Source organism: Nonlabens sp. (genome assembly GCF_965657255.1).
Lineage (GTDB): Bacteria > Bacteroidota > Bacteroidia > Flavobacteriales > Flavobacteriaceae > Nonlabens.
The window spans coordinates 288,357-346,027 of the sequence record NZ_CBFHNM010000002.1; the positions used below are offsets into that span (position 1 = coordinate 288,357).

Annotated in this window: 55 protein-coding genes and 2 pseudogenes (2 of these 57 cut by a window edge); 37 read left to right on the plus strand and 20 right to left on the minus strand. The window is 34.9% G+C overall.

Annotated features, from left to right (window positions below):
- On the minus strand, positions 1-443 hold the 5' portion of the coding sequence (gene gyrB, locus ACTF54_RS03840) for a DNA topoisomerase (ATP-hydrolyzing) subunit B (protein WP_347202160.1). It extends 1,495 nt beyond the left edge of the window; 443 of the gene's 1,938 nt are visible here — the first part of the coding sequence; its start codon is at positions 441-443; its stop codon lies beyond the left edge, outside the window.
- Between the two features lie 170 nt (positions 444-613).
- Here gyrB and ACTF54_RS03845 point away from each other — a divergent pair, with 170 nt between their 5' ends.
- Positions 614-1,162: a DUF2911 domain-containing protein gene (locus ACTF54_RS03845; protein ID WP_347197204.1), complete on the plus strand. Its 549-nt coding sequence runs from the start codon at positions 614-616 to the stop codon at positions 1,160-1,162.
- 144 nt (positions 1,163-1,306) lie between these two features.
- Here ACTF54_RS03845 and ACTF54_RS03850 read toward each other — a convergent pair whose 3' ends face one another.
- Positions 1,307-1,972: a 7-carboxy-7-deazaguanine synthase QueE gene (locus tag ACTF54_RS03850; protein ID WP_438968795.1), complete on the minus strand. Its 666-nt coding sequence runs from the start codon at positions 1,970-1,972 to the stop codon at positions 1,307-1,309.
- Positions 1,973-2,072: 100 nt separating this feature from the next.
- Between ACTF54_RS03850 and ACTF54_RS03855 the strand changes: the two genes are divergently transcribed.
- The 8 genes and pseudogenes from ACTF54_RS03855 (at position 2,073) to ACTF54_RS03890 (ending at position 8,044) form a co-directional block, all read left to right on the plus strand.
- Positions 2,073-3,590, plus strand: coding sequence for a helicase HerA-like domain-containing protein (locus tag ACTF54_RS03855; RefSeq protein ID WP_438968796.1), 1,518 nt, complete (start codon positions 2,073-2,075; stop codon positions 3,588-3,590).
- Between the two features lie 96 nt (positions 3,591-3,686).
- Positions 3,687-4,235 carry a hypothetical protein gene (locus tag ACTF54_RS03860; RefSeq protein ID WP_347197202.1) on the plus strand — a complete coding sequence of 183 codons (549 nt, stop codon included), beginning with the start codon at positions 3,687-3,689 and terminating at the stop codon, positions 4,233-4,235.
- 13 nt (positions 4,236-4,248) lie between these two features.
- A complete protein-coding gene (locus ACTF54_RS03865; RefSeq protein WP_347197201.1) occupies positions 4,249-5,091 on the plus strand; it encodes an alpha/beta fold hydrolase in 843 nt (280 codons plus the stop codon).
- Between the two features lie 55 nt (positions 5,092-5,146).
- Positions 5,147-5,386: pseudogene (locus ACTF54_RS03870) on the plus strand (DUF7218 family protein).
- 3 nt (positions 5,387-5,389) lie between these two features.
- Positions 5,390-6,412 carry an AI-2E family transporter gene (locus ACTF54_RS03875; protein WP_347197200.1) on the plus strand — a complete coding sequence of 341 codons (1,023 nt, stop codon included), beginning with the start codon at positions 5,390-5,392 and terminating at the stop codon, positions 6,410-6,412.
- A 60-nt stretch (positions 6,413-6,472) separates the two neighbouring features.
- Positions 6,473-7,015: a ClpP family protease gene (locus tag ACTF54_RS03880; protein ID WP_347197199.1), complete on the plus strand. Its 543-nt coding sequence runs from the start codon at positions 6,473-6,475 to the stop codon at positions 7,013-7,015.
- A gap of 199 nt (positions 7,016-7,214) precedes the next feature.
- The gene (locus tag ACTF54_RS03885) at positions 7,215-7,631 is read left to right on the plus strand and encodes a VOC family protein (protein ID WP_347197198.1); all 417 of its coding nucleotides are present in this window, start codon (positions 7,215-7,217) and stop codon (positions 7,629-7,631) included.
- Complete coding sequence (locus ACTF54_RS03890) at positions 7,628-8,044, plus strand: YkvA family protein (protein ID WP_438968797.1); 417 nt, start codon at positions 7,628-7,630, stop codon at positions 8,042-8,044. Before ACTF54_RS03885 ends, ACTF54_RS03890 begins: the two co-directional genes overlap by 4 nt.
- Here the strand turns inward: ACTF54_RS03890 and ACTF54_RS03895 are convergent.
- The 3 genes from ACTF54_RS03895 to ACTF54_RS03905 form a co-directional block, all read right to left on the minus strand.
- Complete coding sequence (locus ACTF54_RS03895; protein ID WP_438968798.1) at positions 8,029-9,669, minus strand: amidohydrolase; 1,641 nt, start codon at positions 9,667-9,669, stop codon at positions 8,029-8,031. The two genes, ACTF54_RS03890 and ACTF54_RS03895, sit on opposite strands and share 16 nt — an antisense overlap.
- Positions 9,670-9,957: 288 nt before the next feature.
- Positions 9,958-11,697 carry a hypothetical protein gene (locus tag ACTF54_RS03900; RefSeq protein WP_438968799.1) on the minus strand — a complete coding sequence of 580 codons (1,740 nt, stop codon included), beginning with the start codon at positions 11,695-11,697 and terminating at the stop codon, positions 9,958-9,960.
- Positions 11,698-11,703: 6 nt separating this feature from the next.
- Positions 11,704-14,727: a tetratricopeptide repeat protein gene (locus ACTF54_RS03905; RefSeq protein ID WP_347195893.1), complete on the minus strand. Its 3,024-nt coding sequence runs from the start codon at positions 14,725-14,727 to the stop codon at positions 11,704-11,706.
- A gap of 285 nt (positions 14,728-15,012) precedes the next feature.
- On the opposite strand from ACTF54_RS03905, the gene ACTF54_RS03910 reads away from it, so the two are divergent.
- From ACTF54_RS03910 to ACTF54_RS03920, 3 genes are read left to right on the plus strand one after another with little or no spacing between them, the layout of a single operon-like run.
- On the plus strand, positions 15,013-15,696 hold the full coding sequence (locus tag ACTF54_RS03910) for a cell division ATP-binding protein FtsE (protein WP_347195894.1): 684 nt from the start codon (positions 15,013-15,015) through the stop codon (positions 15,694-15,696).
- Positions 15,693-16,814 (plus strand): glycosyltransferase, encoded by a 1,122-nt coding sequence (locus ACTF54_RS03915; RefSeq protein ID WP_347195895.1) that lies wholly within the window; start codon positions 15,693-15,695, stop codon positions 16,812-16,814. Before ACTF54_RS03910 ends, ACTF54_RS03915 begins: the two co-directional genes overlap by 4 nt.
- 20 nt (positions 16,815-16,834) lie before the next feature.
- Entirely contained in the window at positions 16,835-17,755 is a 921-nt protein-coding gene (locus ACTF54_RS03920) for a glycosyltransferase family A protein (protein ID WP_438968820.1), read from the plus strand.
- Here the strand turns inward: ACTF54_RS03920 and ACTF54_RS03925 are convergent.
- A complete protein-coding gene (locus ACTF54_RS03925) occupies positions 17,738-18,133 on the minus strand; it encodes a sugar 3,4-ketoisomerase (RefSeq protein ID WP_347195896.1) in 396 nt (131 codons plus the stop codon). The two genes, ACTF54_RS03920 and ACTF54_RS03925, sit on opposite strands and share 18 nt — an antisense overlap.
- A 12-nt stretch (positions 18,134-18,145) precedes the next feature.
- The gene (locus tag ACTF54_RS03930; protein ID WP_347195897.1) at positions 18,146-18,997 is read right to left on the minus strand and encodes a glycosyltransferase family 2 protein; all 852 of its coding nucleotides are present in this window, start codon (positions 18,995-18,997) and stop codon (positions 18,146-18,148) included.
- Between the two features lie 45 nt (positions 18,998-19,042).
- On the opposite strand from ACTF54_RS03930, the gene ACTF54_RS03935 reads away from it, so the two are divergent.
- Positions 19,043-20,182 (plus strand): glycosyltransferase, encoded by a 1,140-nt coding sequence (locus ACTF54_RS03935; protein WP_347195898.1) that lies wholly within the window; start codon positions 19,043-19,045, stop codon positions 20,180-20,182.
- A 167-nt stretch (positions 20,183-20,349) separates the two neighbouring features.
- Positions 20,350-20,532, plus strand: a pseudogene (locus ACTF54_RS03940) (Fic family protein); the annotation flags it as partial.
- Positions 20,533-20,630: 98 nt separating this feature from the next.
- Here ACTF54_RS03940 and ACTF54_RS03945 read toward each other — a convergent pair.
- The 6 genes from ACTF54_RS03945 to ACTF54_RS03970 form a co-directional block, all read right to left on the minus strand.
- Entirely contained in the window at positions 20,631-20,915 is a 285-nt protein-coding gene (locus ACTF54_RS03945) for a hypothetical protein (RefSeq protein ID WP_347195899.1), read from the minus strand.
- Between the two features lie 78 nt (positions 20,916-20,993).
- Positions 20,994-22,340 (minus strand): dihydrolipoamide acetyltransferase family protein, encoded by a 1,347-nt coding sequence (locus ACTF54_RS03950; RefSeq protein WP_438968800.1) that lies wholly within the window; start codon positions 22,338-22,340, stop codon positions 20,994-20,996.
- Between the two features lie 135 nt (positions 22,341-22,475).
- On the minus strand, positions 22,476-23,570 hold the full coding sequence (locus ACTF54_RS03955; protein ID WP_438968801.1) for a glycosyltransferase family 2 protein: 1,095 nt from the start codon (positions 23,568-23,570) through the stop codon (positions 22,476-22,478).
- A complete protein-coding gene (locus tag ACTF54_RS03960; protein WP_438968802.1) occupies positions 23,567-24,196 on the minus strand; it encodes a tetratricopeptide repeat protein in 630 nt (209 codons plus the stop codon). Before ACTF54_RS03960 ends, ACTF54_RS03955 begins: the two co-directional genes overlap by 4 nt.
- 3 nt (positions 24,197-24,199) lie before the next feature.
- The gene (gene recR, locus ACTF54_RS03965; protein WP_347195903.1) at positions 24,200-24,817 is read right to left on the minus strand and encodes a recombination mediator RecR; all 618 of its coding nucleotides are present in this window, start codon (positions 24,815-24,817) and stop codon (positions 24,200-24,202) included.
- A gap of 289 nt (positions 24,818-25,106) precedes the next feature.
- Positions 25,107-25,646: a DUF1599 domain-containing protein gene (locus tag ACTF54_RS03970; protein WP_347195904.1), complete on the minus strand. Its 540-nt coding sequence runs from the start codon at positions 25,644-25,646 to the stop codon at positions 25,107-25,109.
- A 54-nt stretch (positions 25,647-25,700) separates the two neighbouring features.
- Here ACTF54_RS03970 and folP point away from each other — a divergent pair, with 54 nt between their 5' ends.
- Both folP and cdaA read left to right on the plus strand, forming a co-directional pair.
- On the plus strand, positions 25,701-26,531 hold the full coding sequence (folP, locus tag ACTF54_RS03975) for a dihydropteroate synthase (RefSeq protein ID WP_438968803.1): 831 nt from the start codon (positions 25,701-25,703) through the stop codon (positions 26,529-26,531).
- A 15-nt stretch (positions 26,532-26,546) separates the two neighbouring features.
- A complete protein-coding gene (cdaA, locus tag ACTF54_RS03980; protein ID WP_347195906.1) occupies positions 26,547-27,323 on the plus strand; it encodes a diadenylate cyclase CdaA in 777 nt (258 codons plus the stop codon).
- A gap of 173 nt (positions 27,324-27,496) precedes the next feature.
- Here the strand turns inward: cdaA and ACTF54_RS03985 are convergent, their stop codons facing one another.
- Genes ACTF54_RS03985 through truA form a run of 3 tightly spaced genes read right to left on the minus strand, consistent with a single transcriptional unit; the run spans position 27,497 to position 30,521 of the window.
- Complete coding sequence (locus ACTF54_RS03985) at positions 27,497-29,302, minus strand: ABC transporter ATP-binding protein (RefSeq protein ID WP_347202182.1); 1,806 nt, start codon at positions 29,300-29,302, stop codon at positions 27,497-27,499.
- Positions 29,303-29,304: 2 nt separating this feature from the next.
- Positions 29,305-29,769, minus strand: a complete 465-nt coding sequence (locus ACTF54_RS03990) for a hypothetical protein (RefSeq protein WP_347195908.1) — start codon at positions 29,767-29,769, stop codon at positions 29,305-29,307.
- Positions 29,766-30,521, minus strand: a complete 756-nt coding sequence (gene truA / locus ACTF54_RS03995; protein WP_347195909.1) for a tRNA pseudouridine(38-40) synthase TruA — start codon at positions 30,519-30,521, stop codon at positions 29,766-29,768. Before truA ends, ACTF54_RS03990 begins: the two co-directional genes overlap by 4 nt.
- 350 nt (positions 30,522-30,871) lie before the next feature.
- Here truA and ACTF54_RS04000 point away from each other — a divergent pair, with 350 nt between their 5' ends.
- Positions 30,872-31,363, plus strand: a complete 492-nt coding sequence (locus ACTF54_RS04000) for a metallophosphoesterase family protein (protein ID WP_347195910.1) — start codon at positions 30,872-30,874, stop codon at positions 31,361-31,363.
- Between the two features lie 182 nt (positions 31,364-31,545).
- Here ACTF54_RS04000 and ACTF54_RS04005 read toward each other — a convergent pair whose 3' ends face one another.
- Positions 31,546-31,956: a DUF4293 domain-containing protein gene (locus tag ACTF54_RS04005; protein WP_347195911.1), complete on the minus strand. Its 411-nt coding sequence runs from the start codon at positions 31,954-31,956 to the stop codon at positions 31,546-31,548.
- 195 nt (positions 31,957-32,151) lie between these two features.
- Between ACTF54_RS04005 and rho the strand changes: the two genes are divergently transcribed.
- From rho to ACTF54_RS04025, 4 genes are all read left to right on the plus strand, one after another.
- Positions 32,152-33,891: a transcription termination factor Rho gene (gene rho, locus ACTF54_RS04010; RefSeq protein WP_347195912.1), complete on the plus strand. Its 1,740-nt coding sequence runs from the start codon at positions 32,152-32,154 to the stop codon at positions 33,889-33,891.
- A 252-nt stretch (positions 33,892-34,143) separates the two neighbouring features.
- A complete protein-coding gene (locus tag ACTF54_RS04015; protein WP_347195913.1) occupies positions 34,144-34,734 on the plus strand; it encodes a hypothetical protein in 591 nt (196 codons plus the stop codon).
- A gap of 189 nt (positions 34,735-34,923) precedes the next feature.
- Positions 34,924-35,385, plus strand: coding sequence for a ferritin-like domain-containing protein (locus ACTF54_RS04020; RefSeq protein ID WP_347195914.1), 462 nt, complete (start codon positions 34,924-34,926; stop codon positions 35,383-35,385).
- Between the two features lie 131 nt (positions 35,386-35,516).
- Entirely contained in the window at positions 35,517-38,354 is a 2,838-nt protein-coding gene (locus tag ACTF54_RS04025; protein ID WP_347195915.1) for a M16 family metallopeptidase, read from the plus strand.
- Between the two features lie 65 nt (positions 38,355-38,419).
- Here the strand turns inward: ACTF54_RS04025 and ACTF54_RS04030 are convergent, their stop codons facing one another.
- Both ACTF54_RS04030 and ACTF54_RS04035 read right to left on the minus strand, forming a co-directional pair.
- Positions 38,420-38,938, minus strand: a complete 519-nt coding sequence (locus ACTF54_RS04030; RefSeq protein WP_347195941.1) for a fasciclin domain-containing protein — start codon at positions 38,936-38,938, stop codon at positions 38,420-38,422.
- Positions 38,939-39,275: 337 nt separating this feature from the next.
- The gene (locus tag ACTF54_RS04035) at positions 39,276-39,647 is read right to left on the minus strand and encodes an OmpA/MotB family protein (protein WP_347195916.1); all 372 of its coding nucleotides are present in this window, start codon (positions 39,645-39,647) and stop codon (positions 39,276-39,278) included.
- A 307-nt stretch (positions 39,648-39,954) separates the two neighbouring features.
- Here ACTF54_RS04035 and ACTF54_RS04040 point away from each other — a divergent pair, with 307 nt between their 5' ends.
- The 11 genes from ACTF54_RS04040 (at position 39,955) to ACTF54_RS04090 (ending at position 52,903) form a co-directional block, all read left to right on the plus strand.
- Complete coding sequence (locus tag ACTF54_RS04040) at positions 39,955-40,368, plus strand: IS1/IS1595 family N-terminal zinc-binding domain-containing protein (RefSeq protein WP_347195917.1); 414 nt, start codon at positions 39,955-39,957, stop codon at positions 40,366-40,368.
- A 120-nt stretch (positions 40,369-40,488) separates the two neighbouring features.
- On the plus strand, positions 40,489-41,736 hold the full coding sequence (locus ACTF54_RS04045; protein WP_438968804.1) for a hypothetical protein: 1,248 nt from the start codon (positions 40,489-40,491) through the stop codon (positions 41,734-41,736).
- 19 nt (positions 41,737-41,755) lie between these two features.
- Positions 41,756-42,019, plus strand: a complete 264-nt coding sequence (locus ACTF54_RS04050; RefSeq protein WP_347195919.1) for a DUF4212 domain-containing protein — start codon at positions 41,756-41,758, stop codon at positions 42,017-42,019.
- A gap of 115 nt (positions 42,020-42,134) precedes the next feature.
- Positions 42,135-43,925 (plus strand): sodium:solute symporter family protein, encoded by a 1,791-nt coding sequence (locus ACTF54_RS04055; RefSeq protein ID WP_347195920.1) that lies wholly within the window; start codon positions 42,135-42,137, stop codon positions 43,923-43,925.
- Positions 43,926-44,151: 226 nt separating this feature from the next.
- Positions 44,152-44,343, plus strand: coding sequence for a hypothetical protein (locus ACTF54_RS04060; RefSeq protein ID WP_347195921.1), 192 nt, complete (start codon positions 44,152-44,154; stop codon positions 44,341-44,343).
- Positions 44,336-47,023, plus strand: a complete 2,688-nt coding sequence (locus ACTF54_RS04065; protein WP_347195922.1) for an ATP-binding protein — start codon at positions 44,336-44,338, stop codon at positions 47,021-47,023. Before ACTF54_RS04060 ends, ACTF54_RS04065 begins: the two co-directional genes overlap by 8 nt.
- Entirely contained in the window at positions 47,020-47,385 is a 366-nt protein-coding gene (locus tag ACTF54_RS04070; RefSeq protein ID WP_347195923.1) for a response regulator transcription factor, read from the plus strand. The genes ACTF54_RS04065 and ACTF54_RS04070 overlap by 4 nt, the downstream gene beginning before the upstream one ends.
- A gap of 2 nt (positions 47,386-47,387) precedes the next feature.
- A complete protein-coding gene (locus ACTF54_RS04075; protein ID WP_438968805.1) occupies positions 47,388-49,283 on the plus strand; it encodes an acetate--CoA ligase in 1,896 nt (631 codons plus the stop codon).
- Positions 49,284-49,307: 24 nt separating this feature from the next.
- Positions 49,308-51,218, plus strand: a complete 1,911-nt coding sequence (gene acs / locus ACTF54_RS04080; RefSeq protein WP_347195925.1) for an acetate--CoA ligase — start codon at positions 49,308-49,310, stop codon at positions 51,216-51,218.
- A gap of 244 nt (positions 51,219-51,462) precedes the next feature.
- Positions 51,463-51,942 (plus strand): nuclear transport factor 2 family protein, encoded by a 480-nt coding sequence (locus ACTF54_RS04085; protein WP_347195926.1) that lies wholly within the window; start codon positions 51,463-51,465, stop codon positions 51,940-51,942.
- A gap of 127 nt (positions 51,943-52,069) precedes the next feature.
- Entirely contained in the window at positions 52,070-52,903 is an 834-nt protein-coding gene (locus ACTF54_RS04090) for a helix-turn-helix domain-containing protein (protein WP_347195927.1), read from the plus strand.
- A gap of 40 nt (positions 52,904-52,943) precedes the next feature.
- Here the strand turns inward: ACTF54_RS04090 and ACTF54_RS04095 are convergent, their stop codons facing one another.
- Entirely contained in the window at positions 52,944-53,876 is a 933-nt protein-coding gene (locus ACTF54_RS04095; RefSeq protein WP_347195928.1) for a mechanosensitive ion channel family protein, read from the minus strand.
- A 220-nt stretch (positions 53,877-54,096) separates the two neighbouring features.
- Here ACTF54_RS04095 and ACTF54_RS04100 point away from each other — a divergent pair, with 220 nt between their 5' ends.
- From ACTF54_RS04100 to ACTF54_RS04120, 5 genes are all read left to right on the plus strand, one after another.
- Positions 54,097-54,723: a hypothetical protein gene (locus ACTF54_RS04100; RefSeq protein ID WP_438968806.1), complete on the plus strand. Its 627-nt coding sequence runs from the start codon at positions 54,097-54,099 to the stop codon at positions 54,721-54,723.
- A 76-nt stretch (positions 54,724-54,799) separates the two neighbouring features.
- The gene (gene era / locus ACTF54_RS04105; RefSeq protein WP_347195930.1) at positions 54,800-55,690 is read left to right on the plus strand and encodes a GTPase Era; all 891 of its coding nucleotides are present in this window, start codon (positions 54,800-54,802) and stop codon (positions 55,688-55,690) included.
- 200 nt (positions 55,691-55,890) lie between these two features.
- On the plus strand, positions 55,891-56,460 hold the full coding sequence (locus ACTF54_RS04110) for an RNA polymerase sigma factor (RefSeq protein ID WP_347202181.1): 570 nt from the start codon (positions 55,891-55,893) through the stop codon (positions 56,458-56,460).
- Positions 56,450-57,226 carry a hypothetical protein gene (locus ACTF54_RS04115; RefSeq protein ID WP_347195932.1) on the plus strand — a complete coding sequence of 259 codons (777 nt, stop codon included), beginning with the start codon at positions 56,450-56,452 and terminating at the stop codon, positions 57,224-57,226. The genes ACTF54_RS04110 and ACTF54_RS04115 overlap by 11 nt, the downstream gene beginning before the upstream one ends.
- Before the next feature lie 77 nt (positions 57,227-57,303).
- Positions 57,304-57,671, plus strand: partial view of a hypothetical protein gene (locus tag ACTF54_RS04120; RefSeq protein WP_438968807.1) — the 5' portion only. 697 nt of this gene lie beyond the right edge of the window; 368 of the gene's 1,065 nt are visible here — the first part of the coding sequence; its start codon is at positions 57,304-57,306; the stop codon falls past the right edge of the window.

The following is a 57,671-nucleotide window of genomic DNA, read 5'->3' on the forward strand; positions in this document are numbered from 1 at the left end:
TATTCTTGCTCCCATATTTTACCATCACGGTAAACGGTTGCCTTTAAATGATCAGAAAGTGCATTTACACAACTAACACCAACACCGTGAAGTCCACCAGAAACCTTATAAGAATCCTTATCAAATTTTCCTCCAGCACCTATCTTAGTCATTACCACTTGTAATGCAGACACTCCTTCTTTTTTGTGAATATCAACAGGGATACCACGACCATCATCTGTTACGGTGATGCTATTATTTTTATTGATTTGCACAGTGATATTATCACAATGTCCCGCTAGGGCTTCATCAATAGAGTTATCCACTACTTCATAAACTAAATGGTGTAAACCTCTAACTCCTACATCACCAATATACATGGATGGACGCATACGCACGTGCTCCATTCCTTCCAGCGCTTGTATTTGATCTGCGCCGTAATTCCCTTTATTTTCTTCGCTCATAAATATGTATGATTTTTACTCTAAAATGCATTACACACAAAGATAAGTAAACACTAATGTTTATAGGTGTTTAGCCTTTAAATACACCTTTAAGTTATTAACAAATTATTAATAGCTAAACGGCACTAATATTGCACTTTTTAAGTTTAGAACTCAAACTTTTACATTTTATGAAAAATCTAATTTTAACAGCTCTAGTAATTGTGTCTTTTTTTAGTGCTACAGCGCAAGATCAAAGTTCATTATCATTTTCTAGTCTAGATCAGAGCCCGCTAGATGTAGTGATGTATCGCGATGCAAATCAAACAGCAATTGCTCGTGTCATCTACAGTCGTCCTTCTAAAAAAGATCGAGAGATTTTTGGTCAACTGGTTCCTTACAATGAAGTGTGGCGCACAGGTGCAAATGAAGCCACTGAAATTGCTTTTTACAAGGATGTAATCATCAATAATAAAATCATCAAAGCTGGCAGCTATTCTATTTACACTATTCCAGGTGAAGATCAATGGAGTTTTATTCTCAATACAGAGACCACGCAGTCTGGCACAGAACACGATCCTGAAAAAGATATTTTAAAATGTGATATGCAAACCATTCCATCACCTCAAGAAATAGAATCTTTTTCCATTAGTTTTATGGAGCAAAGTAATGGAGCGATTCTTTTTCTAGGTTGGGATGAAACTATCGCTAGTCTAGAATTTGAAATTGCAGGATCTTAAAACTATAAATAATAATTACTGTTGCCGCTTTTGCAGAAGCAAGAGTTCAAAAACTAAGGAGACACCTTTTTAACAATTGCCTAGCATAGCAGAATTACTTATTGAATATCATACACCAAAACTCATTGCGCATACGATGCACAACTAGGGTATATTTAAATACTTATGTGTTTGTAAAGACACTTGCCATTCTGGATTTGCCATAACAAATTCCGTAATTAATGGAATCATTTTTTCTCTAACCGACCATTCTGGTTGTAAAAACAACTTGCATTTTGAAGATACTTTTTCAGATTCCGCTTTCGCGAAAGCGAGATCATGACGATTATAAACGATCACTTTTAACTCATGCGCTGCTTCATAACATTCTTGAAGAGGCATTTTTGCTTTTTTAGGTGACAAACAAATCCAATCCCAACTGCCTGAAAGCGGATATGCACCACTAGTCTCTATATGAACATCTAATCCAGCATTTTTAAGACCTGAAGTTAACGGCTCCATATTCCAGGTTAATGGCTCGCCACCAGTAACCACTATGGTTTTACTATATTTTGCTGCATTAGTAACGATATGACCTACTCCTGTAGGTGGATGCTTTTCTGGCGCCCAACTTTCCTTTACGTCGCACCAGTGGCAACCTACATCACAACCACCTACTCTAATAAAATAAGCGGCGCGACCTGTATGATAGCCTTCACCTTGAATTGTGTAAAACTCTTCCATTAAAGGTAACATGGTACCTTTTTCTACCTGTTGCTGTATCGTTTTTTCTAGCATGGTGCAAAGATACGTTTTAGCAATTGTTTTCATTAAGTCAGATAGGTTTAAAACGATCATAAAGATGCAATGAATGAGCTGAATTTTAAATACGTTTTCAAAACTGTATTTTTGTTCTTTATAAAATCGCTATATGTCTCAACGAGAAGATTTTTTCAAATACATTACAGAAGGTTACCACCCTAAAGGTGAATCTATAATAATGGGCGCTGCCATCCTTGATGGTGAAACTTTAACAAACGCCCATGTAAAGATTCCTTTAAAGACAATGAACCGTCATGGATTGATTGCTGGAGCAACTGGTACCGGAAAGACTAAAACCCTACAAATCATTGCAGAACAGCTGTCACAGCAAGGTGTTCCTACCTTATTAATGGATATTAAGGGTGATCTTTCTGGAATCGCGGCAGAAAGTCCTGGACATGAAAAAATAGACGAGCGTCATAAAAAAATAGGCCTTGAATTTAAGAAGAGAAAATCGCCTGTAGAAATCATGACCATTTCTAAGCAAGATGGGATCAAAATGAGAGCTACGGTTAGTGAATTTGGACCAGTACTTCTGTCTCGAATTCTGGACGTAACAGAAACACAAGCTGGAATCATATCTGTGGTATTTAAATATTGTGACGACAATAAATTACCTCTTTTAGATCTTGACGATCTTAAAAAGGTACTGCATTATGCTACTGGAGCTGGGAAAGAAGAATTTCAAGCAGAATACGGACGTATTTCCACTTCTTCTACTGGTGCTATTCTAAGAAAATTGATCGAACTAGAGCAACAAGGCGCACAACGATTTTTTGGGGAGCGTAGTTTTGAAGTACAAGACCTAGTGCGGAAGGATAAAAATGGTCATGGCTATGTAAACGTCATAAGACTTACTGATATTCAAGATAGACCAAAATTATTTTCTACCTTCATGTTAAGTTTACTTGCAGAGATTTACTCTACTTTCCCTGAAAAAGGTGATAGCGACAAGCCAGAATTAATTTTATTTATAGATGAAGCACATTTGATATTTGACAATGCGAGTAAAGCATTACTAGACCAAATAGAGAGTATTGTAAAATTGATTCGTTCTAAAGGAATAGGTTTATACTTTGTAACTCAAAATCCCACCGATATCCCAGAAGGAGTATTAAGCCAGTTAGGTCTAAAAGTACAACACGCATTAAGAGCTTTTACTGCAAAAGATAGAAAGGCGATTAAATTGACTGCTCAAAACTATCCAGAAACAGATTACTATGACACTGCAGAAGTATTAACTTCACTAGGAATAGGAGAAGCTTTAATAAGTGCATTAGATGAAAAAGGGCGACCAAGTCCTCTAGCAGCAACGTTATTGAGAGCACCAGAAAGTAGAATGGATATTCTTACAGATAGAGAATTGAGTGATCTAATTGCAGATTCTGAGCTTACAGATAAGTATAATGAAGAAATCAATAGGGAAAGTGCAGAAGAAATGCTACAAGAAAAAATTGAGAAAGCAAACGAAGAAGAAATAAAAGAAAAAGCTGCAAAAGAAAAAGCTAGAACTACAAGATCTTCTAGATCTAAAACTAGCACAAGACAAAATCCTATTATCAAAGTTCTCACTAGCGCATCCTTTATTAGAGGCGTAATGGGGATTTTGGGAAAAGCACTTAAATAGGTCACAGTTAAATAACTGAAAACAAACTCAAAATAGTTATTACAAAACTCGAAAAGTTAGTAGAGCAATTGTAATTTTACATCTTTAAACAGGAACATGAAAAAAGTAATAGCATTAGTAGCGGTAATTATAGTTTTAGCAAGTTGTACCAAGGAACAGGATTCATTTGAATGGAGCAAAGAAAGAGTTGGACATCTTACTAAGGAAATGAAAGTGTATCAACTAGACAGCCTGTATGCAAACGATAGTATTGTAAAAAGCATTAAAGGAGATGAATTTAGTAATGGAGCAAATAAAATAGAAATCTTTGAAAAAGGTGGCGCTCATTTATTAACACTTACTCCTAGTGAGGCTCTTGATAGTACAGCAACTATAGAAAACATCATCATACATGATGAACGTTTTACTACAGAAAAAGGGATTACTAAAAACAGTACTTTCAAAGAGATTAGTGCTGCATATAAAATAAGTAGTGTGGATAACATGATCGATGACGCAGTAATTTGGGTCAACGATGAGAACTTTTACTTTACTATATCCAAAGATGGATTGCCTACAGATGTGAAATTTGACATCAGCGCTTCTATTGAAAAAACAATGATTCCAGCTGACACAAAACCACAATACATGTTTATTTCTTGGTAATTAAATTATTTTCATGAAAAAACTTTTAGAAAAAGCCATACCTAAACTGTATGGCTTTTATTTTAACTTCATTCACCTATTTTCCAAAGAAAAAGGAGCTCGTATAGCACTTGATGTTTTTAGTATTCCTAGAAGAAGTAAAGTCTTGGAGCATCAAAAAGAATTTCTTTCTACTGCTAGAACACAACAAATAGCTTTTGAAGATGGATTATTCATGCTTTATCATTGGAAAGGAAGTGGTCCCACAGTTCTATTAAATCATGGTTGGGAATCCAACAGCTTTAGATGGAAGTATTTAATAGAACCATTACAAAAACTAGATTATAATATTATCTGTATTGACGCTCCAGCTCACGGAAATAGTGATGGGACATTATTTACGGCAGTTAAGTATTCTAGAATTATTAAAGCAACTATAGATTTATACCAACCAGAAATAATTGTAGCACACAGTGTTGGTGCTATGGCGACCATATTTCAAGAATCGAGCAATCGTCATGATTGTATTAAAAAAATTGTGCTATTAGGAAGCCCTAACAAACTAGAAGTGATCATGCAAGGTTACCAAAGTCTTACTGGTTTCAATAATTCTGTTTATAATAGTTTGAATAAATTACTTAAAACTAAGTTTGGTTTTCATATTGAAGAATTCAACACGGCAGATTTTGCTAAAAAAATAGACACTCCAGCTCTCATAGTTCATAACCCTAATGACATAATTGTTCCTTATGAGGCTATGGAAGAAATAGCTGCAAAAATGCCTCAAGCAACAACTTACACGTCGCAAACTGGTGGACACAGTCTATATACTCAAGAAGTAATTGATGAAGTGATTACTTTCCTAGAAGAATCTTAATTACATTTTCATTAACTGAACCATAGAACTAACTTTCCTATATTTAAAATAAAAAATGGGAAGACCTAGTATTAAAAATGAAGATCAATACGACGCTTTATTAAATCAAGGTTATAGCAAAGAAAAAGCTGCTCGTATAGCAAATACTAAAAATGCTGGAGAAAAAGGTGGAAAAGCAAGTAATTACGAAGACAGAACTAAAGAGGAACTATAAAACCAAGCAAAAGAGCTAGAAATAAAAGGTCGCTCTAAAATGAATAAAAAGGAGTTAATTAAAGCGTTACGCAACAATTAAAATATGTCCAACCAAATTCCAACAACCAAAATACGCCAGATTTTTATACTGGTTATAATTTCTAGTATCCTTTTTTTAATAGGAACGAATCTCCTTCCATATTTAGGTGGCGTTCTAGGCGCTGTTACTTTATATGTTCTTTTAGAACCTATTCAAAATTGGCTAGAAAAGAAAAAATGGAAATCTTCAATAGCTGCATCCTTATTGATAATACTTTCTTTTGTTGTTATCTTATTACCTATTACAGGTATAGGTTTAATGATGAGTTCTAAAGTAAAAAATGCAGTTGAAAACAGTAAAGAAATAACAAAGACTATAAAATCCCAAATTGCCAAAGCAGAAGAATTGGTAGGGATGAATATTTCAGAGCGTATTAATACAGACGATGTGAGTAGTTGGGCTTCAGAAAACTTACAAAGCCTAGCAAGTTCTAGTCTGACCGTATTTATTGCAGTCGGGATTATGTTTTTTCTTTTGTATTTTATGTTAGTAGAACGTAAAAAATGGCTTAAGGCATCTCTTGATTATATGCCTTTGAAAGAGAAAAACATCAAAACAATAGGCGAAGAAAGTATCTCATTAGTAAAATCAAATGCTATAGGTATACCTCTGGTCGCATTACTTCAAGGATTTGTTGCCTTAATCGGCTACTTCATTTTTGGAGTAGAAAACCCTTTTTTCTGGTTTGTCATAACAGTTATAGGAAGCATGATTCCTTTTGTAGGAACAGCATTAGGTATTCTTCCTGTTTGTATTTTAATGTTTGCCCAAGGAGATACCACAGCTGCTATAGGTATTTTAATATACGGTGCGGTGGTAGTAGGTGCGACAGACAACCTTTTTAGATTAGTCGTTCAAAAACGATTGGCAGATGTTCATCCTCTAGTCACTCTTATAGGTGTGGTGGTAGGAGTTCCTATTTTTGGATTTATCGGACTTATTTTTGGACCGTTGCTCGTAAGTTTATTTTTGCTGCTCGTAAAAATTTACAAAAACGAATACGGAAAAGAAGGTCAAGCGATATAGTAATGTTAAATGACCTAATTATTTTTTAAGATTCCTTATTTTTAACCCAAATTAAAATTGATGAGTAAAGTATTTAAACTTCAAGATAAAATAGACGAAAACTACATTGAACAACGCAAATTGTTCATTTGGGGAATGGTAGATGATAAAACAGCTAGACACTGTGTAGACAGACTGTTATACCTAGATTCATTAAGTAATGAAGAAATCACTTTTGTGATCAATAGTCCAGGTGGCTATGTTACCGCTGGATTCTCTATTTATGATACGATGCAAGAAATCAAAAGTCCCGTGAGTACCGTTTGTAGCGGTCTTGCTGCGTCGATGGGTTCTTTACTACTCTCTGGTGGAGAAAAAGGACGTCGCATGATTCAAAAACATGGTCGCGTGATGATTCACCAGCCTAGCGGTGGTGGACGTGGTACAAGTGCAGACATTGAAATTACCGCACAAGAGATTTTGAAAACAAGAGAAATCCTAGCAAAATTATACGAAGAAAACTGTGGGCAGCCTTTTGATAAAGTAATGAAAGATTTTAACCGTGATTTCTGGTTAGGAGCTGATGAAGCTCTAGAATATGGTATCGTAGACGGCATTTTATAAATTAGATAACAGTATTATATGATAAGCCAGCTTATATTTAAGCTGGCTTTTTAGTATTCTCAACTTAAATAGAAACCATACCATAAAAGCTCATGGATCGATAGTCATAACTTTTTTTTCAAAATCGAGATGATATTGCAAAAAAACGTACTTTACTACCGTACAGATGGACATTTACCTAATAACAAAACTGATATAAATGAAACTAACACCATTTCACCTTGCTATTCCTGTTAAGGAAATTACTACCACACGTGATTTTTATAGCGATATACTAGGCTGTAAAGAAGGACGCAGCTCTGACCATTGGGTTGATTTTGATTTCTTCGGTCATCAACTCGTTATTCATGTGACTGAAGAGGCACAAAAAGCAGTTATAAATGCTGTAGACGGTAAAGCTGTTCCTGTTCCACATTTTGGAGTTGTATTAGAGTGGGATGTTTTTCATGCTTTCGCGAAAGCGGTAAAAGAAAAAGGCGTAGAATTTATTATCGAGCCGTATATAAGATTTGAAGGACTGCCAGGCGAGCAAGCCACCATGTTCTTTCAAGATCCTAGTGGCAATTCACTAGAATTCAAATCGTTTAAGGATTTTGATCAGATTTTTGTTTCTTGAGAATATTTAGAAAAAAGACAGATTTTCCGGATGAGAAGTACACATTAGACGCCGTGAAAGAAACTACTGTAGAAGATGTAGATGAGGCTATCGCCAGGGAAGAAAGTATAAGCCAAAAAATAGCTAATGCAGGGTTTCTCAAAAAATATGCTAAGCTAGGACAGATCATGTTTATGATGATTAAAGACTATCGTAAAGGCATCTACACGAAGATGCCTTGGTTTATAATAGCTGCAATCACAACTGGTTTATTATATGTTTTTATGCCTATAGATCTTATTCCTGATTTTATTCCTGGATTAGGGTTTCTAGATGATCTTACTGTACTGTCTTTTGTAACAGGATGGATTGAAACTGATCTTCATAAATACCTGGATTGGAAGTTGAAGGAGAAGGCTTATTTAGAAGAATAAACCTTTTCCCCATTAGAATAAGTAGCAACAACTTTCATCTCAGGAACTTTTTCAATAGATACTTCCATTAAATCTTCATCGAGCATAACAAAGTCAGCTGCTTTTCCTATTTCTAGACTTCCTTTTTCATTTTCTTCAAAATTTGAATAAGCTGCCCAAATAGTCATTCCTTTTAAGGTTTCTTCACGAGACAATGCCTGACTAGCAATAAAACCATCTTCTGGATAACCGCTGGTATCTTTTCTAGCTACCGCCGCATAAAAGGTTAAAAACGGATTTACTTGTTCTACTGGATAATCTGTTCCTAGAGCTAGCATTTTTGATTGATTCAAAAGTTTTTTATAGGCATAAGCTCCTTTGATGCGCTCTTCTCCTACTCGATCTTGCGCCCAATACATATCACTTGTCGCATGTGTAGGTTGTACAGATGGCAATATGTTTTCTTCATCAAACAAACCAAAATCTGCTGGATCAACTATCTGAGCGTGTTCTATTCTCCATCTTCTATCTTTTTGATCGTTCAATATTTCTTTATATCCTTTAAGAACCACATAATTAGCACTATCACCTATTGCATGTGTATTCATTTGATAATCCGTTGCAGCGATGCGTTTTGCTATCCCTTCAAAATCTTCTACACTACTTAACAAAGCACCATAATGATTGTGTTTATCTGTATACGGTTCTTTCATGACTGCGCCACGACTTCCCAAAGCGCCATCTGCATAGAACTTTACAGATCGCACATTCAATCGATCTGTTTTTATGATTCCTTTTTCTAGGTAATAATCTAGGTTTTCTGGCGTATTGCTGATCATCGCATAGATCTTCATCTTTAAAACTCCATCTTGCTGTAAACTATCGATCAACTCTATTGTAGATTTCATTAAACCAGCGTCATCCACTGTTGTTATCCCATAACTGAAGTTGATGTCTTGAGCATCCATTAAAGACTTTACAGACTCTTCTCTAGAATCTATTGGAAAAACCGCTTCTACTAATTCCATAGGGTTATCAACAAGAATTCCTGTTAATTTCCCATCCTGTTGTTCAATAGCTCCACCAAATGGATCAGTATCCGCATCGATTCCTGCCAGTTGTAATGCAGCATCGTTAGCAATCATTGCATGACCATCTATCCTAGTTAATGCAACTGGAATATCTGGGAAAAGTTCATTTAGTTGTTGATTGGTTGGAAATTCTTTTATTTCCCAATCGTTTTGATCCCATCCACGACCTATGATAAATGATTTGTTGTTCTTATTTTGAAAGTCTGTTACTCTTTGAATAACCTCATCATAGCTTTTTGTTCCTACTAGATCAACTCTTTGTAACTGTTGACCTAATCCATAAAAATGACAGTGTGCATCGATTAATCCTGGATAAATAAATTTGCCAGTAGCATCAATGGTTTCTGAAGCTTTAAAGTTTTGGTTTTTCAATTCTTCTTGAGTGCCTGTAAAAATGATTTTACCATCTTTTACTGCAAGTGCTGTTGCTGTGGAGAAGTCTTGATCTACTGTATAAATAGTTGCGTTTTCAATAATTAAATCTGCTGTGGAAGTTTCTTTTTCCTGACAAGAAACGATCAGTAAAATAACGAGAAGTAATAGGAGTTTTTTCATTTTTTAAAAATAGGTTAAAGGAGTAGTTCATGCAACTGTAGATAATGAACGTCGATCAAAAAAAACATTTGTATTCATTTACAGATCCAAACTTGAATCTGCACCTATAAATGGTATAGTTTAATGGTAAGTGCTTGATGGACAGGTTTAGACCATACTACACAAATAATTAGCATGTCAAATCTTAGAATACTTGAAAAAAAACTCGTTCAATGCAGCTTGAACGAGTCTTAATTTAGTTCCTGTTTAAGGTGGTTTTACTATTCTCGCTTTCGCGAAAGCGGAATTTTAAAAATCAAATTTATAAACAGCTCCACCTAAAATCTGTAAATCTTGAACTGGATAATCTAGAAAATATTCATAATTACCACCAGTTAAATTCTGACCTCTTAAAAAGGCTGTCAATTTAGGATTGATTTTATAATTAACATCAATATTAAGATCTACAAAAGAATCGAGTGGTTCAAATCCTGCTCCTGCTCTAAAAGCTTCTCGCTGGCCTACATAATAAAGTGTTGTACCAACATTCCATTTATCATTGATCTGATAGTTACCCACAAGATTTGCTGTGAATTCTGGTAAATGAGATGGAATATTAAAAAATGCATCACCATTCTCTACATCGTAACTGAAACCTTTTGCACTTAAAGTCAGATTAAAAGCGGTATTCACGTCATAACTTAAGGTTGCTCCATAAAGCACAGTATTCATATCGCCATATTGAGTATAGAACACATTACCGTATTCGTAAGCTGCTACTTCTGTCCCAGTAATCATTGCAGAACCAGAATCTTTATTGTAGAAATATCTATTATTCTCAATTCTATAACCTCCAAAAACTTGATAACCAAAATTCTCTGAAAGCTTTCCTTTAAAACCTAATTGCGCGTCCAATGATCTATCTGTGGGCGCTACTGTAATGGCTGGTGCAAGAAATACATTCTCGTCTGCAAAGTCTTGAAGCGAGTTCATATCCAGTCCACCACCTATTCTTACATAAGGGATAAATTTCTCTTCTACCACTATATAACTAGCAGTAACATCTGGATATATAAACACTTCACTATCGGATAGATCACCGCTAGTACTGTTTAAATAGTTAACTATTGCTCCCAATCTTACTTTATAATTATCCCCATAAAGATTAATTGCAGGATTTAATCCACCTTTTAAATAACTGTAATCTTCTGGTGCTAGAATCAAGCCTTGTGTATCAAAACTACCACTCAAATAATCTATCTCTAAACCTAAAGCAACTTCTGTCTCTAGAATATCAAATCCTAGCTGTGGCAACGCACTAAAACGAATCTCGCTAGCATCAAAACTGGATGATGTGCCTCTAAAATTAAGGTCTACATCTTTAATAACGCTATCAAAGAAAGTCGCTTTACCGCCTAAACCATAGGATAAATAATTGAACCCTACATCTGTATCTTCTGTCAATGAATTTGCTGCAAACTCATAGCCACCGTATAAATTTGCCGCTTGATGTCTTGCACCAGCAGTAATACCCCAATTCATACCTCTAGTGCGTTTTCCATAAGACACATCTAGTGAAGTATCAGAAAAACCATCGTCTGCAACTACATCATTGATGCCACCTTGAGAAGAATTGTGATTAAAGAATACACCTACATCGCTGTCTCGATCGATTTCAAAATTAGCACCAAATTCTCCTAAGACATTTAGGTAATTTCCTAAACCTAATCGAGCATAGTTCTTAAAGTATTGAGCTCTTTGCGCTGGCCTCAATCTAGAAAGACCTGCTTTTGCTGGAGTAAAAGTACTTGCTACTGGGACAGAAAAAATACTATAAGTTACTGGTTTCTTATTCACTTTAGTAGTGTCACTAAAGGTAGGATTGCTTTTTACTTTGAAAGCATCACTAATCGTAGGATCATATGGTTTTACAACTGTAATCGTACCACCGTTTAATCGATCTTCCTCTTCTTCTGTGGTTTGTCCTATCGCGACGGTTGCACTTAAGGCAACAGCTGCAAAAATGGTATGTTTTATATTAAAAATCATTGTCTATTAGTTTTGACTTGTCGGTACGACAGATGAGTTTGTTTTTGCAGCTTCTGTTTTAATAATGGCTAGCTCTGCTTTTGCTTCTGCCACCACTTCTGGATATTGTTTGAAGTTATTGATTACTGCATCAAGAATAGTTGTTGCGTTGAGTGTTTGATTTAACGCATAGTAACTTTTTGCCATGATTACGAGACCTTTTGCGCTCCATAATTTATAACCTCCATAGTTTTTACTAAGACTATTTACAGTGGTGATGACCGCATCGTGTTTTCCTTCTTTATTTTGAAAGTAGGCTTTGTAAAAAGTAGCTTCTGCAGCGAGGCTTCCTGTCGCAGTTTGTAGTACTGTTTCATAACCAGTTTTTGCCGCTACCTCATTTCCTTGTTGCCATGAAGATCGAGCGATAATAATCTGTGCATCAGACTTTACATTATTCTCAATACTTGTATCGCTTAAAACTTTATTTGCATATGCTACTGCTTCATCGTAATTCTCTGTTTCATAATAGGCCTTCATCAAATTCGATTGTGCGTAAATAACATTTTGAGGAAAATCTGCTAACTGTTCCAATTGCTTCATTACTGGTATAGCTTTTACATAATCCTTTGTTCCTAGATGAATTTCACTTAAACGAGCTAATGCTTGTTCTGAGAACTCACTTCTTTCTTTACTTATCACATATTCATAATGAGGAATACTTTCTTCTTTTTTATTTTGAGAAAATTGAGCTTGTGCCAGATAAAAATGAGCTTTTAAAGCATGTTTTCCATTAGGAAACTGCTTTAAATACTTTGCCATTTCCCGGGCAGTTCCATTCATGTCGCCTTGAATAAAAGGCTGTTCTGCACTTTCATAAGCAGTATCATCTAACTCGTTATCGGTTACTTCAACTCCATCAAGACCTCTTACCCAAACAGCATAGTCGTTAGTGCGCCCTAAATCGATATAAACTTGTCTTGCACTACTTATGGCTTGTACGGCTTGTGGTGTTCCAGCATATTTATCTGTAACCTGTTTAAAAACGGTTAATGAAGCCTCTAGATTTCCGTCATTATACAATTGTAATCCTTTACGCATCATTGCTTGAGAGGTATAAATGCTGTTAGGATACTGATTGATCAATAGGTCATAAGTTCTTATACCTTTAGGAACCTGATTGGAATTAATATAGGTATTACCTAATTCATAAATTACATCATCACGATATTTAGAAGTTTTAAACTTTGTGATAAATTCTTCTAAATCTTGAATCTTACGATCGTTCTTTTGAACAAATCCATAAGAAATGGCTTTTTGAAATGCTGCATAATCTGCATTAAAACCATTCATTTCAATGGCTTGATTATAAGCTTCCATTCCTGGCCAGTATTTCTTGGTTACAAAATTTGCATCACCTATTCTCAAATAAGCATCATTTAATCTAACCGCATCTTTTTTTGCACTAGCTTGTTTTGTGAATGCAGTAAAAGAATTAATAGCTTCGTCGTATTTTTTAAGTTTAAACTCTGTATAACCCATGTCATAGTGATACAGGTCATCTTCTTCAATAGAAACCTTTAGTTTATTTACTTGCTTAAAGTTTTCATAAGCGCCTGTAAAATCATTGAGTTGATACATGGCTTCAGCTTTCCAGAAGATCGCTTTTTTCTTTAACGCTGCGTCAGTAATATTTTCTACTGCTTTATTTAAGTTTACTAAAGCATCTTGATAATCTCCAGAAGTAAATAAATTCAACCCATGATATAGAGCTACTTTTCCATAAACAGCTTCATTACCTTTAATTCTTCCATCTTCTAATAGTTCCAGCGCTTCCTTATAGTTTTTTGAAGAAAAATAGGAGTCTATAAGAAATGCACTCATTTCTTCTTTTTTATCTGTATCTGGATATTTTTCTAAATAAGCGAGTATAACTGATGGTACACTATCATATGGATTACCGTTCTCATAACTTAATTTTGCATAATTATAAGAAGCGTCTTGTGATATTTGAGCATCCAGATCCATTTCACTAGCTTTCTTAAAAGCATTAAGTGCGTCTTCATTTCTATCTAGCTTAATGTAGCTTTGACCTAGATGGTAATACGCATTTTGTGCTGTTGCATTAACGCCATCGATAATTTTGTTAAAAGTCTCAACAGCTTTTTCAAAATTCTCTTGCTTATAATACGCGTATCCTAATTGATAGAAGTCGTTGTTATTCCATTTACCACGAGTACCTTTATATTCTTCAAGGTATGGTAGCGCCTCATCATACTTTTGTTGATTAAACAAGGACTGGCCTATGATGCGATTTAACTCTGACTGTTCTTTGCGATTCGATTTTTCTAATTGAGATTTTGCTAATTCAATCGCTTTATCAAACTTCCCTAGTTTGTAATTCAAATCTGCTTGATAATAAGAAAGTTTTTCATCTGCTTCTGGAGAGTCTTCTACTTTATCAAAAAGATCACTTGCTTCTTGAAGTTCGTCATTTTCATAAGCGATATAACCTAAATAGTATTTTGCTTTACTTCCGTATTCTGGATCGTCACTTACACGATTTAAGAAAGATTTTGCCTCATCAAACTTTTTAGACTGCACAAGAGTATAACCTGTATTGAAATAATAACGGCTGGCTTGCTTTCGCGAAAGCGTGCTCTTATCCACCTTTTGATACCACACAGCAGACTTTCTATAATCTCCATTATTAAAATAGTAGTCGGCAACATCAATTATAGCAGAGTTTTTCTTAATTGAAGTAGGATATTCTTCTACAAAATTCTCTACTAATTGGTCTGCATTACGTTGATTAAGACGCACAGCACAGTTTGCGATATAATAAGATGCATTACCTTTAACAACCTCATCATTAGACGCTTCTAAAACCTGAGTGAAAAGTCTTTGTGATGCCAGATATTGATCTTCTTGATAAAGATCTACCGCCTGATTGTAAGTTGCGAGAGGATCGGTCAATATTTTGGACTGTTGTGCGTTTGTTATTGTAGTAAAACTGAACACAAACAACAATGCCATTGCTAGTTTTCTCATAATACGAGTGATTCTAATTGTTAGAGTAAAATTATGATTTCCGTTCTTAGAACGACTTAAAACATCATTAATTATTCATAATCTTATCCACATCTTGATTCACATCTATTTACTACTTTAATCACTTGAAAAATTGTTTATTATAAAATTTATTGTTGTTAAAAAATAAACTGTAACGATGCAATACTTTATTTTTTTGCCTTGACAAATTTTCAAATAAATCCTTTTATCTTTACGGTCTTACCCTAGTAAATAGGTATAACTTTACCGAAAATCATTTCATTTATGTCACATCACGTTTTATCACTAAGCAAAGTAGATGTCTTCCAGAAGGATAACTTAATTCTAAAAAATGTTAATTTAGAAATTGAAAAAGGAGAATTTGTTTATTTAATAGGTAAAACCGGTAGTGGAAAAAGTTCTTTAATGAAAACTTTATATGGTGATATACCTCTTACAAAAGGAACGGGAACCATTGTTGATTTTGACCTTGCCACTTTACGCGAAAAAGAAATACCGCACTTACGTCGTAAACTAGGCGTCGTTTTTCAGGACTTTAAATTATTGACCGATCGTACGATCAATGATAATTTAAAATTTGTTCTCAAAGCAACTGGCTGGAAAAATAAAAAAGAAATGACAGCTAGAATAGAAGAGGTTCTCGATAAAGTAGGAATGAAAACAAAGGGCTTCAAATACCCACATGAATTGTCTGGTGGTGAACAGCAACGTGTCGCCATAGCTAGGGCGCTTTTGAACGAACCACAATTAATTATTGCTGACGAGCCTACTGGTAATCTAGATCCACAAACTAGTGTTGAAATTATGGAGGTTCTTCAACAAATCAACAAAAATGGAAATACCATACTCATGGCTACTCATGATTATGCTTTAATATTGAAATACCCATCTAAAACATTAAAATGTGATGATGGCGAGATCTTCGAAGTCGTACAAAAAGCCGTTTGAGTCACGAGTTACACATAGTAAGTTTTGACATACCGCTACCTTCAAATTATGGAGGCGTTATTGATGTGTTTAACAAATTAAAAACACTACATCAACATGGAATAAACATCACATTACATTGTTTTCAATATGGCGATAGAAAACCAAATAAAGAGCTTAACAATTATTGTAAAGAGGTCTTTTATTACAATCGTAAAATAGGTTTTTATGGCATATCTGCAACACTACCTTATATTGTTTATTCTAGGAGAAGTGAAAAATTACTGGAGCGATTACAAAAAACAAACGCCCCTATTCTATTTGAAGGTTTGCACACTTGCTACTATTTAAATCATAAATCTCTAGAGAAAAATTTTAAAATAGTACGTTGCCATAACATTGAGCATGAATACTATAACAAACTGTCAGAACACAGCTCCAAAACTAAAAAAATCTATTTTCTTCAAGAGGCATATCGATTAAAAAAGTACGAAGCTGTTTTAGAAAACGCTCAGGTGTTATTATCCATTTCAGATGATGATCAATCCTATTTTGAGTCTTCTTATTCTAAAACCGAATGTATTAAAGTACCAGCTTTCCATACAGATAATAAAGTATCTAGTGTATTAGGTAATGGTACCTATTCTCTATTTCATGGCAGCCTTAACGTAAGTGAAAACGATCACAGTGCACAATATCTTGTTGAAGAAATTTTTAATGATATTGATTATAAGTTAGTCATTGCAGGAAAAAACCCCTCTTTTAAGTTGCAAAAGCTATGTGCTAAGAAAGATAATATTACCCTAGTAAATGATTTAGAATGGGATGAGTTAAATACACTCATAAAAAATGCTCATATACATTTGATGCACGCCTCTCAAAAAAGTGGTTTAAAACTAAAACTTTTGAAAGCTTTATTTTTGGGGAGACATGTTATTGCAAATGAAGATATGGCAAATGAAAAATTAATTTCAGACCATGTTGTAATAGCAAATGATACTGCCTCGTGGAAAAAAGCAATAGCTAACTTGATGAACATACCATTTGATCAAGAGATTCTTTCTAAACGTATACGTGTGATGGAAGAGTTTAAAAACGAGAAAATTGTAGGAAAAATTATAGAACAACTAAAACAATAATTATTAAAACACTAGTCCACATTCCATTGTATAATAAAGCGACCACGATAGTGAGAACTTTGAATAGTGTATTTGATCAGAATTATAAAGATTTTGATATCCTAATAATTAACGATGGCTCTACCGATGAAAGTCTTGAATTAGTTAAAAACATTAACTATCATCGCATCATTATTCATTCTCAGGAAAATAAAGGAGTAAGCGCTACTCGTAATAATGCCATTCTATTTGCAAGAGAAAATAATTATAAGAGAATTGCATTTCTAGATGGTGACGATTTTTGGTGCTCTAACCACTTATCTACTTTATGCGCCTTATTTGATAAATTTCCAGAAGCACATATTGCTGCAACCAATTATCAATTAAAAAGATCTCGCAAAACAATCGATACCGTATTGAGTAATTTTGAAAGCACAGAAGACCAGCTTTTGAAAAGCTTCTTCCATCATAATTACTTAAACAGCATTTTTACCTGTTCCACATTAATGATTAAACCTGAAATAGTTGATAAAACAGGCTTATTTAATGAGTCATTGACGCATTTTGAAGATATTGATTGGTTTGTTAGAATAGGGATGAAAAGTAAAATAGCATTTAGTTTTAGAGTAACAGCAGTAATTGATGAAATTGCAGATAATCGCTCTGACCAGGTAGAAATGAAATACAGAAAACTACCTGATTTTACTGATTATGAAGCAGAGGCTAAAAATCATTTAGGTCTTGAAAAATATATAGATCTCAATCGTTTTGCTATCGCATTAGCTTATCGCATGGAAAATGATATACGTAACACAACCCTATATCAGCAAAAAATAAATTTGAAGAATTTAAGCCTTAAGCAACAACAACTTTTAAAGATGAGCAGCTTACAACTTAAGTCTTTAAAACGTACCCAAAAAGTTTTGGGAAACCTAGGATTACATTTACGAGCTGGTGATTGAGTAAAAACTCTTCTTTTCTCTTATGTAATCTGCTTCCTCAAATTCATGAGATGCTAAAACTAAACACATCGCACCGCTAGAAAAATCTGCAAGCTCTCGCCATATCATGGTTGGTATTAAAAGTCCTTTATTAGGTTTATTAAGCGTTATTGTTTGTTTCTCTTTACCATTATCTAATTCTACAGTAAAACTACCAGATACCGCAATCAACAATTCCATACACTCTTTATGCGCATGTCCACCACGATGTGAATCGCTGGGAACATCATATAAATAGTAAACACGCTCAATTTTGTATGGGATAGTATCTTTTTCCAGTACTGCAAGATTGCCTCGTGGATCTGTAATCTTGGGAATATCTATTATTTTATAACTCATATTTCAAAAATACTATTGTTTAGGGTGATTTATACGATGTCCTTCAAAACCACTCACATAATCATTTGCTCCATGTTGAAAAACCATAAATTTCTCCCATAGTTTACTTAACGATTTTACATAACCTTTACGCCAAAGAAAAAATACATACTTGAATTGATAATAAACCGCAGTGATGATATTTCTCCTTCCAGCAATAGCGCCTCGAGCATAAATAACTCGGTTTGAAGCAACGTCATCACTACTGGTATGTGCTTCATGTTGCACAATAGTTTCTGGCACAAAGCTTATTTTAAGATTCTTTTTTAGCACCTCATCAAGAAAGATATAATTCTCTGCATCCTGAAATTGTGCACCTAATCCAAATCTTTGGTCAAATATTAATCCAGCTGTTAAAATAGCTTCTCTTTTAAAAGTAATTTCTGGCGAAAGCACTTTTTCTATAGCTTTAAAATCTAAGCAGCTAAACGTATCTGGATAATTATAGAAGTCCTGCCCTTTATGGGTTTTTGTTTTGAAGGTGAGCACATCAGATGTATATTCCTGGTGCGCTTCTATAACTTGGTCCACAGCATCTGAAAGAAGTACACAATCATCATCCAGTATCCAACACAAATCTTTAGTGCTGTGTTTTATAGCTAGATTACGACTTTTACTCAAACCGTATTCTTTATTGTTGATTACTTTGATGTGTTGTATTTCAGAAGTTAACTGATGATCAAAAGATTGATTAACAATAATTAGGTTTTCATTGATTTGATCCAGTGGCTTTTGAAACATCGTCTCAAGAAATAACAAATCACTACGATGCATCGTCGCGATTAATATTTCAAGATCGTTCTTTTTGTATTTCTTATTTGCCATTAATAAACTGCCTACTGCTTATCTTTACCTCAAAGATACTTCTATATGCGCATATTGCTGGTAGGTGAATACAGCGGTTTTCATAATTCCTTAAAACATGGGCTCGAGTACCTAGGCCATAAAGTAACCATATTAGGTGACGGCGATGGTTTTAAACGCTATCCTGTAGATATAGATTTAAGTAATTCTTTCTTTGAAAAACACTGGTTATTACGCAAGTTTAAAGTCGCCTGGTGGAAAATGACTGGTCACAATCTAGAAGACAGATTGAAGTTGTTTCGCTTTCGCGAAAGCGAGAACCAACTCAAACACTTTGATATCGTTCAATTTATTAACTCAAATCCATTTAATTGTCACCCAAAAATCGAGCGTAAAATGCTTGATTTCTTATTAAATCATAATGAAAGATTTTTTCTGGTTGCCTGTGGTGACGATTATGAATATTCTAAATATTTGGTAGAAAAGCATCAAGGATATTCTATTCTTGATGCTGTGAAAAGTGGTACACAACATAAAAATAAATTTTATTTTACCTATAAATATCTTGAAAACCATTACCGGAATAACTATTTAAAACTTCTCGCTGATTCTGAAAAAATAATCCCTAGCAATATCGATTATGCTATGGCACTCACTAATAATCCTAAAGTTACTGAAATTATTCCCGCAGCTATTAATTGTGGGAAATACCATCTGAATATTAATGCACAACTAGATCCTATTGAAATTTTCATGGGAATCAATCGTGCTAACTACTGGAAAAAAGGAATCAATTATTTTGAGAAAGCGCTAGCGATTATCTCAAATAAATATGGTGATCAAGTTAAAATAACTATTGCTGAAGATTTACCCTATGATGTTTACATGAGTCGTTATAGTAATGCTCATATATTGTTAGATCAAGTCCTTTGCTATGATCAAGGCTACAATGCTCTCGAGGCAATGTTGCAGGGTAAAGTTGTTTTTAGTGGCGGTAGTTCTATATACCTAAAAGCTCATGGATTAGAATCTGTGCCAGTTATAGACGCACAACCAGATGTAAATTACCTTGTTGTACAGCTTTCTAGACTAATAGATCAACCACAATCCATTATAGAATTAGGAAAAGCAGCAAGAAATCACATATTACAACATCATGAAAGTGTCATGATTGCCGAAAAATATTTAAAATTATATCAATCTTAATTTTAAGAGAATGTCACATTTTAAATGTTCATGAACTGGTCATGAATCGTATAGATAAATATTTTGTTGTAATACAGGTGTAAAAATAAGCAGTACAAACTTTGTCCCAGCTCATGCAAGAAAATCACAGATTTATTAAATGAATTCATTTAGAAAATACTGCAGATGACTACGCTCCTATTTCTAACATCGTAAAAGAACCTTCTATTTCTTATGGACAGGAATATGTAAGTTTACTGGCTCGTCAAGGTAAAATTGACGCCTACAAAGAAGGACGTGTATGGTATACAACAGAAAAAGCTGTAAAAGACTATGTGGCAGGAAGGAAGAGGAAAAGGAAATTGAATTGAGTCTTTGGCTCTTTGGGTTCATCTAAAAAGCTATAAAAATCTTTTCAGAGTTTTAGAGCTTTTTTATAATTTCAAGTTCGAATTCAAATTCAAATTGGTTATCTGTTCTTCCATTGAATATCCATTCCAGAAAAGTCGTTTGCCGTTTTTTCTTTTGCTTGTTTAGGAATCATAAACTCAAACTCTAAGGCAACTTCTAATCCGTCATCCAGATAAAATAGCATGGTTTCTTCTCCTTCATAATCACAGATTACAACGGCATGAATTTCATGTACGTCAAAGTAATCATCTTTTACTTCTTGAGGTTCTACAAACTCAAAATAATGTAATACTTGCGCTCCTTTAAAATAATCTATCTGATCTAAGTAGAGGTCTTTTTCCATATGGCAAAGGTAAGATTAAAGGAATGAAAAAAACCAGCTTCCCAGCTGGCTTTAAAATTCTCATTTAACGATTTCAAATTAAACCGTACGATTTACATCAAACCCTTCTAGTAAATGAGCTACTCTTTGAACAAACTGCCCACCTAGCGCTCCATTTACAACTCTATGGTCGTAACTGTGTGATAAAAACATTTTCATTCTGATACCTATAAAATCTCCTTCTGGAGTTTCTACTACTGCAGGAACTTTTCTAATCGCTCCAAGAGCCAAAATACCTACCTGAGGCTGATTGATAATAGGCGTTCCTAGAACAGACCCAAAAGTACCTACGTTAGTTACCGTATAAGTTCCTCCTTGCGTATCGTCTGGTTTTAATTTTCCATTTCTGGCTCTATTTGCAAGGTCATTTACTGACTTTGCCATTCCTACTAGGTTCAATTGGTCTGCATTTTTGATTACAGGAACAATTAAATTACCATCTGGAAGTGCTGCTGCCATTCCTAGGTTGATATTTTTACGCTTTATAATTTTGTCGCCATCTAGAGCGATATTCATCATAGGAAATTCTTTTAAGGCTTGTGCTACCGCTTCCATGAAAATAGGTGTGAACGTTAAGTTCTCGCCTTCTCTAGCTTTAAAACTGTCTTTATTTTTCTTTCTCCAGTTCCAGATATTAGTTACATCACACTCAATAAAACTTTGAACATGCGCACTAGTTTGTACCGATGCCACCATATGGTGCGCAATCAATTTACCCATGCGAGTCATTTCAATGATCTCGTCGCCACTATTAACAGAAACTGGTGCTGCCGTAGGAACTTGTTTAGGAGCAGCAGCATGTGATGCCGGTGCTGCAGGAGTTTTGGCAGCAGTAGAAGTAGTCGCTACTTTACCTGCTTTCTTATCTGCAACGTATTGTAAAATATCATTTTTAGTAACGCGAGCATCTTTTCCTGTACCAGAAATAGATTCTAATTCACTTAATGATATATTTTCTTCCTTTGCGATGTTTTTAACTAGAGGAGAATAAAAGGCGTCGCTATCAGAAAAGTTAACACTTTCCGTAGCTGTATTTATTTCTTTCTCTACTTGTGATGCTGCTGCTTTTACAGCATCATTAGATGTAGTTTCCGGTGATTTTACTTCACTCGCTTTTGCGGAAGCGGAATCGCCACTATCATCACCATCAATTTCTATAATTGCAATAGTCTGCCCTACTTGAACGACATCATCTACCTGAAATAAGATTTCAACCAGTTTACCGTCCACCTCGCTAGGCACTTCACTATCTACCTTATCTGTGGCGATTTCTAACACAGGTTCATCCATTTCTATGGTGTCGCCTACATTTTTAAGCCATGATGTAATGGTCGCCTCAGCAACCGATTCACCCATTTTAGGTAATTTAAGTTCAAATTTTGCCATAACTAATAAGGTACTATAACGTTTTTAATTATTTTGCAAAAGTACTCAAAATTGAGTTTACAATTGCGAATTATTCACTGATATGGGAATACTTTAAGAATCGGTTATGAATATCGCAACGATTCCATCAATTCATCACATATATTTTATTTCTCCACGACTATTACTACTATCACTTCCTATATAAAAATCTCTTTTAGGTGATAAAAACCTATGTTTTAACTCTTTGGTATGCGTCATAAAATCTATTATCTCTTTAATCGTGAGTGTCTTTGTATCCCATAAAAAAGTAGCATCTTCAAAAGTACAATCCCAAACTTCAGAATGCTTCACTCTTTCCATTTTTATGGGTAAATCCAAGTGTTTGTCCTCAGTAACCAGATACAAATTATCAAATTCCTTTACTTCGTATTCTATAGAAGGAGTAGATTTTAAAGCAACCATTCCTTTAATCATTAAATCAATTGCGTTTTTCTCTAATACAGATTGTTTGAAATATTTATCATAAAACAACCCCATCGCACCATAAAATCGCTCTAGATAAACTTTATCTTTAATCGTGCTTTCACCTTTAAAATGAATGACTTTTTGATCACCTAAGTAATAGTTTTCATAACCCTTTAAAATCGCCGTGTAACTTAAATCAATGTCTTCACCGTACATAAAATACCGCTCGTCAAAACCACCACAATCCTCATAGACTTCTTTCTTACAAAACATAAAAGCACCGACCAATACATCTACTTTACCTCTATCGTTTTGACCAACCTCATTGTAGTAATAATTACGATCATTGCCTAGCATCTTTTGTCGCGCAACTTTGGGCGTAGGAATGTGTCGTTTACTTTCTGGCAAGTATTTTCCTGTGCCATCAATAAGTTGAACTCCCAAAAATCCTAATTTAGGTTGTGCTTGTGTGAAAGAGAGACATTCTTTAAATACCTCTTCTCCTACAATCGTATCAGGATTTAAAATGCAGAGATATTCTCCTTTTGCCTGTGCAACAGCAAGATTATTTCCTTTGGAAAAACCGTAGTTCTCTTCATGCGCAATGACTTTGACTTGGTCCTTAAAAACAAAATGAAGCATTTGTAGACTAGAGTCTGTAGAATTATTATCGGCTACAATAATCTCTGCATCAATATTTTTTGTTGCTCTCAAAACGCTATAAATGCACAACTCTAGAAAGGCTGCTGCGTTATAGTTGAGTATGATGATGGAGAGTTTCATTTAAAATCAACAGTAATGTCATCTTTAACTTTAAGAGCATCTAACATAGGAATCATATGGCGCTCTTGTATTTCAAAGTTATCTAAAATGTAATGTTGAAAATCTTGGTAAGTATGCTTTTTCATAAGATTCAAATGAGCTTGAGCAGCATCATATTTTTCGTTTGCAGATAAAGCCCATATGTACTCTATATTAAAATCAAAATTACTAATATCACTTTTTAACTGTGACTCATACTCGATTAACGCTTGATCAAGAATAGCCTCTCCTTTGATAATTTCCTTATTTATTAAAAGAAATAAGCCTCTTTGAATTTTGTACAACGGCCTTTCTGGAAACATCTCTATTAACCTAGCGTTTGTGTCTAATAATCCTTTTATATCTTTCTTTTCAGCGTAAATTCCAATTTTATTATTCAGTGCAGTAAAATTTTGATCGTCTAGTTCTAATGCTTTATCAAATAGTAAAAGAGCGCTATCTAGTCTTACGTCATTATCCAAACTAAAATCCATGTAAACTTCAAAAGCTTTTACGGATATCTCTTCAGCTTCAAATTCATTCTGATTTGTGTTGCAAGAAAACAACAAAACGGCAAGGATGCACAACAAAGCACTATTAACTTTCATACCCTAATTCTTCAAAGAATTCTCATAAGGAACACGATGTAAAATACTTCTTCCTAATGTTACCTCATCAGCAAATTCTAGTTCGTCACCTACTGCTATTCCTCTTGCTATGGTAGATGTGTTGACTTCTAGTCCATCGAGTTGTTTGAAAATGTAGAAGTTGGTCGTATCGCCTTCAATAGTTGGGCTCAATGCAAAAATAATCTCTGTAACACCTTTGTTTTTTACACGATCTACTAATGATCTTACTTTTAAATCTTGTGGACCTATTCCATCCATAGGGCTTATTTTACCACCTAAAACATGGTATAAACCTCTATACTGACTCGTATTTTCAATCGCCATCACGTCGCGTATATCTTCTACGACACAAACGATCGACTGATCGCGATTTAGGCTAGCACAAATCTCGCAAATTTCTACATCGCTCACATTGTGGCAATTTTTACAAAAATTAAGGTCGTGACGCATTTTGAGTAATGCATCACTAAGTAAGTCCGTATTTTGTTCTGGTTGTCGCATTAAATGCAGCACCAGTCGTAAAGCGGTGCGCTTTCCTATCCCAGGTAGTTGTGATACTTGATTAACGGCTTCTTCTAAAATTTTTGAGGAGAAATTCATGAATGGTAAAGATAGAAAAGAGTTGTGAAAAGTATCAGGTACTTAGTACAAAGTATTGAAATGATTATCCGCTGTCAAATGCAATTGTAAATCCAACTACATCTCCATAAAACCAGCATCACAGCCTGCATTGTTCTAGCGGACATTTCCTCCAAAGGAGGAAAACCATTTTAAATTGTATTTCGATATTTTCTAGCACATATTGCTGTAAAACGATATAACAGATTAAACAATTTGTGTGCGTTCAGGATGAGATCACGTATAAATCACTACCGTGATTTTACGAGATTTAAGCTTCACTTAAATGAATCATCGCAAAAACAGCATAATTAATCATGTCCTGATAATTGGCATCGATTCCTTCAGAGACTAATGTGGCTCCTTCGTTGTCTTCAATTTGTTTAACACGTAATAGTTTTTGTAAGATCAAATCGGTTAAAGAACTTACTCTCATGTCTCTCCACGCCTCACCATAATCGTGGTTTTTATCCATCATTAATTGTTTGGTAATTGCGACATGATGATCGTATTGCTCAAGAGATTCTTCTAGAGACAAATCTGGTTGTTCTACCACTCCTTTTTCTAACTGGATAAGCGCCATGATAGAATAATTAATAATACCTATAAACTCGCTTTCCTGTCCTTCATTCACCTTAGATTCAGAAAGTGTTTGTAAACCTCTGATGCGTTGGGCTTTTATAAAAATCTGATCGGTAAGTGATGGCAATCTTAAAATGCGCCATGCGCTACCGTAATCTTTCATTTTTTTTGAAAACAAATCACGACATTGAGAAATAACGGCATCGTATTGCTGGCTAGTTTTGGACATAAGGGCTATAAATTTTGCGTAAATTTCGCATTTAAACTTAATTATTCCTATTTAATGGCAACTATAAATTGCGCAGGCGCACTTATCGATCTCTCTACACCTCATGTAATGGGCATTGTCAACTGTACTCCAGACTCTTTTTACGATGGTGGCAAATTAAAAAATGATACTGCTATCTTAACCCAAGTAGAGAAAATGCTAGATGATGGCGCCACTTTTATTGATGTCGGTGGTTATAGTTCACGACCAGACGGCACTGATATTACTGTAGAGGAAGAACTTTCTAGAGTTCTACCGGTTCTTGATTTGATTACAACTCGTTTTACGATTAAAGGATTGTCTTGTGATAGCTTTCGCGAAAGCGTTATAAAAAAAGCAATTGATCATGGTGCTACTATCGTGAATGATATAAGCGCTGGTCATTTATCTGAGGAAATGCTACAAACTGTTGGAAATGCCAAGGTTCCTTACATCATGATGCATATGCGTGGCAATCCTCAAACCATGAAGTTCATGACGGATTATGAGCATATGATCGTAGAAATAAATCATTATTTTTCAGAACGTATTGCCGCGGCGCGATCTCATGGAATCAATGATATAGTGATTGATCCAGGTTTTGGTTTTGCAAAAACTCGAGAACAAAATTTTGAATTACTTTCCAAGCTTCATTTATTGCAAGCTCATAATGTACCTATTCTAGCTGGTGTTTCTCGCAAGTCTATGATTTATAAAACTTTAAACACTACTGCTCAACAAGCGCTAAATGGCACCACAGCTTTAAACATGGTGAGTTTAATGAATGGTGCAAAGATATTACGCGTTCATGATGTGAAAGAAGCGATGGAAACTATCAAGCTCTTTAACGAGTTAACGATAAATTAATTCTATTTTTACTACATGGAACTTCCAGGATTTAGAATCATTGATCTTATAGACATATTGCTGGTCGCAGCGGTAGTTTTCTACTTGTACCGATTAGTTAAAGGAACTGCAGCGCTCAATATTTTTATTGGGATTTTTATCATTTATTTGATTTACCAGCTCACTGTTTTTATGAAGATGGAGATGTTAAGTCAGGCTTTAGGTGCTGTTACCGGCGCTGGAGTGGTGGCATTGATAGTTGTTTTTCAGCAAGAAATCAGGCGGTTTTTACTGATGCTGGGCTCTACTCAATTCACTTCTAGAAAACGTTTTTTGAAACAACTGCGTATTTTTCAAGAAGAACAAGATAGCAATCATACAGTAGTAAACGAAATTGTCAAAGCTTGTGAAAAGATGAGTCAGACCAAGACAGGTGCACTTATAGGTATTAAAAGAGATGGCTCTCTCGAATTTGTTAAAAATACTGGAGATCAACAAGATATTCTTGTTAACTCTTCTATTATTCAAAGTATTTTTTATAAAAACAGCACGTTGCACGATGGTGCTATGATTGTGGAAGGAAATAAAATAACCGCTACAAGAGTAATTTTACCTGTTTCTGAAAATAGAAAAATACCACAACGTTTTGGATTGCGACATCGAGCAGCGTTAGGATTAACTGAAAGAAGTAGCGCAATTGCATTGATTGTAAGTGAAGAAACAGGACAAATTTCTCTTGTTCATGAAGGCGAGTTTGAAACCTATACGGACACAGAAGAGCTTGCCAAAAAGATCAAATCTCATCTCGCTTAATGGAACGCTATTGTAAGAACTGCAAAAAGATTTTTTGGACTAAATAATGAGACTACTTTTACTAAATCATTGATTTCAATCATGGTAGGCATCGGACTGATGATAGCGTTAGGAATAATTATATTGATATTAGGAATGTTAATAGCAATTATTCTAAAAGTGACAGATATAGTTTAAGCGACTTCTTGTTGCAAAAACTGAACCTCGTAAAGATTTTTATAATAGCCATTTTCTTTCTCAAGAAGCTCATTATGTGTTCCCATTTCAACAATCTCACCAGCATCCATTACGATAATTTTATCGGCTTTTTTGATGGTAGCTAGTCGGTGAGCGATGACTATTGATGTACGGTCTTTAGTGATGATATCTGTAGCGTCTTGAATCAACTGTTCACTATAAGCATCTACAGAACTGGTTGCTTCGTCAAGGATTAAAATACTAGGATTAGAAACATAAGCTCTTAGAAAAGCAATCAACTGGCGCTGTCCAGAACTTAACATCACACCTCTTTCCTTTACATTGTATTGATATCCATTAGGCAAGGTCATGATAAATTTGTGGACACCTATTTTCTTTGCAGCTGCAATTACGTCTTCTTCTGTAATATCTGGATTTTGAAGTGTAATGTTGTTTAAAATAGTATCTGCAAATAAGAATACATCTTGTAGCACTACTGCTATTTGTGATCTTAATGATGCTAATTGGTACGATTTCGCGGAAGCGGAATCAATCAAAATATCTCCACTATTTATTTCATAGAAACGTGATAACAAATTGATAATCGTAGATTTTCCTGCACCTGTTGCACCAACAATAGCGACAGTTTCACCAGCAGAAACTTTAAAACTAAGATTCTTCAGTACCAATTCATTCTCTACATAACCAAAATCTACCTCTTTAAACTCAATGTTACCTTTTAATTCTGATGCGATAAGATCACCTTCATCCTCAATTTGAGACTGCGTATCTAGAATCCCAAAAACACGGTTTGCAGCAACCATTCCCATTTGTAACGTGTTGAATTTATCTGCAATCTGACGTAATGGTCTAAAAAGTTTTTGTGATAAATCAATAAACATCACGATCACACCTACCTCAATAGCCTGAGCAGTTGCACCGGTGTTCAATACCACACCTATGTAAACAATTAATCCTATGGTGATGCTTGAAGCCATCTCTGCAATGGGAAAGAAAATAGAATTGTACCATACGGTCTTTACCCAAGCGTTTCTGTGCTTGTCATTAATTTCTTTAAACTGCTCATACTCAATTTTCTCACGATTAAAAATCTGTACGATCTTCATTCCTGTAACTCGCTCTTGTACGAAAGAATTAAGATTACTCACTTGTGTGCGTACTTCTTCAAAGGCCACTTTCATAGCCTTTTGAAAAACTCTTGTAGCATAGAGAATAAATGGCATTACAATCAATGCAATCAAGGTTAATTTCCAACTAGAATAAGCCATAAAACCTAAAACCACAACCATTTTTAATAGATCTGAAATAATTACAAAGAGACCTTGAGAAAAAATACTAGCAATAGTTTCTATATCACTCACTGCTCTAGTAACTAATTTACCTACAGCACTTTTATCAAAATACTGCATCTTGAAACCCATCATGTGATTGAAAAGTTTCAGTCTTAAATCTCTAATGACTTGTTGTCCCAACCAGTTAGCATAATAAATAAAACTAAGTTGTAGAAGTACATCTGCAAGAAGAACAGCAATCATTAAAACTATGACACCGGTAAAGCCACCGTATTCAATTCCCCATATGGTATTTGTACCATTAAAATCTTGAGGCACGATGTGATTATCTATGGCAACTTTAATTAGGTAAGGCATTCCTATCGCTACAATAGCAATTAAAATAGCACTTAAAGCTACAAAGTAGTAAGTTAATCGGTAGGGTTTTGTAAAAGACAATAGCCTTTTAAAAAGTCCCATATTAAAAGCGTTCCCAGTAGTTGAAGCCATATTTATTTTAGTAAATGCGCAATTTTAGAACGCAATTCTTCTTCATTTTGTGTGCCGATTACATATTGTTTATCGGTTGTTTTTATATGCAGGCCTTTAGATCCTTTTACGTTATAAATAGTTCCATAATCGGTCCAAAGACGGATACCCCAACCACCTACAAAACCATAATCAATTACTTTTGCAGTTTTAAGTTCTGACCAGTTCCATTTCTTTGTGATAAAAGGTACATATTCAACTATAATTTCAGTATCAGTAATAGTTGTAGTCATCTTTAGGGCTAAAAATAAAACCAAAAGACCTAGCGATATAACAGTTGGGATAATTTTATCAGTAGTGAATTGATCTGCAATATTTTCAGTCCAGTTGAATTGGAATATCGAAATCAAAAAAACTCCAACAACGATTAACCATAACCACCATTGTGTGAACTTTTGAGTTTCTTTAAAGAGAATTTTATCTATCATAAATACAATTCTTCAGGATAATGAATCTGAGTAAGAAATAAACCACTAGATGGCGCACTTGCTCCTGCTTCTCCTCTATCTTTTGATGCGATAATATCGTGCATACTTTCTACTGTTCTCTTTCCGTAACCTATTTCTAATAGCGTGCCGACTATAGCTCTTACCATATTACGTAAAAAACGATTTGCCGTAATATGAAAAATCACTTTATGTTCCTTTATTTCAAAACGCGCTTCTGTAAGATCGCAAATGAACGTTTTCACATCGGTATTTACCCTTGAAAAACACTCAAAATCCTTGTATTGTGGCAAAATCGCTGCAGCTTGTTGCATCAAATCAAAATCTGGTCTTCTAAACAAAACATAAGCCTGATTGACTTGAAAAGGATCTGGCCTTAACAAAAAATGATATTCGTAAGATCGTTTAGTCGCATGAAATCTTGCGTGTGCAGTTTCTACTACTGGTTTAATGTCATAAACAGCAATATCCTTAGGAATCCATCTATTCAAACGATAAATCAAATGTTCTAAATCTACATCACCTAAATAATCAAAATGCGCTACCATAAATGCTGCATGGACACCAGCATCTGTTCTTCCCGCGCCTTGAATTTTTATTTCCTGACGTAACATTTTTTGCAAACCGTCTTCCAGTACTTCTTGTACAGAAATACTTTGTGGTTGTCGTTGCCAGCCATGATAATTAGTACCATCATAAGCCAGTTCCATAAAATAACGTTGTGATTCTTGCATCGGGACAAAGATAAGAGTTATGAACTTGAAAATGAATTTGAAATCGAACTTGAAAATGAGGTCAGAATTGAAAAAATGTAATGGTTTTTGATAAATGACTAGCTCGTTGATCGCTGCGCTCACAACATTCCTGACAAAGGAAGAACGACTTTTCTCTCATTCATAGATACGGACTTCAGTACGCATCTATGAATATCAAAAGTGTTTTTTATCTTTTGTACCTGGACTTTCTGAAGGAAAAGCGAGTTGTCTTTTGTCTAGAGCCAAGTCCTTTTCATATCGAGATAGAACTGTCCAACTAGAAAACTCAACGACTCAACGACTCACAGATCAAACACTATCTTTGCAACATGAAAATATTACTACTTTCAGACACGCACAGTCACATTGATGATTTTGTACTTAAATATGTTCAACAAGCTGACGAAGTATGGCATGCTGGCGATATAGGAGATCTTAAAGTTACGGATCAAATTGCTGCCGTAAAACCTTTACGCGCTGTTTGGGGAAATATAGATGACGATAAAGCAAGGATGCAATTTCCAGAACACAATAGATTTAATTGTGAAGGAATGGATATATGGATAACTCATATAGGTGGATATCCAGGAAGATACAATCAGCGCGTACGTCCAGAAATTTATGATAATGCTCCTGATATATTTATTTGTGGACACTCGCATATTCTTAAAGTAGTCAACGATAAAAAGATAAATTGTTTACACATGAATCCAGGAGCAATAGGTATGCATGGATTTCATCAAAAACGTACCATGTTGCGATTTGAAATTAAAGATGGTAAGATTGGTAATCTAGAAGTTATTGAAAAAGACCGTAAATAATTTTCATTAGTAAAGTTCATTTTGATCTTATAATTCAAATTTCTTTTTGTTGTCTGAAAAAGTGGTGGAATAAAATCCGCTTTCGCGAAAGCGAGACAGAAAGAAAAAACCTCAATAAAAACAAAATCCTGCAAGGTGGCGCCTCACAGGATTTTTCACTAATATTACTAAGATTATTGCGTTTATCGTAATCGATCTGCAGATTTTACGAGTTGTTCATCCTTTCTTATTGCCTTGTTAGCCAAGACCAGTAAAACGATAGATAGGATAGGAATGAACATCCCAATGCCTTTCTCAGAAACCGCCGTTTCTCCAGACATCATTAGCGCTCGATATACATAAACTCCTAGTATAAAAAGATTAAGCATCAAATTTAAACGGTTGATCACAGTTTGCAGTTGTCTATTCTTAAAAATAAAAATAGCTATTAATGACATTACTGCGCTTACCATAAAGATACCAAAGTATAAACTTTCGTCCATACCTACAAACTCATTTCCTTCACCATCAATAAAATGTTCTACTGCCCAAATAAGCCCACCAGAAACAATAGCGGCAAGAAGTAAATATAAAGTTTGAATGCGTTGTATCATTATTGCCTTTTTAAAAGCAAAGCAAAAATATAACAATACACGTTAAAAGAACAACAGATATTAATTTTTTAATGTATCATTGCATCGCTAATAAGTTAACTTACTCTTTATAGGTTATCTAGCGGTATAAAATTTTTCTTATAAGTTTTAGACCTCATATTCCCCTGATAAATATTATACATTTCAAATAGATACATGTTTCAAATAGCTGATTTAAAATCTAAAAAACTTCCTGAATTACAGGAAATTGCAAAAGGACTTAGTGTTCCTAAATTCAAACAACTACGTAAATTAGATCTAGTCTATAAAATATTAGACCTACAAGCAGAAAACCCTGACAAGGTAAAAAGCCTAGATATAGAAGTTACTGATACTGCCCCTAAAACTGAAAAGAAAAAGAAAGAAGTTAAGGAAGTAAAAGAAAAAGCTGCTACAACTAAAAAACAAGAAGAAAAAAAAGAGCACAAACCTAGAGTTTCAAAAAAAGAAACAAAATCTGAAGAAAAAGACGATTTTGAAATCACAGAAGAAACATTAAAAGGCCGTAAAGATCCTAGCAAACCTAATCCTAGACCTCGCAAAGCAAAAAAGGTAATAAAAAAGCCTAGTAAAGAAGCTAGCGATAAACAAAAAGACTCTGCCCAAAACACGTCTACAGATACTGCAGATGCCACAAAAGAAAACGGTAAGGATACTGTTAGTGATAGAAACGACAACCGCAATAGTCGTCAGAAAACACAGCGAACTAATAATTCACAAAACAACGTTCCTAAAGGAAATAAAGATAATCGCAACCGTTACCGCGATCCTGATTTTGAATTTGATGGAATCATTGAAAGTGAAGGTGTACTAGATATGATGCCAGATGGTTATGGTTTCTTGCGCAGCAGTGACTACAACTATCTAGCAAGTCCAGATGATATATATGTATCACAATCACAAGTACGCCTTTTTGGTCTGAAAACTGGAGATACCGTTTTAGGTATGGTACGACCTCCTAAAGAAGGAGAAAAGTATTTTCCTTTGATTAAAATTTCACAAATCAATGGATTAGATCCTCAAGTAGTGCGCGATCGTGTGTCCTTTGAACATCTCACGCCACTTTTTCCAGAAGAAAAATTTGATCTTGCAGGTAGACGTGCTAGTATTTCTACTCGTGTAATGGATCTTTTTGCTCCTATAGGTAAAGGACAGCGTGGTATGATAGTAGCGCAACCTAAAACTGGTAAAACCATGCTGCTTAAAGATATTGCAAACGCAATTGCTGCAAATAATCCAGAAGTTTATCAATTGATATTATTAATTGACGAGCGTCCAGAAGAAGTAACTGACATGCAACGTAATGTAGATGGTGAGGTTATCGCATCTACTTTTGATAAGGAAGCACATGACCATGTAAAGGTGGCAAACATCGTTCTTGAAAAAGCAAAACGTATGGTAGAATGTGGTCACGATGTTGTGATTTTACTAGACTCGATTACGCGTCTGGCTCGTGCTTATAATACGGTGCAACCTGCAAGTGGTAAAGTCCTTTCTGGTGGTGTAGATGCAAATGCGTTACATAAACCTAAACGATTCTTTGGTGCTGCTCGTAACATAGAAGGCGGTGGATCGCTATCTATTATTGCTACTGCTCTTACAGAGACCGGTTCTAAGATGGACGAGGTTATCTTTGAAGAATTCAAAGGAACTGGTAATATGGAATTACAACTGGATAGGAATATATCTAACCGTCGTGTTTTCCCAGCTATCGATTTAACCTCATCTTCTACGCGTCGTGATGACCTTTTACATGATGAGCAAACAATGAAACATATGTGGATTTTACGCAAATATCTTGCAGACATGAATCCAGTTGAAGCAATGGAGTTCATTTCTCAGAAAATGAAACAAACTCGTAATAACGAGGAGTTTCTTGCAACAATGAATGAGTAACAAATCTCAATTAATAAAAATGCTCTATCCTAGCAGATAGAGCGTTTTTTTATATAGTGTCAACTGTTCTTAATGTTTTTGCTTTCGCGAAAGCGGATTTAATTCCATCTTTTTATAAAACAGTAACTTTACCCTTGTACGTATCAATAAGCAGTTGTGTGGTCCGTACAATAAGTTACCTTTAAAAGTAATTAATAAAAAATATATACAATGAGTGACGTAAGTTCACGTTACTCGATCATAATCTATACAATGAAATATCTTTTTTTATCACTAGCATTTACTATTTGTTCATTTTTATCAGCGCAAAACCAAGAATCTGAAACAAAATCAATAGACACGCAATTCAAGGAATTAATTGAATCATCAAATAGTTTTAAAGAATACAAAGTAGTTAAAAAGGCTAAAATCCATGATTTGCGCAAAAACACTAATGAACACATTGAAGAACTTAATAAAAATATAAGTTCGTTACAAAATGATATTTCTGAAAAAGATAGTAAAATAAATACTCTAGAAAATAAATTATCTAGTGTTAACAATAGTTTATCTGATGTAAACGCAGAAAAGGACTCCATGAATTTTTTAGGAATACAAACTAAAAAAGGAGTTTACAATATGATCGTATGGTCTATTGTAGGTATTTTAGGTTTTCTATTTGTATTTATGAGTTTGAGATTTAAAAATAGCAACGACACTACTAAAGAAACTAAAATTCAACTTCAAACTACAGAGGAGGAATTAGAAGAATTGAGACGTAAGTCCATAGAAAAGGAACAGAAGCTAGGAAGACAACTTCAAGACGAGCGTAACAAAGTATCTAAACTTAAAGGAGATAAATAGATCTTAATTAATAAATAGAATAATATCAAAATCGGTGATCTAAATTTGAACATCGATTTTTTTATATTTTAAATTATTTGCAGTACCTAAATACATTTTATCTTTCTATCGTTAAACCTATCTCAACTCACAATATTTTAAGACTTCCCTTATTGCTTTGTTACTATCTTAAAGAAAAAACAAATAATTATGGAAAGTGTAAAAACTGAAAAATATTTAAATGCATTATTAGAGAAAACTTATGATGCACAACGTGGTTATGCTAATGCTGCTGAAGTTACAGAACATGTTCAATTAAAAAGATGGTTAGCACAACAAGGTGCAAGACGTACAGAATTTGCAGCATCCCTTGCCGGAGAAATAAAAGGTATGAATGCAACTCCAGAATTAGATGGATCTGTAGCTGGCGATTTACATAGAGGATGGATGAGCATTAAAGCAGCCTTAAGTCTTAATAAAGATGAATCCATTTTAGAAGAATGTTTAACCGGAGAAAAGGCAGCAATCGAAGAATATAATGATGTGTTATCACATAAAAATGAACTGTCACCAACATTAGTTACCGTACTAGAGGCACAGAAAGATGAAATAAAAGCAACTATTAATAAGGTCAATACATTAGAAGATTTTGCTGAGGATCATGACATATAGAGTATATAAATTTTAAGAAGCCGCTTATTCAGCGGCTTTTTTTATGGTCATAATTTCCGTTTTAACTTATTTTAACATGATGCGATAAACACAATAATTACCTTGCTTACTTAAACTAATTCTTTTTATTTATGAAATTAAAGAACATTATAGTTGTGGCATTCTTTGTTACAGCTTTCATCTCTTGCAAGAATAATAGACAAGATACAGAACTGATAGAAACTAGTACTTCTCAGGAAATAAGTATTCCATTTGAAAAACACGTCTTAGATAATGGACTTACCGTTATATTTCACATAGATAAATCTGATCCAGTTGTTGCTGTTGCACTTACAGCACATGTAGGAAGTGCTAGGGAAAAAGAAGGAAAAACTGGATTTGCTCATCTATTTGAGCACCTTTTATTTTTAGAATCTGAAAATTTAGGTAAAGGTGGACTAGACGCTATGAGCGCAAGAATAGGTGGATCAGGGGCAAATGGATCTACTAGTCGCGACGTAACTAATTACTATCAAACCGTGCCTAAAGATGCACTAGAAAAGATGATCTGGGCAGAAGCAGATAAGCTGGGCTACTTTATCAACACTGTTACAGAACCGGTTCTTGCCAAGGAAAAACAAGTTGTAAAAAATGAAAAAAGACAAAGCGTTGATAATAATGCTTATGGTCATGAGTCTTATGTAGTAGGTAAAAACCTTTATCCAGCAGGCCATCCATACAACTGGCAGGTAATAGGCTCTTTAGAAGATTTACAAAACGCTTCTCTTCAAGATGTGAAGGATTTTTACAACGATTGGTACACACCTAATAATACAGTTCTAACAATAGCTGGTGATTTTGAAAGTGATCAAGCTTTAGAATGGGTAAAGAAATATTTTGGCGAAATTAAAAAAGGAAAAGAAGTTACTAAAACAAAAGTACAGCCCGTAGAATTAGTGAATACTAAGAATCTATATTACGAGGATAATTTTGCACAGACGCCACGTTTGGGAATGACATGGCCTACTGTTCCTAACTATCATGAGGATTCTTATGCATTAGATATTCTAGGAACTTATTTGTCTAATGGAAAAAAAGCACCGTTAAATAAAGTCGTTGTAGAAGGAGATCAACTAGCAGATCAGGCTTATGCATATAATTACACTTCAGAACTTGCAGGACAATTCGGTATTGTAGCAAGAGCTTATGATGGTGTTGACCTGGATAGTATCCTAATTAGTGTTGAAAAGGCCATGACTTTATTTGAAGAAAACGGTATTTCTCAAGAAGATCTAGATCGTATTAAAACCGGTCAAGAAACCGATTTTTATCAGGGATTATCCAGTGTTCTTGGAAAAGGATTTCAATTAACACAATATGAAATTCTTGCTGGAGACGCAGGCTTTTTAACTCAGGATGTTAAGAATATGCAAGCCGTATCTAAAGAAGATGTTCTACGAGTATATAATAAATACATTAAAGATCAACATTATGTAATGACTAGTTTTGTTCCTAAAGGAAGTGCTGATCTAGCTGTAAACAATGCACAGCCTGCTCTAGTAGTTGAAGAAAAAATAATAGAAGGTGCAGAAGAATCTTTTGATGCAAGTATTGCAGCAGAATATGAAAGGACTCCATCTAGTTTTGATAGATCCATAGAGCCTGCTTATGGAGCAGCACCTCAGTTAGCTATCCCTAATGTGTATCAAGAAACCTTATCTTCAGGTATAAAAGTATTAGGAATTGAAGATAACGAAGTGCCATTAGTACAGTTACAATTAGAAATAAAAGGTGGCATGTTACTGGAAGACATGAATAAAATAGGAGTGTCTGGAATGCTTGCCGAATTAATGAATAAAGGAACAGCTACTAAAACACCTGCTCAATTAGAAGAAGCTATTGATCAACTAGGCGCTTCAATAAATTTTACATCAGGAAAAAGTAGTATTTCAGTTAATGCTAGTTCTTTGTCACGTAATTATACTACTGTGATGAAATTAATTAATGAAATAGTATTAGAACCTAGATGGGACAAAAATGAATTTGATTTGATTAAACAACAAACTTTAAGTCAAATACAGCAACAACAAGCAAGTCCTAGAGCCATAGCTGGAAACGAATTTGATAAATTGATGTTTGGCAACGATCATATTCTTGCCCAAAATAATTTAGGAACAAAAGAAAGTGTAGAGAATATTACTTTAGAAGATTTGAAAAATTATTATCATAAAAACATTTCTCCTCAAATCACTAGTTTCAAAATTGTAGGAGACATAACTAAAAATGAAGTTACCTCATCATTAGAAATACTAGACAAAAATTGGACCAGTAAAGAAGTGGTTATTCCAGAAATTGCTTCTGTAGATAAACCGGACACGTCTAAGGTATATTTTTATGATGTTCCTAATGCAAAGCAATCTATTTTGAAATTTGGTTATCCAGCTTTAAAATCTACAGATCCAGATTACTATAAAGTACAAATTTTGAATTATCGTTTAGGTGGTGGTGGTTTTGCATCACAATTGACACAGCAATTGCGCGAAGGAAAAGGATACACTTATGGGATAAGATCTAGTTTTGATGGTTCACCTGAATCTGGTTCATTTTCCATTTCCAGCGGTGTAAGATCTAATGTTACTTTTGAATCTACAGCTTTAATAAGAGACATTTTAAAAAATTATGGCACATCATTTACTGAAGAAGACCTAGAGGTGACAAAAAGCTACATGATAAAGTCTAGTGCTAGAGCATTTGAATCTCAAGGAGCAAAATTAAGAATGCTTTCTAACATCCAGGAAGATCAATTGCCAGTAGACTATGCTCTACAACGACAAGATGAAGTGAAAAACTTAAGTATAGAAGACATTAAAAATCTTTCAAAGCAATACATACATTCTGATAGAATGATTTACTTAATCGTAGGAGACAAAGCAACACAGTTAGGCAAACTTGAGAAGCTAGGATTTGGCAAACCAGTTTTATTAAATTAAAAACATCAAACAAAAAAATGGCTTTCCATTAATGGAAAGCCATTTTTATATGAATAATTCTAGAATTATTTAGCTGGCATTAATACAGCATCCACTACATGAACAACACCATTAGATTGCTTAACATCAGCAGCAGTCACGGTAGCTGTTCCACCTTTTGCGTCCTTAATCATTACCTTTCCGTCTACCACCATAGCCGTTAACATTTCTCCGTTAACAGTGGCAAAAGATGTTTTTCCTTTACCTTCTTCGATCATTTTCATAAGATCACCAGCCATAACATTACCAGAAACAACGTGATACGTTAGAATACCGCTAAGTGTTGCTTTGTTTTCTGGTTCTAAAAGAGTTTCCACAGTACCAGCTGGTAATGCCGCAAAAGCTGTATTAGTTGGAGCAAATACAGTAAAAGGCCCTTCACTACTTAAAGTTTCTACTAATCCAGCTGCAGATACAGCTGCCACAAGAGTAGAAAGATCTTTACTAGTTGATGCGTTCTCCACAATATTCATATCAGGATACATCATCGCACCATTAAGATTCATAGCAGTGGCATCTCTTTCCATTTTTGCTTTTTCCACCATTTCAAGAGAATCTGCTTTTTTTTCAGCCATTTCTTGTTCCATCTTCAAATCTGCAGCTGCATTTTCAGCCTCTTCATCTTTACAAGATACCAATACTGTAGAAGAAGCAATTGCCGCTATAAATAATGTTTTTGTAATTTTCATAATTATTTAATTTTGTTATTTACCTCAAATCTATGGTAATAGAAACCATAAATATGTTATGAATATGTTAGTTTGTTGTGGAATTATCAAAACATTAACTCTTATTAAATGAATATAAGAGCAAGCATAGTAATTCATATATCTAAGTCTTTTTACCTTTCTTATAACAAAGAGTTAAATGGATTCTTAACCCTTATTTATCTAGTCTAGGAAGTATTTTTTGATTTTCTCCTAGCATGGCAAAAAACTTATCTAGATTTGGCATAATTACAATTTTAGTTCTTCGGTTTTTTGCCATATTATCTTCAGAATCATTAGAAACCAAGGGATCATAACTAGACCTACCAGAAACTATTAGTTGACTTGGTTGCAGGTTAAATTTAGACTCTAACCTTCTTACAATCGCAGCACTTCTTTCTGCACTCAAGTCCCAGTTATCTTTGATGTAACTTCCTTTTTTGACCGTAGGATTATCTGTATGACCTTCTACAAGAACTTCTAACGACAGCTCAGATTTTACAACACTTGCAATACGTTCTAGGATATTGTCTGCATCATTTCTCACGCCATCATTTTGTTAAACAATGTAACAATTAAGTTAACTGACACTCATTATCAACACTTAAGAAAAAATAATTAATAAACAACAATACATTTTTCTCAATTAAAGTAATCGACCACGATTTAAAGAACATATCAAATGTCCCTAATTCAATTCCATATTTATTGTTCTTCCGCTTTCGCGAAAGCGGAATGTTATATTTAAAATTGACTCAAAATAATTAGGAGAAATTAAAAAAAGTTGCATTGATTTATGATAATTAGCTATATTAGTGCTAAATTGTTATATTTATGCTAAATTACTATAGCTTATGAAAATTTGCCCTAGTTGTTCTTCTGGAAATCAGATAAAAAGTGGTGTGATTAATGGAAGGCAGCGCTATAAATGTAAGGATTGTAATTACTATTTTACAGTAGACAAAATAGGTAAAAAGATAGACGATTACTACGTTAATAAAGCACTACAACTTTACTTAGAAGGATTGACATACAGAGAAATAGAACGCATACTAGGCATATCGCATGTAAGTATTTTAAACTGGGTAAAAAAGTATAATATCAAGCGACCTAGTAATACAAAATATCATCCCACTTATAAAATTCTAAACGCAACAGAATTAGGCGAGTACTTCTCAAACTCTCAAAATATAAAAGGGGCAGGCGCTGTAGTTACTGAACTAGGTGATAAGTTCATGTTGATACAGTGGGAACGTTTTAAAGATTAAAACTATAGTAATTAACAAATAAATATATTAAATTTTAATTAACATAAGATTTTGTTGAGGTTAGCAGTGCGGTTAGAAATTGATTTCTAATCCATTTAAGTCAACTAATTACAAACTCTTATGAAAAACAAGTACTCCTTTTTACTTTCTTTTTTATTCTTGGCTACCTCAATAGGAATGGCTCAAGGCTCTTCAGAATATACTGGCGGCATGAAAGTAAAACTTAATGAAGATGGAAGTAAATACTTTCGAATCATTTCCTGGGCGCAGTTTTGGGCACAACATTCAGATAATGAATCGCTCAATAGTTTTGGAAATGAAGAAAGCGATTTGAACTTTTCTATACGTAGAGCACGTGTATTGATGTATGCACAGATCTCTAAGAAATTTTTGATTCTAACTCATTTTGGACTTAATAGTCAGAATGCAGGAAACTTAAGTCCAACTGGGCAAAGCTCTCAATCCCAATTATTCTTTCATGACGTATGGGGAGAATGGTCACTAGATACCAACCATGCTATAGGTGGTGGATTGCATTACTGGAATGGAATCTCTAGAGCAAATAACCAAAGTACTTTAAACATGTTAACGCTGGATAATAATCGCCAAAGTTGGTCTACCATAGGATTGAGTGACCAGTTTGCACGTCATATGGGTGTTTACATGAAAGGTAAATTTGGCAAACTGCAATACCGTGTATCTGTAAATGAGGCCTTAAATAATGGATTAGACGTAAACGGTATTCCAGCAGCAGATGATGCGACTTATAATGGTCGTGCTATTTTAGGTGGTGCAGATGCAGGAAAGAATTTTGCAGGATACTTCGACTATCATTTTCTAGATCAAGAAAGTAACTTTTTACCATATAAAGTAGGTTCTTACATAGGTGGCAAAAAAGTATTCAATGTAGGAGCAGGTTTTTTCTATCATCCTAATGGTTCTGTATCCTTAAACAACGCAGGAGGTTTTCAAGGAGAAGATGTAGCAATATTTTCTGTAGATGCATTTTATGATGCGCCTATGGGTGAAAATGGAAGCGCCATTACCGCTTATGCACAATTCCAAAGCAATGATTATGGAACCAATTTCACCTTAGGACAGACCTATGAAACTGGCTCTATGTTCTATACGCATATAGGTTATCTATTACCAGGACAGTCAGATAAAATGATTAAAATCCAGCCTTATGTTTCTTATAACAATCGCAGTATAGATGCGATAGATGATAACGCGAGTCGCCTAGGAATAGGTGGTAATCTTTACTTCAGCGGTCATCATTCTAAACTATCACTGGAATATTCTAACCAAAAATATGGCAATCTAGATGCAGTAGGAACTGTGACTGTACAAGCCATGATTTACCTATAACATTTAAAAACAATCAATTATGTCAGATAAAAAATCTAACGCTTCAGCCTACTGGAAAGAGAATATAAAATACCTCTTCATCTTACTAGGCATCTGGTTTGTCGTTTCATACGGCGCTGGAATTCTATTTAAAGATACTTTAGACGAGTTCAGGCTTGGTGGTTTCAAACTCGGATTTTGGTTTGCACAGCAAGGTTCTATTTATGTCTTTGTGGTACTCATCTTTGTTTATGTACGTATCATGAATAAGCTGGATAAGAAATACGGCTACGACGAGAAGTAATAGAAATTAAACCTTTATGATTTCGCTTTCGCGAAAGCGAGACAACAACAAAAACAATAAACAATAAATAATAAACCTACTGCTCTAAAAAGAGTAGTCAATTAAACAAAATATTATGGATGTTCAAATGTGGACTTATATACTCGTAGGAGTAACCTTTGCCCTTTACATAGGGATTGCAATATGGACTCGTGCAGGTTCAACTAAAGAATTTTATGTCGCTGGTGGTGGCGTTTCACCACTTGCAAATGGTATGGCAACTGCTGCTGACTGGATGAGTGCCGCTTCCTTTATCTCTATGGCAGGAATCATATCTTTTGCCGGTTATGACGGCTCTGTTTATCTTATGGGATGGACTGGTGGATATGTGCTACTGGCTTTATTACTGGCACCTTACCTCAGGAAATTTGGGAAATTTACTGTACCTGATTTTATAGGTGATCGTTATTACTCAAAAACGGCTCGATTAGTAGCTGTATTTTGCGCACTACTGGTTTCATTTACTTACGTAGCTGGTCAAATGCGTGGTGTAGGACTCGTATTTTCTAGATTCCTAGAGGTCGATATCAATACAGGTGTGATTATAGGAATGATTATCGTTTTATTTTATGCCGTTCTAGGTGGTATGAAAGGAATCACTTATACGCAAGTAGCACAGTATTGTGTACTGATTTTTGCTTTTACCGTTCCAGCGATTTTTATATCTATACAAATGACTGGAAATCCTATCCCTCAACTAGGAATGGGAAGTACACTTGCTGATGGTTCTGGAACTTATTTACTAGATAAACTGGATGGACTGAGTACAGAGTTAGGTTTTGCCGCATATACAGATGGTTCTAAATCTACTATTGATGTATTTGCAATCACACTTGCTTTAATGGTAGGAACTGCTGGATTACCTCACGTAATTGTTCGTTTCTTTACTGTAAAACGTGTAAAAGATGCTCGTAAAAGTGCTGGATGGGCATTATTACTTATTGCTATTCTTTATACTATGGCACCTGCTGTTGCCGTATTTGCAAAAACAAACATGATAGATAACGTAGTAGGTAAATCTTATGAAAACCAGCCACAATGGTTAAAGAATTATGAAGACCTTGGACTTATCGCATGGACTGATAAAAATGGCGATGGTATCATTCAATACAGTCCTGGAAGTGCATTCATCGGTGATAAAAACACTCCATCTTTTAAAGATAAAGAGCGCACCGCACTAGGAAATCGACAAACAACTAATCCTAACATGTCTACGGCAAATGAACTTTATGTAGATAATGATATTATGGTACTGGCAAATCCTGAGATCGCAGACCTTCCAGGATGGGTGATAGCACTAGTTGCCGCAGGAGCATTAGCAGCAGCACTTTCTACGGCAGCTGGATTATTACTAGTAATCTCCTCTTCTGTTTCTCATGATTTAATTAAGAAAGTAGTTAACCCTAATATTTCTGAAAAAGGCGAATTAATCGCTGCACGTTTAAGTGCTGTAGGAGCAGTTTGTGTGGCAGGATATTTTGGTATCAATCCGCCGGGATTTGTGGCTGCGGTTGTGGCACTGGCCTTTGGACTAGCAGCAGCATCATTTTTCCCAGCTATTATTTTAGGGATTTTCTACAAGCGCATGAATAAAGAAGGTGCTATTGCAGGTATGGTAGTAGGAATCGTAACCATGTTATTATATATGGTAAAATACAGACTAGGCTGGATGGACGAGACATTACCAGGTAAAGAAGAATGGTGGTTCGGTATCTCGCCTGAAGGTTTTGGAACCATTGCCATGCTCATCAACTTTGTAGTTAGTCTAGTGGTATGTCATTTCACATCGCCACCACCGCAAGATGTGCAAGATATCGTTGAGAATATACGTATCCCTAGCGGGGCTGGAGAGGCTACTGGTCACTAAGTTTCCACGCAGGTGGAAATCTCAATAAGATGGAAATCTTCTGAATGAAAAACATTCATAATAAAATGTTCATATAGTTATACTGCAAGCTGCGCTTTACCTAAAAGCGCTGCTTGCTTTATTTCTTAAGGCTTGCAATAATTACGGTTTTGCAAAAGCGTGGATAACCATAAACCTAAACATCATAAAGTCTAAAAAGGATTAAAATAATTCCTAATTTAAGGCCATGAAAAAAAGACACCAGCAAAAACTCGTTATACTTTCCATAGGATTAATCCTATTCCTTAACATACCTATTATTTTTATTTTTAATAGTGATGCATCGGTTTTAGGGATTCCTGTGTTGTATGCTTATGTGTTTTTTGTGTGGTTAGTGAGTGTGATTATAACTTATACTGTTATCAATAGATATGCCTAGTTATGCCATCATATTAGTAATTATAGGATACCTGTCGCTGTTATTTGCTGTAGGGATTTGGGCAGACCGTAAATCCAAATCTAAATGGGTGCATAATCCATGGGTTTATGCCCTATCGCTGGCAGTATATTGTAGTGCGTGGACCTACTATGGTAGTGTAGGAATAGCAGCTACCAGTGGTGTGAGCTTTTTAACCACGTATCTAGGGCCTGTGATTGCATTGCCGTTGTGGATTATCATTATGAAACGTGTGGTGCTTATTTCTAAACAATATCAAGTTTCTAGTATAGCAGATTTTATCTCGCTGCGCTATGGAAATAATCGTTCTATAGGAGCTATAGTAACCGTGATTTGTGTAGTAGCTGTACTGCCATACATCGCCTTGCAACTTAAGGCCGTTTCTGAAACTTTTGATATTTTATCTGATGGAGTAAAGAGCACATCCATTCTTACAGACAGTACTTTTTATATTGCTGTATTGCTCGCTGTTTTTGTAGCACTTTTTGGAACACAAACATCAGATGCGTCGCGCAGGCGCAGTGGTCTCGTTTTTACCGTTGCGGTAGAAAGTGTTTTAAAATTAGTTTTCTTTTTAATCATAGGTATTTATGTGATCTTTTACTTGTTTAACGGCACGACAGATATTTATAATCAGATAAGCGCACTAGATGGTTTTGAAGAACTAGCCACGTTCACGAATATAGAGTCCAGTATCAACTGGTATTTTATGATAGCGCTATCGTTTTTTGCGATATTCTTATTGCCTAGACAGTTTCAGGTAAGTGTGGTAGAAAACACCTCTACCAGTCATTTAAAAAAGGCCAGTTGGGTTTTTCCACTGTACTTATTACTGTTTAATGTGTTCGTGATTTTTATCGCTTGGGCAGGAAAATTATTACTTTCCAGCGACCTTAACCCAGATTATTACACTTTATATATCCCTTTACAGCAAGGTCATCAGTTATTAGGGTTGATGGTCTTTTTAGGTGGTTTATCATCTGTGATTTCTATGGTGGTGGTAAGTGCGCTGGCACTAAGTACCATGATAAGTAACAACTTAATTATACCTTACGGATTTATAAAATTACTTAATAAAAGCAATCCTGAGGATAACGCGCAGCGTATTAAAAATGTGCGTCGTGTTTCCATATTCATACTCATTATAGGCGCTTATTTTTTCTATGTGAATTTTAATATCGAGTTGTCATTATTCAGTATAGGTTTAATTGCTTTTGTAATTATTGCACAACTTGCTCCAGCATTTTTTATAGGATTGTTTTGGAATCGAGGCAGTGCGATAGCTGCTAAAATGGGAATCCTAGCTGGTTCGATAGTCACTTTTTACACGCTTGCCATCCCATTTCTCAATGAAGTTTTTATCGATGGAAGCACTTTTGTAAGTGAAGGTCCAGCAGGAATTGCATTATTGAAACCCTATCAGCTTTTTGGAATTGATTTTATGCCACCAGTAACGCATGCGTTTTTCTGGTCCATGGTTTTTAATTTAATGTTTTACCTCATCTTCTCGGTAGTTTTTAAAGGAAACTATAGAGAACGTAACTATGCAGAACTTGTTGTTAACGCATCCAGTTATGGAGAACTAGAAGAAAATGCCTTTGTATGGCGAGGAGAAGCTTATGTGGCTGAAATTAAAAAAGCATTAGTGAGGTTTCTAGGAGAAAAACGCACCGCTAGGGCGCTAGATATTTTTTATCGCAAGTACGAGCTCAATCCACAAGAAGAAAAAGCCGATGCCCGACTGGTCAACTTTTCTGAAAAATTACTCACCGGTTCCATAGGTGCTGCCAGTGCAAAACTGATGATAAGTAGTGTGGTAAAAGAGCAACCAGTAACCTTGCCCGAAGTACTTAAAATACTAGAAGAAAATAAGGAAACTATAAGTGCAAACAAACAATTACAACAGCAATCACATGATTTAAAGCGCTTAAGCGATAGACTTAAAGATGCAAATCTTGCTCTAGTAGAAAAAGACCGCCAAAAAGACGAATTCCTAGATACTGTAGCACACGAGTTAAAAACGCCAACGGCATCCATAAGAGCCACCAGCGAAATACTAGCAGATGATGACGACATGCCTAAAGAATTAAAGCAAAAATTCTTAAATAATATTGTTAATGATGCTGACAGACTAGCCGTACTTATCACAAATATTCTGGACTTAGAAAAACTATCCAGTGGTCGTGATATTATGGATAAAAAGCAACACCTTTTAAAGGATACACTGGTTAAAGCGGTAGATGGAATCTATCAGCTTGCTTTACAAAAAGGAGTGCATATAGAAATAGAAACGGTAGAAAATGTAAGTCTTATTTATGACGAAGACCGCATATTACAAGTCTTTACTAATTTGTTGAGTAACAGTCTCAAATTTGTTCCAGAAAATACCGGAACCATTAAAATACAAACCCAACAATATGGCGATGAAATAGTAATGTCTTTTGAAGATAACGGTAAAGGAATACCACAAGAAGACATGCAGTACATTTTTGAGAAGTTTTACCAATCAAATAATCAGAACATTAAAAAACCCATAGGCAGTGGTATGGGACTTGCCATAAGCCGTCATATTATGGAAAATCACAACGGCACTCTTACCGTAGATGAAGAATTTCAAAATGGCGCACGATTTATAGTAGCATTAAAAACAGGAGGATTATGAAGAAGTTATTGATAGTAGATGATGAACCTAACATAGTCATGTCGCTGGAATATGCCTTCCAGAAACAAGGGTATAACGTATTTATAGCTCGTGATGGTAGCGAGGCGCTAGTGATTATGGAACGAGAAATACCAGATTTGGTGGTTCTTGATATTATGATGCCACAAGTAGATGGTTATGAGACTATTGAAATTATAAAGAAGAATCCCGCTTTCGCGAAAGCGAAAATCATATTCCTATCTGCTAAAAGTAAAGCAGCCGATATAGAAAAAGGATTGAGTCTAGGCGCAGATTTATATTTTACCAAGCCATTCTCAGTGAAGAAACTGATTGCAGCGGTGGATAATTTAATACGTATATAATCATGGATTACAATTCATTTTATTTGAATAGCATCAACAATCCCGAGCAGTTCTGGAAGGAACAAGCAAATGCTATTGAGTGGTTTCATAAACCACAAACTATACTCTCTAAAGATGCAAACGACTATTATCAGTGGTTTGAAGATGGAAGGACTAACTTGAGTTATTTATGCATAGACAAACATATTAAGGATGGTTATGGAGCGCAAAATGCGATTATTTATGACAGTCCAGTAACTGGTACAAAAGAATATATTACCTATGATATACTCCACGATGAGGTAGCTAGACTTGCTGGCGGACTGCAATCTCTAGGACTAGCAACAGGAGATACGTGCCTGATTTATATGCCTATGATACCGCAGGCTATTTATACCATGCTGGCTTGTGCAAGGTTAGGTGTGATTCACTCAGTAGTTTTTGGCGGTTTTGCACCACATGAGTTAGCGATACGTATAGATGATTGTAAACCTAAAGCAGTAATTACCGCATCTCATGGAGTAGAGATAGAACGTGTAATTCCTTATAAACCTTTTGTAGATAAAGCAATTCAAGAAGCCGCTTATCAGCCAGAACATGTCATAGTATTTCAACGTGAAAATGGACCGTCTAGTGCGCCTAAAACCTATGACATAGATTATAACAAGCTCGTGGATAAGGCGACAAAAGTAGTTCCTGTTGCTCTTAAGTCCACACATCCATCTTATATTTTATATACCTCAGGAACAACGGGAACACCTAAGGGAATCATAAGAGATACCGGCGGTTATGCTACAGCGCTCAAGTTCTCTATGAAAAATGTGTACGGAGTAAATGAAGGAGAAACGTACTGGGCAGCTAGTGATGTAGGTTGGGTAGTAGGTCATAGCTACATAGTTTATGCACCATTAATAAATCGCAATACCACTATCTTATTTGAAGGGAAACCCATAAAAACTCCCGATGCTAGTACTTTCTGGAGAGTGATAAGCGAGCATCAAGTTAATGTTATGTTCACTGCTCCTACTGCCATAAGAGCGATAAAGAAGGATGACCCTAATGGTGGTTTTATTAAAAAGTATGATATTTCATCCTTAAGGTATCAATTTCTAGCAGGCGAGCGCTGTGATGCGGCAACACTAAAATGGACTCAACAACATCTTAACATTCCTGTCATAGACCACTGGTGGCAAACAGAAAGTGGCTGGCCCATGCTGGCAAATATGGCTGGTGTGGAGCTCTTACCAGTACCATCTGGTAGTGCTGGAAAACCAGTTTGTGGTTATGATATACAAGTGCTTGATGAAAACGGCAACCCTGCAGCAGCAAATGAAGAAGGTTACATCAGTATTAAATTACCATTGCCTCCAGGAACATTACTCAATATATGGGGTAATACAGAGCGTTTTAAGAAAGGATATCTAGAGCGTTTCTCAGGCTATTATTCTTCTGGTGATGGTGGTTATAAAGATGAAAACGGTTATGTTTTTATTACTGGTCGTGTAGACGATATTATAAATGTTGCTGGACACAGACTCTCCACTGCCGAAATGGAAGAAATCGTCTCCAGCCATCCAGATGTGGCAGAGTGTGCGGTTTTTGGCATCTATTGCGATTTAAAAGGACAACAGCCACTGGGATTAATTGTTCTTAAAACCGATAGTTCTAATCCACTAAGTGAAGTGCCACAACAGATTATTAAAAACGTACGTCATGAAATAGGTGCTGTAGCCTCCTTTAAAAATGTACTAATTGTAAACAGGTTACCTAAAACACGTAGCGGTAAAATATTAAGAAAACTACTGCGCAACATCGCAGACGAACACGAGTTCAAAATTCCTTCTACCATAGATGATGTAGAAATCATTAACGAGATTATGACGGTTTATAAAACACACCTTATAGGAATACATCAATAAAAAATTAATTGAAAATATATTATTATGAGTAATTACCATATCAAACACCTTGAAGAATACTGGCAAGTTTATAGAAAATCAGTACGTAACCCAGAAAGTTTTTGGGAAGAAATCGCAGAGGAACATTTCCTGTGGCGCAAGAAATGGGATAACGTTTTGAGCTGGGATTTCTCTAAACCTGAAGTAAAGTGGTTTGAAGGTGCAAAACTGAATATTACAGAAAACTGTATAGACAGGCATCTCGCTACCAGAGCAGATAAAACAGCGATTTTGTTTGAACCTAACGACCCTAGTGAAGGTGCGCAACATATCACGTATAAAGAATTACACGAGCGCGTCTCTCAATTTGCAAATGTGCTTAAAGAGCAAGGCATAGAAAAAGGAGACCGCGTTTGTATCTATTTACCTATGATTCCAGAGCTGGCTATTTCTGTACTGGCATGTGCCAGAATAGGAGCGGTACATTCTGTAGTTTTTGCAGGATTTAGCGCTACAGCACTAGCAACTCGTATCAACGATTGTGATTGTAAAATGGTGATATGTAGTGATGGAAGTTACCGTGGTAAGAAATCTATAGACTTAAAAAGTATAGTAGATGAAGCACTAGAAAGCTGCACAGGAGTGACTACTAACCTAGTTGTAAAAAGAACAGGCGGCGATGTAACTATGAAAGAAGGTCGTGATATCTGGATACAACCTTTATTAGATAAAGCTAGCAAAAACTGTCCAGCTACCATAGTAGATGCTGAAGACCCATTATTTATATTATACACTTCTGGATCAACCGGTAAACCTAAAGGGATGGTTCATACTACTGGTGGTTATATGGTTTATACGGCTTATAGTTTTAAGAATGTATTCCAGTATCGAGAAAATGATGTGTACTGGTGTACGGCAGACATAGGCTGGATAACTGGTCATAGTTACATCGTTTACGGACCGCTGGCAAATGGCGCTACAACCGTCATGTTTGAAGGAGTACCATCGTATCCAGATTATGGACGTTTCTGGGAAATTGTAGAAAAGCATGAAGTCACTCAATTTTACACAGCACCTACTGCGATACGAGCACTGGCCAAAGAGAATATAGATTTTGTAAATAAATATGATTTGTCTAGTTTAAAAGTTCTAGGTACTGTAGGAGAACCTATTAATGAAGAGGCATGGCACTGGTATAATGATAATATAGGTAAAAACCATAGTCCTATAGTAGATACCTGGTGGCAAACAGAAACTGGCGGAATCATGATAAGTCCGATTCCTTATTCTACACCTACCATACCTACTTTTGCGACCTTACCATTACCAGGAATTCAACCTACGTTAATGGATGAAAACGCAAACGAAATTAAAGGAAATCAAGTAGAAGGACGTTTATGCATCAGATATCCGTGGCCATCTATGGCACGTACTATTTATGGGAATCACGAGCGTTATAGGGATACATATTTTAGCGCTTATAAAGGAATGTATTTTACAGGAGATGGCGCACGTCGCGATGCTGTAGGTTATTATAGAATTACTGGTCGTGTGGATGATGTTATTATAGTGAGCGGTCATAATCTAGGAACCGCACCTATAGAAGATGCTATAAATGAACATCCAGCAGTTGCCGAAAGTGCGATCGTAGGTTTCCCACACGATATTAAAGGAAACGCACTTTATGGCTATATCACCTTGAAAGAAACTGGTGAAGGACGCGATCATGATAATCTACGCAAAGAAATTAATCAGTTGATAACAGACCGCATAGGTCCTATCGCAAAGCTGGATAAAATTCAGTTTACCAATGGATTGCCTAAAACACGTAGTGGTAAAATCATGCGCCGTATTTTAAGAAAAATAGCAAGTAAAGAAACTGGCAACTTAGGTGATACTAGTACCTTATTGAATCCTGAAGTGGTTCAAGAAATTATGGATACCGCATTGGTATAAAATTTAGATGGTTATTATCTCGCTTCCGCGAAAGCGGAATTGATACAAATCCTGCTTTTATCTTAAAGCAGGATTTTTTATATGTAAAAGTTAGAATTACTATGTGTAATGTATCAGGCACTAAATGAAATGAAAACATATATTTTAAACTCTTTACGATCAACGATATAAAAGTTTTCTCATAAAGATTGATTATCAAGCTAAATTTCCATTCGTTACATTTGAACAAATTAAACAACTCAATATGAAAAAGCTCCAAGTATTAGCTATACTATTATTCGCAATTACCACTATTTCTTGTGCAAATAAAGAACCAAAAAAACTTCAACAAACAGATGAAGAAGACATAGCCGCTGTAGAAGAAGTGGTGCAAAAACTTTTTGATGAAGTATGGGCTGGTTATGATGAAAATGCCATCACAAAATATCAAACCGATGATTTTTTATTATTAGAACACGGCGAAGTATGGAATAACGATACCATTGCAAACTGGTGTTTAAAAGCACAAAAACGTGTTTCAAATACTAAGCGAATAAATAATTTTGAACGCATCGGCGCGCGTGTAAATGGAGATAAATTATGGCTGGCCTATCACAATACAGGAACATTTAAAAGAGATACACTTTCTTATAACCGCGGTTGGTTAGAAAGTGTAGTCGCTGTAAAACAAGATTCTGTCTGGAAACTAGAATTAATGCATTCTACGAGAATGCCAGTGGAGTAATCCATTTTCAAGGCTTACAGGCTATTCAAGCGATTGCCGTGTAAATGTCGGGCAAAATGAGTTGGAAAAACTTTGAATCACCTTTGATGATCAAGTACTATTGCAAGGTCAATTTAAAACAACAATTATGAATCAGCCAGAATTAGGAAATTACATCGCAGCGTTGAGAAAAGAGCAAGGACTTACACAAGAAGAACTTGTAGAAAAGTGCAATATCAATGTACGCACTATACAGCGTATAGAAAATGGAGATGTAACTCCACGCAGTTATACGGTTAAGAATATATTAGAAGCTCTAGGAAAGTCGTTTGATGAAGTATTCCAAGGAACTACGTCAACCGATAGCACTCAAGTAAGAAAGGATACTGAAAGTGTAAGTCACACTTACAATAGCAATAAGCTATTATTATCAGGAGTTGGAGGAATACTGTTATTCATTTCCTATCAAATGATGACTATTAACGACGTCATCCACTCTTTTACTTTTAACAACATCTTGCCCTATTCGGTTTATAGCATTTTTGGTTTCACAAGTATTATATCAGCATTGCTTTTATGCCAAGGCATTTACCACATAGGCAAGGTAAGAGAAAATAGTTTGCTTAAAATTGCAGCAGTACTTGCAGCAATTTTGTACAACTCTTCAACTGCTTTTTTGCTTTTCTTTATTGATTATGAAACAAATTTTTATAGATCTACTGATATTATCTTAGGAATTGCGGTGGTAGTAATGACTGGAATAGCCTATATCATGTTAGGAGCTGGATATCTAGCGCAGCGTAAGGAAGAAACAGGAACAGATAAGTACATGGGATTTATTGCTTTAATTGCTGGTGCGATGACCATAACAATTATCCTTGCACCTATTGCTATTTTATTCATGATTGTATTTGATATTTTTCAAATTATTTATATCATAAAATATGCAGATAAAAGCAAAAAGTCCCAACTAGGTAACTAGTTGAGACTTTTTTGTATTTTAATGTAAATTTCTTGTCAATTTAAGAAGCATCAACTCCTTGTCTAACGGTTTCTAATCTATTATTAAACTCTAACGTTCTTATTGGGAATGGAATATTAATATTCTTACCATCAAATGCTTTCTTTAATCCGATTACAGCATCACTTAAAGCCTGATGCTTTTGTTTTGCTTTTGTAGCATCTGTCCAAAAACGAAGCATAAAGTTGATACTACTATCGCCGAATTCATTATAGAAAAATTCAATTTCTTCATCGCCTTTTTGTTCAAACATACCACCTATAGTATCGATAGCTAGTTCTTTTACCATTTCAAGATCACTCTCATATCCTACCCCACAATTTAAGGTAACCCTTGTACGCGTTGTGAGTGTCCAGTTTTTCATAGGATTATCAATGATTGTTTTATTAGGAATAACCACTAGATTGTTATCTGCCTCTTTGAGAATAAACTTGTCCAGTTGCACTTCCACCACCTGACCAGAATAGTCAGTTGTTTCTATCCAGTCACCTACTTTCACTTGTTTACGGAAGGAAAGTACAATACCACTAATAATATTAGAAAGAGATCCTTGTAATGCAAGACCTATAACCAGTCCAGAAATACCAGCACCAGCGATAATTCCTTGTACAGCGTCATTAAGTTGTAAGACACTCATCGCAATAAAAATACCACCTAAAACAACTAATATGGCTACTGATTTACCAGCGAGACGTTTAACACTTTCCTGCGTTTTATTTGCCATTAATTTACGAACACCACGATCCACATATTTAGAAACAAAATAGGCGATTATAAGAACTACTATTGCAATTCCTAAATTAGGTAACATGGTAATAAAAGAATTGTACCATGATGCGAGTTGTTCCCAGATCAAAGTACCACTATCTTTTAATTCTGTTGCTTGTTTTTCTACAGCTTCTGCTGCTTTTTCTGTTTGTTGTAAAATTGTCATAAGCATAAAAATAGACAGCATATTGTATTAATCACAAGCCATTAACAAGGTTTAACTAATTTATTTTTATTTTGAATTAGTTTTCACACAAATACAATTCATTTTTAACTTTTAAACTAGAACTACTTAGTTTATTTAAAATCATCAGTTTAATTCTATGATGAACTTATGTTTTTCGCTTTCGCGAAAGCGAATTTTCAACAAACCTTATCTTTATAGAATGAAAAACAAGCTATCACTTCTCATTCTATTGTCATTATTATTTATTTCTTGCAAAGAGAAAAATTCAGATATCTTAATACATGATCTTTATCGTCAAAATTTGAATGAAGACCTTATTTATTTTAGGGCTGAGAATAAATTAATTCGTAATGAAATAAAGAATCTAGCCATTGATAATCCAGAACAGTACGCATCTATATTTGTACAATCTGAAGAATTTCATGATAAAACTTCTTCATTTATAATAGATTTTCAAAACATTGAATATGAAATAAGTAATATCATAATTAGTGATTCTTCATCTGATATTATAAATCATGCAAGGAAAATAATGTTCACAAACGACACTTTATCCACAATAGGCAAGAAATACAAAACAGCCATTGAGCAATATCTAGTAAGCACTAAAGATCAATTGTTTTTCTTTCCTAAAACAGAAAAGCAAGCTTATATTAAATTTAATATGCAGTCCATAACCAATCGAGAAGGCTTAGAAATAGATTATTTTGAGTATCATTTTAAAAAAATGACCACAGATGAATTGATGACCATTCTCCTACAATTTGAAAAAAATGCGTTAATGGTAGAACATTCCTTCTATCATGAATTAATCTATTCACAGTAGTTTTAAAAAGCAAGCGATTCTATAAAACTTAGATAACTAAATAGACATCTCACTATCATAATACTATCTTTGCATTATGGAACATAAAGCAGGATTTGTAAACATAGTCGGTAACCCTAACGTAGGTAAAAGTACATTGATGAACTCACTCGTAGGAGAGCGACTTTCTATCATCACATCAAAAGCACAAACGACACGTCATCGTATTTTAGGAATCGTAAACGGTGAGGACTTTCAAGCCGTAATAAGCGATACGCCTGGAATTATAAAACCAGCATATAAACTTCAAGAAAGTATGATGGAGTTTGTAAAAAATGCCTTTGAAGATGCAGACTGTATTCTTTACATGGTAGAACTGGGAGAAAAAGAACTTAAGAACGAGGCTTTTGAAAAACGTTTAACCTTTGCAGAGGTTCCTGTTTTTGTATTGATCAATAAAATCGATAAAGGTGATGCTGGTCAACTGGAAGAAGCTGTTGCTCACTGGAAAGAACGTTTACCTAATGCCGAAATTTTTGCAATAAGTGCTTTAGAAAACTTTGGAGTGCCGCAATTACTTTCTCGTATCGTAGAAGTATTGCCGGTTTCACCAGCTTTTTATCCTAAAGATGCTTTAACTGACAAGCCAGAACGCTTTTTTGTCAACGAGAGCATCAGAGAGAAGATCTTAATGCATTACAAAAAAGAGATTCCTTATTCTGTAGAAATTGATACCGAAGAATTTTTTGAGGATGAAAAAATCATCAGAATACGATCGGTTATTATGGTAGAACGCGAGACCCAAAAAGGAATCATTATAGGTCATAAAGGATCTGCTATTAAACGCATAGGTACAGAAGCTAGAAAAGATTTGCAAAAGTTTTTTGGTAAGCAAGTTCATATAGAACTTTATGTAAAGGTGAACAAAAACTGGCGTAGTGATGAAAAACAGTTGAGGCGTTTTGGCTACAAAGGAGATAACAAATAAAATATAGCCTGGACTTTAAAGTCACATTTTCAAAGTAGAATTTTAAATTATAGAAGCCTTTTCTCATTTATTTGGGAAAAGGCTTTTTTGTGTTTTCGCTTTCGCGAAAGCGGAATTTTCACAATTTTCAAAATAAAACTAAATTTTTAGACAACCTTTTTAAAAGAGTCTCGTCTTTATAAATAGAAAGCATGTAAATTGTGAAAGTGATACAACTTTATACTAACGAGAAAAAGCTGATTCAAAAGGCTGCTAAAGGAGATAGAAAGTCTCAAAAGCATCTTTTTGATAAGCACGCACCAAAGATGTTGAGTGTGTGCCGTCAGTATATCTCGCCAGTAGAAACAGCAGAAGAAATCATGCTGAATGGTTTTTTTAAGATATTCACAAAATTAGATAGTTTTTCCCACGAAGGAAGTTTTGAAGGTTGGGTGCGCAGGATCATGATTAGAGAATGTATTGATCATTTAAGGAAAAAAGATCCTTTTAAATTTAAGGATGAGATCAATGAAGAAAAAGTAGGTTGTGATGATAGCGACATAGATGACGAAACAGATGTACCACTGGATTTAATACAAGAATGTATTGATAGCTTACCTAACGGTTACAAAACTGTATTTATCATGTTTGCAATTGATAATATAAAACACAAGGAAATTTCTCAACTATTAAACATAAGTGAGAATACCAGCAAAACTCAATATCGCAAAGCGCGATTGATGTTACAAGAACAAGTACAAAGAATAAGAAAGCAACGCTATGAAGCTTAATCATATAAAAAACTCTTTTGATAATCGTAAGATTGAACCTAGCGCAGGAGCCTGGGATCAACTTGTATCACGATTAGATCAAGAAGAAAGGAAAAACAAGAAGCCACTTATTTACTGGCTGAGTGCGGTTGCTGCAGTGTTGATTTTTGCAATGTTCGTATATCCGGTGGTTACTAACGATATTGAAGCTGAAGAGAAAATAAATGAAGTAGTTGTAGAAGATTCACAAAATAAGCCTGCTAGTTCTTATTCTAAAGAACAAGACATGATTAACCCTACTAAAGTTATTGATTCTACATTAAATACGACCATTAGTAAAGAGGCCTTTGCATCTGTCACTAACAATAAAGAAGCGCAAACTTCTATATCTAAAAGTAAAAAGTTAGAAACTATAGACAAGAAACAAAAAACAGATCTTATAGCTACTACGATTGAAAAACCTATTACTAATTTTAAGGAAGAAAAATTGAATAGCAATAGCTTATTAGACGATAACTCTGTAAATCCAGAGCTTATGAATTCTATTGCTCAAACTACATCAAAGAAATTAACCGCAGAGGAAGAGATGGAGCTTTTACTAAAAGAAGCTTATAAAAATCTACCTGAAACCGAGTATGTAGAAAAATCGATGAATGTTGATCAACTCATTAGAGAGGCAGAATGGGATGCTGAAACCGACCGACGTAATAGAGTCAATGATTTAATCTTTGATAAACTAGGCAAACTTAAAGCAGAAGCTCTTACGTTGATAGACGGGAATAACTAATCTAAATTTATAAACCTATAGAAACAAGCTGTTTACAAAAACGGACAGCCATACTTATATCTAAAAACAACTAAATCATGAAAACAAACAAACTAATCACTATTGTATTATTACTAATTCTATCTTCAAGCAGCCTTTTAGCTCAAGAAAATTTTAATGATGAATATGTCGCTATAGAAACAAGAATAGAAGCCGAGATAATTAAAATGCGGGAACAAGCTAAAACTAATGAAGAAAAACAAAAAGAAAAACTTAAAGTAAAAATTGAAGAGATCAACAAACAGCTAGATGCTAAAAAAATCACACTAGAAGAAGCAGATCTACAAAAAAAAGAGGCCGCAGAGAATACTGCTCAAGGAATTATTGCTTACAACAAATTAATAGAAGCTAAAATTGATTACATGAAGGCTAGAAAAATAGTTCAGGAAAATGGAGAATGGTCGGT

Excerpts from the sequence above, each read along its gene's own strand:
- rho (WP_347195912.1), top strand. The coding sequence starts at position 32,152 with ATGTTTCAAATAGCTGATTTAAAATCTAAAAAACTTCCTGAATTACAG.
- ACTF54_RS04055 (WP_347195920.1), top strand. The coding sequence starts at position 42,135 with ATGGATGTTCAAATGTGGACTTATATACTCGTAGGAGTAACCTTTGCC.
- recR (WP_347195903.1), bottom strand. The coding sequence starts at position 24,817 with ATGAATTTCTCCTCAAAAATTTTAGAAGAAGCCGTTAATCAAGTATCA.
- truA (WP_347195909.1), bottom strand. The coding sequence starts at position 30,521 with ATGCAAGAATCACAACGTTATTTTATGGAACTGGCTTATGATGGTACT.
- ACTF54_RS03855 (WP_438968796.1), top strand. The coding sequence starts at position 2,073 with ATGTCTCAACGAGAAGATTTTTTCAAATACATTACAGAAGGTTACCAC.
- ACTF54_RS03935 (WP_347195898.1), top strand. The coding sequence starts at position 19,043 with ATGCGCATATTGCTGGTAGGTGAATACAGCGGTTTTCATAATTCCTTA.
- ACTF54_RS04015 (WP_347195913.1), top strand. The coding sequence starts at position 34,144 with ATGAAATATCTTTTTTTATCACTAGCATTTACTATTTGTTCATTTTTA.
- ACTF54_RS04050 (WP_347195919.1), top strand. The coding sequence starts at position 41,756 with ATGTCAGATAAAAAATCTAACGCTTCAGCCTACTGGAAAGAGAATATA.
- ACTF54_RS04045 (WP_438968804.1), top strand. The coding sequence starts at position 40,489 with ATGAAAAACAAGTACTCCTTTTTACTTTCTTTTTTATTCTTGGCTACC.
- ACTF54_RS04115 (WP_347195932.1), top strand. The coding sequence starts at position 56,450 with ATGAAGCTTAATCATATAAAAAACTCTTTTGATAATCGTAAGATTGAA.
- ACTF54_RS04070 (WP_347195923.1), top strand. The coding sequence starts at position 47,020 with ATGAAGAAGTTATTGATAGTAGATGATGAACCTAACATAGTCATGTCG.
- ACTF54_RS03865 (WP_347197201.1), top strand. The coding sequence starts at position 4,249 with ATGAAAAAACTTTTAGAAAAAGCCATACCTAAACTGTATGGCTTTTAT.
- folP (WP_438968803.1), top strand. The coding sequence starts at position 25,701 with ATGGCAACTATAAATTGCGCAGGCGCACTTATCGATCTCTCTACACCT.
- ACTF54_RS04005 (WP_347195911.1), bottom strand. The coding sequence starts at position 31,956 with ATGATACAACGCATTCAAACTTTATATTTACTTCTTGCCGCTATTGTT.
- ACTF54_RS03945 (WP_347195899.1), bottom strand. The coding sequence starts at position 20,915 with ATGGAAAAAGACCTCTACTTAGATCAGATAGATTATTTTAAAGGAGCG.
- ACTF54_RS03990 (WP_347195908.1), bottom strand. The coding sequence starts at position 29,769 with ATGATAGATAAAATTCTCTTTAAAGAAACTCAAAAGTTCACACAATGG.
- ACTF54_RS04065 (WP_347195922.1), top strand. The coding sequence starts at position 44,336 with ATGCCTAGTTATGCCATCATATTAGTAATTATAGGATACCTGTCGCTG.
- ACTF54_RS03895 (WP_438968798.1), bottom strand. The coding sequence starts at position 9,669 with ATGAAAAAACTCCTATTACTTCTCGTTATTTTACTGATCGTTTCTTGT.
- ACTF54_RS03910 (WP_347195894.1), top strand. The coding sequence starts at position 15,013 with ATGTCACATCACGTTTTATCACTAAGCAAAGTAGATGTCTTCCAGAAG.
- ACTF54_RS04025 (WP_347195915.1), top strand. The coding sequence starts at position 35,517 with ATGAAATTAAAGAACATTATAGTTGTGGCATTCTTTGTTACAGCTTTC.
- ACTF54_RS04000 (WP_347195910.1), top strand. The coding sequence starts at position 30,872 with ATGAAAATATTACTACTTTCAGACACGCACAGTCACATTGATGATTTT.
- ACTF54_RS03925 (WP_347195896.1), bottom strand. The coding sequence starts at position 18,133 with ATGAGTTATAAAATAATAGATATTCCCAAGATTACAGATCCACGAGGC.
- ACTF54_RS04030 (WP_347195941.1), bottom strand. The coding sequence starts at position 38,938 with ATGGTGGAAAAAGCAAAAATGGAAAGAGATGCCACTGCTATGAATCTT.
- ACTF54_RS03905 (WP_347195893.1), bottom strand. The coding sequence starts at position 14,727 with ATGAGAAAACTAGCAATGGCATTGTTGTTTGTGTTCAGTTTTACTACA.
- ACTF54_RS04040 (WP_347195917.1), top strand. The coding sequence starts at position 39,955 with ATGAAAATTTGCCCTAGTTGTTCTTCTGGAAATCAGATAAAAAGTGGT.
- ACTF54_RS03960 (WP_438968802.1), bottom strand. The coding sequence starts at position 24,196 with ATGAAAGTTAATAGTGCTTTGTTGTGCATCCTTGCCGTTTTGTTGTTT.
- ACTF54_RS04090 (WP_347195927.1), top strand. The coding sequence starts at position 52,070 with ATGAATCAGCCAGAATTAGGAAATTACATCGCAGCGTTGAGAAAAGAG.
- ACTF54_RS03985 (WP_347202182.1), bottom strand. The coding sequence starts at position 29,302 with ATGGCTTCAACTACTGGGAACGCTTTTAATATGGGACTTTTTAAAAGG.
- ACTF54_RS03880 (WP_347197199.1), top strand. The coding sequence starts at position 6,473 with ATGAGTAAAGTATTTAAACTTCAAGATAAAATAGACGAAAACTACATT.
- ACTF54_RS04060 (WP_347195921.1), top strand. The coding sequence starts at position 44,152 with ATGAAAAAAAGACACCAGCAAAAACTCGTTATACTTTCCATAGGATTA.
- cdaA (WP_347195906.1), top strand. The coding sequence starts at position 26,547 with ATGGAACTTCCAGGATTTAGAATCATTGATCTTATAGACATATTGCTG.
- ACTF54_RS04020 (WP_347195914.1), top strand. The coding sequence starts at position 34,924 with ATGGAAAGTGTAAAAACTGAAAAATATTTAAATGCATTATTAGAGAAA.
- ACTF54_RS03955 (WP_438968801.1), bottom strand. The coding sequence starts at position 23,570 with ATGAAACTCTCCATCATCATACTCAACTATAACGCAGCAGCCTTTCTA.
- ACTF54_RS03845 (WP_347197204.1), top strand. The coding sequence starts at position 614 with ATGAAAAATCTAATTTTAACAGCTCTAGTAATTGTGTCTTTTTTTAGT.
- ACTF54_RS03930 (WP_347195897.1), bottom strand. The coding sequence starts at position 18,997 with ATGGCAAATAAGAAATACAAAAAGAACGATCTTGAAATATTAATCGCG.
- ACTF54_RS03900 (WP_438968799.1), bottom strand. The coding sequence starts at position 11,697 with ATGATTTTTAATATAAAACATACCATTTTTGCAGCTGTTGCCTTAAGT.
- ACTF54_RS04095 (WP_347195928.1), bottom strand. The coding sequence starts at position 53,876 with ATGACAATTTTACAACAAACAGAAAAAGCAGCAGAAGCTGTAGAAAAA.
- ACTF54_RS03860 (WP_347197202.1), top strand. The coding sequence starts at position 3,687 with ATGAAAAAAGTAATAGCATTAGTAGCGGTAATTATAGTTTTAGCAAGT.
- ACTF54_RS03970 (WP_347195904.1), bottom strand. The coding sequence starts at position 25,646 with ATGTCCAAAACTAGCCAGCAATACGATGCCGTTATTTCTCAATGTCGT.
- ACTF54_RS03950 (WP_438968800.1), bottom strand. The coding sequence starts at position 22,340 with ATGGCAAAATTTGAACTTAAATTACCTAAAATGGGTGAATCGGTTGCT.
- ACTF54_RS04075 (WP_438968805.1), top strand. The coding sequence starts at position 47,388 with ATGGATTACAATTCATTTTATTTGAATAGCATCAACAATCCCGAGCAG.
- ACTF54_RS03850 (WP_438968795.1), bottom strand. The coding sequence starts at position 1,972 with ATGAAAACAATTGCTAAAACGTATCTTTGCACCATGCTAGAAAAAACG.
- ACTF54_RS03885 (WP_347197198.1), top strand. The coding sequence starts at position 7,215 with ATGAAACTAACACCATTTCACCTTGCTATTCCTGTTAAGGAAATTACT.
- acs (WP_347195925.1), top strand. The coding sequence starts at position 49,308 with ATGAGTAATTACCATATCAAACACCTTGAAGAATACTGGCAAGTTTAT.
- ACTF54_RS04085 (WP_347195926.1), top strand. The coding sequence starts at position 51,463 with ATGAAAAAGCTCCAAGTATTAGCTATACTATTATTCGCAATTACCACT.
- era (WP_347195930.1), top strand. The coding sequence starts at position 54,800 with ATGGAACATAAAGCAGGATTTGTAAACATAGTCGGTAACCCTAACGTA.
- ACTF54_RS04100 (WP_438968806.1), top strand. The coding sequence starts at position 54,097 with ATGAAAAACAAGCTATCACTTCTCATTCTATTGTCATTATTATTTATT.
- ACTF54_RS03875 (WP_347197200.1), top strand. The coding sequence starts at position 5,390 with ATGTCCAACCAAATTCCAACAACCAAAATACGCCAGATTTTTATACTG.